The sequence below is a fragment of the Qipengyuania pacifica genome (assembly GCF_019711555.1).
Taxonomy (GTDB): domain Bacteria; phylum Pseudomonadota; class Alphaproteobacteria; order Sphingomonadales; family Sphingomonadaceae; genus Qipengyuania; species Qipengyuania pacifica.
Map to the genome: position 1 here is coordinate 339,129 of NZ_JAIGNQ010000004.1, position 57,671 is coordinate 396,799.

A 57,671-nucleotide genomic window follows, 5' to 3' on the forward strand; every position below is an offset into this window, starting at 1 on the left:
CGCCGCAGCCGCTGAGCCGTGTCGTCCCGCTCGACATCTTCCCGACCAGCGTCATCGCGTCCAGCCTCGTGCAGAAAACCTACTCGGCCAACTTCCCGGGCGAATTCGGCGGCGGCGTGATCAATCTCACGACCCGCGCGGTACCGGACGAAAGCTTCGTCAAGGTCAGCGCCGGCATCTCCGGCGACACCGAAACCACATTTGGGACCGGATACAGCTATTACGGCTCGGATTATGACTGGTTCGGTTTCGACGACGGTCGCCGCGAACCTGGTCCCAACCTGCAGTCCTTCCTTAACAGTGGCCTCCAGATTACCGACCCGCAGGTCGATCAGCAGGCGATCCTGCTCGAACTGGGCGATCCCAATCAGATCCTCCTCCAGAGCACCGATGAACTGCCGGTCAACTGGTCGGCGGGCATCACGGCAGGCACGAGCTTCGACGTTTTTGCCGACGGACGGTTCGGCATCATCGCCACCGCCTCGCTCAGCAACAAATGGCGCAACCGCTTCATCACCCGCCAGGTCGCGGTGAACGGCGCGCTCGATCTCGATCAGGACGGCACGCAGTTCCAGACCGACCAGCGCATTCTCGCAAATGCGATGCTCGGCCTCGGTCTCGAGGTGGGCGAGCACCGGTTCCGCCTGACAAATCTCTTTATCCGGGACTCGCTCAAGCGCGCATCGCTGGCACAGATCAACGATCTGACCGACGATGATGACGACCTGTTCCAGAATACCGGCTGGTACGAACGCCAGCTGTTCGATACGCAGTTTGTCGGTGAACTCGAATTCGGCGATCTTTCGGTCGATCTGCGGGCCGGTTATGCGCAAACGCAGCGCGAAGCGCCCAATGAATGGGAATTCGTCTATACCCGCGACCTTACCCCCACGACCCAGCTCGACGAAATCTATCTTAACCTCCAGAACGGTGGTCAGCGCGGGCGCACCACGGTGGCCTTTTCCGATCTGACTGAAGATCTCTATTACGGCGGTCTCGATCTCAGCTATCAGTTCGCCGACTGGGTTACGCTGACGGTTGGCGGTGCCTATACCGACACGACCCGCCTCTCGCGCCGCCGGGAATTCGATATCCGCGCCACGGGCGCATATCCGCTCGTTTTCGGCGCATTCCGCCCCGACAATCTGCTTGGCGATGCCCTGATCAATCTCGGCTACGATACGGCGGCGCAGGCTGCTGGCGGCATCGGCCCCTTCGGCTATCAGATCATCGACACGACCGCATCCGACCCGGCCTTTTCCGCCGGGCTGGAGATCAAGGCGGGGTACGTGCAGGCCAATCTGACGCAATCCGATGCCCTGTCCCTCGACCTTGGCATCCGCTATGAAGACGCCACGCAGGAAGTCATACCGCTCGGGCTCGACGGGCGTCCGAACGGCTCGGCCAATGCCACACTGCTGAACAACGATTACTTCCTCCCAGGCGCCACGCTGACATGGGAAGTGATGGATAGCGTCCAGCTGCGCCTCAACGCGTCGAAGACCATTGCCCGCCCGCAGTTCCGCGAACTGATCCTGCAAACCTATTACGATCCGGAAACGAACCGGCAGTTCACCGGTAACCCCGGCCTGATCGACAGTCGGCTCACCAATTACGAAGCCCGCCTCGAACATTATTGGGGATCGAACAGCCGGGCCAGCGTGGCAGGCTTCTACAAGGATATCGAGAACCCGATCGAAATCTTTTCGAGCTTCAACGACAACGCGGTCGTCAGCCGCTTCGCCAACGCCCCGTCGGCCAAGCTCTACGGTGCCGAGGTCGAATTGCAGTGGAACAAGGACCTCTACGACCTCGGCGAATGGTGGGACAGCAAGCGCTTCGTCGCCATCGCCAACTACACCTACACCAAATCCGACATTAGCGTTCAGGATGGCGATCTCGTCAACATCCCGGAACTCGGCGGGCTTCAGCCGGCGTCGAACTTCTTCGAAGACGGCACGGCGCTGACCGGCCAGTCCGATTACATCGCCAATGTGCAGCTCGGCCTCGAGGATCTCGACCGCGTCAGCCAGCTTACCGTCCTGTTCAATTACGGCAGCAAGCGCGTGATCAGCCGCAGCACCCTCTCGCGTCCGGACATCATCGAAGACCCGGGCCTGACGATCGACCTCGTCGCTCGGCAGGGTTTCCAGCTGGCAGGCGCCGAGCTGGAACTGAAACTCGAAGCGCGCAACCTGACGGGACGCGATCATTTCGAATACCAGACGGCCGGCGACGCCCGGATCGAGAACAACAGCTACCGCGTGGGCCGCAACTTCGCAGTCTCGCTATCGGCTGAATTCTAAGCTTCTGCGAAAACTAGGCCGGGGGCCGCTTCGGGCGGCCCCTCGCCATCCTCAAGTCGATCGTCCCGGGTCGTAACCGCGTCCTTCTTTCCGATCAGCGCGTTTGCGCCTAGCCCGACCGGCTGCAGGCTGACACCCAGCAGCGCCACCGAAACCAGCGCCACGATCAATGGCGCGCTCCCCCGCGCCAGCGGATAAATTTGCGTAAGATCGCCGGCATTGCAAGACGCGATCATAAAGTACTGATAACCCAGATGCAGGCCTATCGCCGCCCGTATCAGTATTTACCTGTAAAGGTCTGGCACCGGCTATAAAACCAAAGCTACGCCCAAGTACATGACGGGCAACATTCCTTCCGTCGCACCCTCCGCCCCTTCTATCGCTAAAAGCCGGGAGCCGCGAGCTAGAATGCCCGGATTTCCGTTTGGACTGTGACGCTTTGAAAGGGTCTTCATGCGCATAGCCCAAATCGCTCCGCTTGCGGAAAGTTGCCCCCCAAAATTATACGGTGGAACCGAAAGGATCGTGCACTTCCTGACCGAAGAACTGGTCAGCATGGGGCATGATGTCACCCTTTTCGCCTCGGGCGATTCCCGGACCAGCGCCGAGCTGGTGCCGTGCGTTCCTCAGGCGCTCAGGCTGGTCGACGGCGCGCAGAACCTCGTGCCGCATCATCTCAGCATGGTGGAGCGCGTGCGGCGGCGGCTCAGCGATTTCGACATCGTGCATTTTCACATCGACCTGTTTCACTATCCCGCCATCCTCACCTGGGACACGCCGACGGTCACGACGTTGCATGGGCGGCTGGATATTCCCGACCTGCAGACCTGCTATCGTACATTCTCGCAGGTTCCTCTCGTTTCCATCTCGCAGAACCAGCGCATGCCGATGCCCCCGGTAAACTGGATCGACACCGTCTATCACGGTCTCCCCGACCAGATGCTGCCCTACGACAAGGACGGCGGCGACTATCTGGTATTCCTCGGTCGAATTTCGCCGGAAAAGCGACCAGATCGGGCGATCGAGATAGCGGTGCGAAGCGGTCGGCCGCTCAAGATGGCGGCCAAGATCGACGCGGTGGATCAGGCCTATTGGGACGCGGAAATCCGCCCTCTGGTCGAAGCGCACGACAACATCGAGTATATCGGCGAAGTGAACGAAGCGCAGAAGGCAGAATTGCTGGGCGGCGCAGGCGCGCTGCTGTTCCCGATCGACTGGCCCGAACCCTTCGGTCTGGTGATGATCGAAGCCATGTCCTGCGGCACGCCCGTTATCGCCTGGAGAAACGGCTCGGTGCCCGAAGTGATGCAGGACAAGGTGAGCGGCCGGATCGTCGACACGATGGATGATGCCGTTGCAGCCGTGGACGAGGTGTTCGGTTTCGACCGGGCGAAGGTTCGGGACTATTTCGAACGACGCTTCACGGTCCGCCGCATGGCCGACGATTACGTGCACATGTTCGAACAGCAGATCGCCAGGCACCAGAATTCACGCGCCATCGATACCGTCGATGTCTTTCCGGATGCGCTGCGTCAGGGTTCCTTCCGCGCAGCACCGCCGCCAGCGCTCGATACCGCTGCCTGAAATGAACAGGAGGGCAGGCAAATCTTGTTAGAAAACGGTACGGTCGTTCTCGATGGGCAGCACCAGGTGCAATCATCGACGTCGATTCAGGAACAGGAGCTTCGTGCCGTCAAGCACGGCGATTCCTTCGCGCTATTCGATACCCACGGCGACGTTGTCGGGGCCGAAGCCACGCCCGAAGGGGTCTACTTTCGCGATACGCGGCAACTTTCTTTCTGGCGCCTCACTATCTGCGGCACCTATCCCATGCTTCTGGGATCGGCGCTGGATGACCGGGTCGACGCCCTGATCGTCGATCTGACCAATTCCAGCCTGACCAACCGAACCTGCCAACGCATACCCAATGACGTCCTGCATTTCGGGCGGGTCAAGTTTCTGCACGAAGGCAGCGCGTTCGAACGGCTTTCGGTACGAAACTTTGACCAGTGTGCGCACAGTTTCAGCATCGAACTGACCCTGGGCGCGGATTTTCGCGACATGTTCGAAGTGCGCGGCGACAAGCGCGAGCGGCGCGGAACCCATGCCCAACCCCGCTGCACCCCGGATGGGGTCGAATATCGTTATACCGGGCTCGACGATATCGAGCGTCGGACCGCTATCAGTTTCGCTCCGAAGCCGGATTTCATCAGCGACCACAAGGTGCGTTTCGATGTGAGCCTTGCTCCGGGCGAGCGGAAGGTTTTCTACACCCAGATCGCCTTTACCGACCATGAGAACGAAAATCCCACGCGCGCATATCTCGAAGGTTACCGGGCACTGCGCCGGGGGCGCCGCGATGCGCTGGTCGGACGTCCCACGATCGTATCTTCCAATACCTCTTTCGATGCGATGATGGCGCGCAGCATCGCAGATGTGACGACGCTGACCACCCAGACGCCGCAGGGTCCTGCGGCATATGCCGGCATTCCGTGGTATTGCACCCTGTTCGGGAGGGATTCCCTCGTCACCGCGCTGGAAATGCTCTGGTACGATCCTTCCCTGGCTCGCGGGACCCTGCTCCGCCTGGCCGAATTGCAGGCAGTTGCAGATGACCCGGCAGCCGATGCAGAGCCAGGTAAAATCCTCCACGAAACAAGGCTCAACGAAATGGCCAATACCGGCGAAGTTCCCTTTCGCCATTATTACGGCAGCGTCGATTCCACCCCCTTGTTCATCTTCCTTGCGGGCGAGTATTTCCGCCGCACGGGCGACAGGGAAAGCATTGAAACGCTGTGGCCCCACCTCGAGGCAGCTTGCGCATGGATCGAAAATGCAGGCGATCGCGATGGTGACGGCTTCTTCGAATATGGCCGTCGAAACCAGAATGGCTTGCGCAACCAGGGCTGGAAGGACAGCCACGATGCGATCTCTCATGCCGATGGAAGGCTGGCCGAAGGGCCCATCGCGCTCGTGGAAATGCAGGCCTATGTCTATGGCGCCTGGCGGGCCATGGCCGATATCTCGAAGGCCCGTGGCGATCGTGCGGCGGCAAGGGAGTGGCGCGCAAAAGCCGCCGATCTGAAGCAACGCTTCAATGCCACATTTTTCGATGAGGAGCTTGGATGCTATATCCTTGCGCTCGATGGCGACAAGCAACCATGCCGCGTCGTTTCCTCCAACGCGGGCCATGCTCTCCTGACCGGCATTGCCACGCAGCGCCACGCGGAAGCGGTGGCGGCGCGCCTGCTGGAGCCTGATTGCTTCTCCGGTTGGGGCATCAGGACGCTCGCGCGCGGGGAAAGCCGCTATAATCCGATAAGTTATCACAACGGTTCGATCTGGCCGCATGACAACGCCCTGATCGCGGCGGGTTTTTCGCGTTACGGCTTGCAGGATGCGGTAGCCAGGGTCTTCGGTGCCCTGTTCGAAGCGACCTTCTATTTCGACCAGCAGCGCTTTCCCGAACTGTTCTGCGGCTTCGGTCGCCGCCATGGCCGCGGACCCACGCTCTACCCCGTGGCTTGCGCACCGCAGGCCTGGGCAAGCGGCGCGCCGATGTACATGATCCAGGCGGCACTCGGGCTTAACGTTTGCGCGCCTGACGCAGTCCGGTTCGACAAGCCGAGCCTGCCCGCCTTTTTGTCCAACCTGTCGCTCGACGGGCTGGCCTGCGGCGAAGCGAGCGTCGATCTGGACGTCCAGCAGATCGGTCCGGCGACCAGCGTTTTCGTGCGCCGCGCAGGTAAGAACGTTAAAGTGGCAATTGGAATTTAATCGGTCAAAGCTGGTTCTTCAAAGCGCAGTCGGCGGGCAGTCTTCCCGTCGTCGCTCCGGAAATGCCTCACGTCGCTGGCTCACCAGCCCGCTTCATTCGTAGCTGTCGTAAACATAGCCCAGCGAACGGACGGTGCGTACCCGCTCGCCTGCCCCGACGATCCGCAGGGCGCGGCGCAGGCGACCGATCCAGACGTCCACGGTGCGCTCGTCGATCGGCGGTTCCTGTTTGCCGAGGGCTTCGATCAGATCGGAGCGGGTCAGCACGCGGTCGGGATGCTGGGCGAAGAAATGCAGCAGGCGGAATTCGTTCGGCCGCAGGTTCAGTGGTTGTCCCGCCCAGCGCGCCTGCAGGGCCGCAAGATCGACCAGCAGCGCGCCCAGTTCCAGCCGTTCGTTGATCCGCGGCTGCCCGATACCGCCCTGCAACGCCATGACCCGGTCCAGGATCGTTGTGCGATCGACCGGGCCGACCAGATAATCGTCCGCCCCGGCGCGCAGAGCGCGGCGTTTGTCGTCTGCATCATCCTGTTCGAGCACGATGGTGATATGCGCTTCGTCGAGACGCGGGTCTCCGCGCAGACGGCGACACATCTCCAGACCCGAAAGGTCTTCCATCACCCAGTCGACGAAAGCACACACCGGCCCTTCGACCAGCCGTCTCGGGCCATCGGAATACAGACGGGCGAAAGCATAGCGCATTTCGCCATTCTCGAAATCGGGGAGCTCCCCTGCAATCGGATCGGTCAGGAAAATATTGATCGTGCGCACGCGGTTTTCATCCCACCCTGTCGGGGATGCGATGGCGCACTCATGTGACTGGTTTGTGACCCGTTCGGCGCGATTGTAACACTTTGCGCCGGTTACGCTTCCTACGTGTCCGCGACCGATAGCGACCAGTTGCGCGGGACCGTGGTTTCGACGCCGACGGGGCTCTTGGGCAGATATGGCGCTTCAAGCCGCGCGACCTCGTCTTCGGTCAGGCCCAGGTCCATGGCCGCAACTGCGGCGGCGATGTGTCCCTCCTTGGTCGCCCCGACGATCGGCGCCGTCACGCCCTTGGCGAAATGCCAGGCCAGCGCCACCGTCGCGCGAGAGACACCGCGCTCCTCTGCAATTGCACCCACGGCCTCCACGATGGCGCGGTCCGCTTCTTCCTGCTGCCGGTACAGCGTCTTGCCGAAGCCGTCGGTTTCGCTGCGCACGGTGGTTTCGTCCCAGCTCCGCGCAAGCTTCCCGCGGGCCAGCGGGCTCCACGGAATGATGCCGACGCCCTGATCCGCGCATAGCGGCAGCATCTCGCGCTCTTCCTCGCGGTAGAGCAGATTGACGTGGTTCTGCATGGAGATGAAACGTGTCCAGCCATTCGCCTTGGCGACCTCCTGCGCCTTGGCGAATTGCCATGCCCACATGGACGACGCGCCGATATAGCGCGCTTTGCCGGCCTTCACGATGTCGTGGAGCGCCTCCATCGTTTCCTCGATCGGCGTGTCCTTGTCCCAGCGATGGATCTGGAACAGGTCGACGTAATCCATATTCAACCGGGTCAGGCTGTCGTCGATTGCCTGCATCAGCGCTTTGCGCGAAAGGCCGCCGGCATTCGGCGCCTGCCGCCAGGGCATGAAGGCCTTGGTCGCCAGCACGATCTCGTCGCGTTTCGCGAATTCGGGCAGCAGCTTGCCGACGACCTCTTCGGATGCGCCGAGCGAATACATGTTCGCGGTATCGAAGAAATTGATCCCGGCTTCCATCGCCTCGCGGATGAAGGGGCGCGACTGGTCCTGGTCGAGCACCCAGTCCCCATGCCAGCCGCGGCTGGTATCGCCATAGCTCATGCAGCCGAGGCAGAGGCGCGAAACCTTGAGGCCCGAGGGGCCGAGATTGACGTATTCCATAATCCTTCTTCCTTTCAGGAAAGCGTCATGCCGCCATCCACGCGGATGGTCTGGCCGACGATGTAATCTGCCAGCGGCGAGGCGAGAAACAGCGCTGCGCCAGCCATGTCCTGCGGCGTGCCCATGCGTCCGGCGGGTATCCGCGCGACGGCACCTGCTACCCGCTCCTCATTGTCGGTGGTGACCTTGGTCAGCTTGGTAGGCACCAGGCCGGGCGCGATACCGTTTACGCGAATGCCCTCGCCCGCCCATGCCTGCGCAAGACTGCCGACAAGGCTGACGGCTCCCGCCTTGCTCGCTGCATAGGCCGGGTTTCCGATCATCGCGTGATAGGCCCCCACCGAACTCACGACGATCAGCGATCCGCCGCGCTCGGCCAGCATGGGCCGCACCATGCGCGCGCAGTCCATCAAAGAATTGAGATTGACTGCCATCACCACGTCCCAGCCCTCGCGCTCGAACTCTTCGCGGCCGTACCGAACGGTACCCTGACACAAGACCACGACATCGATTGTTCGGGGCAGTGTTCGGCTCAAATCATACGTATGATTGACATGCTTTGTGGCGTCGAAGCGATGGAATTGGAGCCCGCGAAGATCGCTGCCCTCCTCGGCCGAATACTCCTGTGCCGCGCGTGTGCCGGTGACATGGACATGCCCGCCGCGGCTTAGAAAGCCATGCGCAATGCCATTTCCGATACCACTCGACCCGCCTATGACGAGAATGGTTTTGCCCGTGAAATCAAGCGGTTCGGCCACTCTTCGCTCCTCAGATCGACCGGCTGATCACTTCCTTCATGATCTCGTTCGTGCCGCCGAAAATGCGCGTAACGCGCGCATCGCGCCACAGGCGGGCGATGGCGTATTCGTTCATGTACCCCGCCCCGCCATGCAGTTGCAGCGCCTTGTCGCAAGCCTCCCACTGCAAGTCCGTATGCCACAATTTCGCCGCGCTCGCCTCGTCCGTCGTCAGCTCGCCGGCGAGGTGTTTCCTGATCGCCCAGTCGAGATGCGCCCAGCCGACTTGCAGCTTGGCCTTGAGGTCTGCGAGGACGAATTTGGTGTTCTGGAATTCGAACACGGTCTTGCCGAAAGCCTTGCGATCCTTGGTGAATTTCACCGCCTCGTCGAAAGCGCGCTGTGCCGCCGCCTGTGCGCCGACGGCGATCCCGAGGCGTTCCTGCGGAAGCTCTTCCATCAGGTGCACGAAGCCTCTTCCTTCACCGCCCAGAATATTGGTCATCGGCACGCGGCAGTCGTTGAAGAACAGCTCGGACGTATCTGCAGAATGCTGCCCGATCTTGTCGAGATTGCGCCCACGCTCGAACCCCGGAGTGTCGGCGTCCACCAACACCAGCGTGGTCCCCCTCGCGCCCTGCGAGGGATCGGTCTTGGCGACGACGATGATCACATCGGCATTCTGCCCATTGGTGATGTAAGTCTTGGACCCGTTGACGACCAGATGGTTGCCATCCTTGATCGCAGTCGTTCGAATGCCCTGCAGATCGCTCCCGGCCCCCGGTTCCGTCATGGCAATAGCGGAAATGACGTCGCCCGACACCATGCCAGACAGATACTTGGCGCGCTGTTCATCCGTGCCGAGGCGTTCGATATAATTGGCGGTGATGTCGTTCTGAAGGGTGAAGCCTGCCGAACTGCCGAGATAGGACAGCTCCTCGCACAACACACAATTGAAGCCGAAATCGAGACCCAGGCCGCCATTCTCTTCCTTGACGGTCGGGCACAGCATCCCCGCCTCGCCCAAGGCCTTCCATGCTGAGCGGGGAACAATCCCTTCTTCCTCATGCTGGTCGAGATAGGGGGTCATGTGTTCTGCAAAGACCTTGCGCACAGTATCGCGAAAGGCCTCGTGATCTTCGTTATACGCAGTGCGCTGGCTTGTATCGAGCATCGTCGTTTTCCCCTTCAGGCGGCTAGCAAGCCGGTGAGGCGCTGGCGGATCAGGCTCTCCGCTTCCGCCATGATGCCGTCGATCAGTTCCTTGCAGGTGGGAATATCGTCGATCAGTCCCGCCACCATGCCGCATGACCACGCGCCAGCGTCCATGTCTCCTTCGGTCATGATGCGCGGGTAGACCCCCGCCACTTCTTCGATGATGTCTTCGAATTTCAGATCCGCGCCTAGCTTCCGTTCTTTCTCCAGCAGCCGTTCGACAGCATCGTTGGTCATCACCCGCTCGGTATTGCGCAACGGCCGCATGACGAGGCGCGTGTCGAGCTCGCTCGCAGCAACAATCGCCTTTTTTACATTCTCGTGCACCGGCGCTTCTTTCGTCGCGATGAAGCGCGTGCCCATGTTCATTCCGTCGGCACCCATGGCCAGGCTGGCGACGAGACTGCGTGCATCGGCCATACCGCCACTGGCCACGAAGGGAATTTCCAGTTCGTCTGCCGCGCGCGGAAGCAGGATCATGTTCGGAATGTCGTCCTCGCCAGGGTGACCACCGCATTCGAACCCGTCGACCGAAACAGCATCGCATCCGATAGACTGTGCCTTGAGGCTATGCCGCACGCTGGTGCATTTGTGGATCACCTTGACGCCTGCATCCTTGAAGAAGGGAAGCACCTGCTGCGGATTGTTGCCCGCGGTCTCGACGATTTTTACGCCGCCCTCGATGATGACCCGAACGAGCCCAGGGTAATCCGGGGCATTCACGGTTGGGAGAAATGTCAGATTCACACCGAAGGGCTTGTCCGTCATGTCTTTGCAGCGGGCTATCTCGTTGGCGAGCTTTTCGGGCGTGCCCTGTGTCAAACCCGTGATTATGCCGAGCCCACCGGCGTTCGAGACAGCCGCTGCCATCTCTGCCAGACCAACATAGTGCATCCCGCCCTGGATGATCGGGTGTTCGATTCCGAACATTTCAGTAATACGGGTTTTCATAGCCTGCATCTTCCCTAGTTGCTTTTCGCAACGGGTATCGGTGTGCAGCCTATGAGTCTAGCGCTTCGCCAAGGCTTCGAGAGCCTGGAGCAATTCCTTGCCGCTCGCCGTAAGGGAAAGCTCACCACCCAGCCTTTCGGCCAAGCCTTCCCTCTCCAGATCGTCACCGGTCGGAGAACGCATCACTCTTCCGTACTGGCCGCCATGATAGATCAGCGGTTCGGCCTCACGCCGGTCGAAATCCACCACTTCGCCAAGAAAAATCGCATGATCGCCGCCTTCATATTCGAACCGCGCGCGGCAACCGAAACGTGCGGCATAGCCATTCAAGAGCGGCGCGCCTTCCGGCCCATCGGCACTATCCATGCCGGCGAACTTGTCTTCGCCCGGGCGCGCAAACCGGTCTGACATGGATTGCTGGTCTGCGGCAAGAACGTGAACCGCCCAGCTTTCGGCATCGCGAAATACCGGCAGTGAGCCCGACTTGAGCGACAGGCTCCACAGCACCATCGGGGGATCGAGGCTCACCGAATTAAAACTGTTCGCCGTCAGGCCGAAAGGCCGCCCTTCCGCGTCTCTCGCAGTCACGATCGTTACGCCGGTAACGAAGCTACCTAATGCGTCGCGGAAAGCCTTGGGTTCGAACATCGTCGCCCAGCTAACCTTGCACTGCCTCTTCGGCAACAGCTGAAGCCGATATCCGCGTAAATTCCATCCCATGAAAGCTGCAACATCTTTGCAACATTTCCGCCTTTTTCCAGCGCCGCCTTCCTAGAAGAATTGACCAAGTGAACGTTATCAAATAGGTGAACGTTCACATAAGAGTGTTTCGTGCGTGGCATGCGCACGAATTGGGAGGAGAATCAGCATGAATTTGAAGCGCAAGCCTTCGCTCGTCCAATTTCTGGCCGGCGCCTCGGTTGCCGCAATGGGCGCCAGCGCTCCGCTCGCCATGGCGCAGGATGCGACCGCTGGCGACGAAACTTCGGATGAAATTTCGCAAGACGAGGGCGATGTCATCATCGTTTCGGGCATTCGTGCCAGTTTGCAAGATGCGATGAATATCAAGCGCAATGCTGTCGGCGTGGTCGACGCGATCAGCGCTGAAGACATCGGTAAATTCCCCGATACGAACCTGGCTGAATCGCTCCAGCGCATCACCGGTGTTTCGATCGACCGTCAAAACGGCGAAGGTTCGCGAGTGACCGTCCGTGGTTTCGGACCGGATTTCAACCTCGTGCTTCTCAATGGTCGCCAGATGCCCGCCTCCACGCTGGGCGATTGCTGCTCTGCGCCGGCATCGCGTTCCTTCGATTTCGCGAACCTCGCATCTGAAGGCGTCGCGGGAGTGGAAGTCTACAAATCGGGGCGCGCGTCCCTGCCAACCGGCGGGATTGGCTCGGTCATCAATATCAAGACGCCGCGTCCTCTGGACCGTCCTGGCTTCCAGGGAAGCATCGGCGTCAAGGGTGTGCTGGACTACACGTTCGAGGACACGAAAATCACTCCGGAAGTTTCCGGCATCATCAGCAAGACCTTTGCAGACGATACAATCGGCGTTCTGGTGACCGGCTCATATCAGCGCCGCAAGGCGAGCCTGTCGCAATTCTCGGTCGGTGAATGGCGCGAAGGCTATCTCGCCACCGAAGGAAACTGGGGCTCGCTCGCGATGCCGGGCGACCCACGTTTCGATAACATCGAAAACCGTCCCGAAGGCGACGATATCTATCAGGTCCCGCAGAACGCGGCTTACGACTTTACCGACATCGATCGTGAACGCATCAACGGCCAGGCCGTGCTGCAATTCCAGCCATCCGACCAGTTCACGGCAACCCTCGACTATACATTCTCTCAGAACACCATCGATGCGCGTACGAGCAGTATCGGTGTATGGTTCAACCATGGCGAGACCAGCAGTAGCTGGACCGACGGCCCGGTCGCCGGTCCAAACTTCTATTCGGAAGTCTTTCCGGCTCCGGATCCGGGAAGAAACGATGCAGGAAAAGACCTTGCGATAACCGGGGCTGTGGCGGCCAACCGCAACATCAATCATTCAATCGGCACCAATCTCGAATGGAATCATCCGAGCGGCATGCGGTGGGTATTGGATGCGCACTATTCGACGGCTGAATCGAAGCCGACCTCCCCTTACGGCAGCAATGTCGCCGTGGGCACATCGATCTTTGGCGTGCAGAGCCAGACTGTCGATTTCACCACCGACCTGCCGGTGATCTCTGTTAACATGTATCCGGGATCGGAGATCGATGCCTCGAACATTCGTCCTTCCGGCAACGCATTCCGCAATGCCTATATGAAGGACCGGATCATCGAGGCGTCCCTGCGTGGTGGATATGACTTCGACGACAGCTTCATCGAAAGCCTCGACTTTGGAGTCACCTTCACCGACAACAAGGTTCGCACGGCTTACGGCTTCCTCCAGAATGAAACCTGGGGCGGAACGCTGAGCGCAGACGAAACGCCGGACGATTTCTTCACTCCGCGCAGCACGTCAGAAGACCTTCAAGGGATGAACGGCGCGGACAGTCCGAACATCATCCCTACCTATTACAACATCGCCACCGAACAACTGATCGATCTGCTCGAATCCAGCATCGGTATCTGTTCCGATCCGTTCGTAGGCGTTCCACTTGGGGAGGGATGTCTCGCCGAGTATTCGGTCGATCGTCGCCTGCGTGAAAAGACGCTCGCTCCGTTCGTCCAGTCGCTTCACACTTTCGATCTCATGGCGGACGAAGCGCATCTCCGTCTGGGATTGCGGTATGAAACAACCGACGTGAAGTCGTCCGCGCTCGTTCCCATTCCTACCGGTACCGAGCAATCGTCGGAAAATGAGATTGCTATTAGAACTGATGACGACGTCGTGGGCTTTACGACATTCGCCGGGAGTTACAACAATTGGCTCCCTGCTGTTGATTTCGATATTTCGCCGATCAACGACGTCGTGCTCAGAGCATCATACAGCCATACGATTACGCGCCCGGACTATGCGAGTCTAAATGGTGGTCTGACGATTAACTCGCCGGCGCGACCCGACGGTTTTGGCTCTGGCCAATCCGGCAACCCGAACCTGCTCCCGTATAAATCGAAGAATATCGATATATCGGCCGAGTGGTTCTATGCTCCTGCCAGCTACGTTTCGGCCGGCTACTTCAGAAAGAACGTAAGCAATTTCATCGCGAACGCGACCACCCAGACCCCCGCATTTGACCTTACGAACCCTAGCCAGGGCGCCGCGGCACAAGCTGCCCGTGCAGCACTGGGTGAAGATGCCACTTTCGCTGAAATTCTGGCCTACGCCGCTGCGAACAATCCGGAAGTGGTCACCTTCGATGCAGATGGCAATCCAGTAGGCTTGGTGGGTCAACCGGGCGATCCTGAACTCGTGTTCACCTTGACCCAGCCGTTCAACAGTGATCAGTCCGCTACGCTCGACGGGTTCGAATTCGCGCTGCAGCACAGCTTCTGGGAAACGGGCTTCGGCGTTATCCTGAACTACACAATCGTGAACAGCGATACGGACTACGACAATACATTGCAGTATACCACCTCGCAGTTCGCCGTGACCGGCGTGTCGGATAGCGCCAACGCTGTCCTGTATTATGACAAGGGCGGCCTCCAGGCCCGCGTAGCTTACAACTGGCGCGACGAATTCCTGTCCGGATACGGCCTCGATCCGTTCTATATCGAAGCCTACGGTCAAGTCGACGCCAGCGCGAGCTACGAGTTCAGCAATGGCGTGACGATTTTCGGCGAGGCAATCAACTTGCTCAATGAAGATCGCCGCGGTCATCGCCGCGCCGATCAGGCGGTTTACTTTGCCGCTCCGGGCCACGCCCGCTATACCGCTGGCCTGCGCTTTACGTGGTAATCGAAAGCGGAGGCGACGTCCTTCGTATTCGAACGTTAGGAGAGCCGCACTGCCAGCAAGCAGTGCGGCTCTTTTGGCACCGCAGATAAGCAAGGTTATGGACCAGATGGATGTCAGGCGAATTTACTAAACTGGTGATTGTAGGCGGGGGAACGGCCGGATGGCTGTCCGCTTGCATCCTGGCTGCCAGGCGGCCGGAACTCGCAATTACCTTGATCGAAGCACCGGACATCCCGACGGTCGGTGTGGGCGAGGGAAGCTGGCCAACGCTACGCGAGACATTGGCCGTTATCGGGATCGATGAGACCGAGTTTCTCACGGAATGTGACGCTTCGTTCAAGCAAGGCTCCCGCTTCGACGGATGGGTCGATGGCTCCGAACGCGACTGCTATTACCATCCCTTCTCCGCCCCGCTTTCGGGTGCCATGCCGGACATTCTGGCAGCCTGGAAGATGCAGAATGACGGGCAACCCTATGCCGAGGCGGTGAGCCCGCAAGCCGCAATCTGCAACCGCGACCTCGCCCCGCGGCAGCGAACTATGCCTCCCTTCGCCGGAGCGCTCAATTACGGCTACCACCTCGACGCTGGCAAGTTCGGCGCGTTGCTTGCCAGTCACGGCGTAAAGAGGCTTGGTGTTCGTCATGTGCATGGGAAGGTGACGGGTACCGAGCGGTCAGTAGATGGGCTATTTACTCGGTTGCTGCTTGATAATGGCTTAGCAATCGAGGGCGACTTCTTCATCGATTGCACCGGAATGGCCAGCAAGTTGATCAGCGAAGAACTCGAGATTGGATGGGTCGACCGGTCCGACGTTTCGTTCAACGATCGCGCTCTTGCAGTTCAGGTCCCAGTCGTGCCTGATAGCGCGATCGCATCACAAACAATCGGCACGGCGCATCGGGCCGGTTGGTTATGGGATATCGGCTTGCCGACCCGCCGCGGTGTGGGCTGTGTCTACTCGTCTCGTTTTCTCTCAGATGACGAGGCCCAAGCCATTTTGATGAACTATGTCGGTGCCAAGATAGCCGGCGCCGAGCAGGCGGCTCTTACTCCGCGCGGGCTCAAGTTCTCCACCGGCTATCGCGAGAAGTTCTGGGCAGGCAACTGCTTGGCAATTGGTCTTTCGGCAGGGTTTATCGAACCGCTCGAAGCCTCGGCCATCGTACTGATCGAATTGTCGCTGAAAGCCTTGGCCGACGGCTATCCGCAAAGCCGCGCAGCGCTCCCCCGGCTCGCAGATCGCTTCAACAGCCTGTTCCGTTATCGCTGGGAGCGGATCGTGGACTTTCTCAAACTCCACTATGTTCTCAGTACCCGGACGGAACCATATTGGCAGGCTCACCGCGATCCCGCTACCATACCCTCCTCCCTTGCTGCCCACCTCGATCTGTGGCGTGATCATGCGCCATCCAGCGGCGACTTCCCACAGATCGACGAGATTTTCTCAGCGGCGAGCCACCAATATGTGCTTTACGGTATGCGTTTCCCGCAGCCAGCGGACATCAGCAGTGCGCCGAGCAGCGAGGTACAACGACAGTTCGCGAAGGTCGCCGAACGTAGTCGTGCGCTAAGCGCGGCGCTGCCTTCCAACCGGGCCTATTTCAATGCACTGTGCTCATCGATGGACAAGAATTCGGCACGAGGGGTACCGACCAGACAATGACTAACCACGAAGTTCTGAACACTGCCGATCATGCGGAACTGCGCGTGCGTACCGAAGCAGGCAGTACGCTCGGCGATGCTGTCATGGCCGCTCTGGTTGTTCCTCAGGAGTTTCGGCAAGTTCAGGCGCATTATCCGATTGTGTTCCGCCGCGATGCGGAAAGCGACGAGTTCAGTGCGTTAGCCCTCTTCGGCTTTGAAAATGGCGAGAACCTGTTCCTTGGCGAGGATGCCTGGGACGCCCGGTACATCCCGTTATCAATCTCCGTCCGCCCTTTTCTCATAGGTCGCAGTCGGGATGAGGGCGGTGACGCGCAGGTTCACATCGATATGGACCATCCCCGCATAGCAATCGGCGAGGAAGGAACGCGGGTTTTCGACGAGCACGGACAGGCGACGCCTTTACTGGATGATATGTCGGAAAAGCTGGGTTTGCTCCACGCTGGCTATGAAACGTCCAAACATTTCTTCGAAGCGCTGGCGCGATATGACTTGCTCGAACCGTTCGTCTTTGAGGTGCCTCTTTCAAACGGATCGAAACAGTCGCTTGTCGGCTTCCACATGATAAATGAAGATAAGCTGCGTTCGATGGACGCCGATGCGCTTGGAGCACTTCAAGCCGACGGATATCTGATGCCGATATTCATGGCTGTCGCATCTCTCTCCAACCTGACCGAACTGGTCGTCCGGAAGAATGCAAAGGAGGATCGTGGCTGAAGCCGCTCCCTCTATTTTCGCGCAGATGGAGCACGTCGAGAGCCGCGAGGTGCCAGACGCTGCCGCGCTTTCGGCCCTGCTTGACGACGACCCGCAACCATTTGTCGTGCGAGGGCTGGTAAAGGATTGGCCCCTCGTAACGTGCGGGCTGAACTCTGCGCACGAGGCGCGGGAATACCTGCTCGAACGGGCCCGTCCCGTTCCGTTCACGGTCACGATCGGACAACCTGGGCGTGACGGTCGCCTGTTCTACGACGACGATTTCGAGATGAACTTCCGCACCGCACGTGGGAAATTACCTGATATTTTCCGCGGCTTTGACGACAACGAAGGTCGCTCGGACGCTCCTGCGATCTATCTCACGTCGGTCGACATGAAGCTATTTTTCGACGGTCTCGTTGAAGACAACCTGTCGCCAGTCGATGACCGCGACCCGCTCCACAGCATTTGGATAGGCACCGCCACGAGAATTGCCGCCCACAACGACTTCCCGCGCAACCTTGCGTGTTGCGCAGTTGGTCGGCGACGGTTTACCATCTTTCCGCCGGAGCAGTTTGAGAACCTCTACGTCGGTCCACTCGAAAACACACCCGCAGGGCGGGCAGTCAGCATGGTGGATTTTCACGCGCCCGATTTCGATGCTCATCCTCGGTTCGCAGAAGCTTTAAGATATGCTCAGGTCGTCGAACTTGAACCTGGCGATGCAGTCTACATCCCCTCGATGTGGTGGCATCATGTAGAGGGCCTCGACCCATTCAATGTTCTGGTGAATTATTGGTGGCGCGATACGCCCGCGTTCCTGGGTCAGCCACAAGAGGCCCTTAACCACGCAATTCTCGCCATCCGGGACCTGCCACGCGAAGAACGGAATTTCTGGCGGAAGTTGTTCGATCATTATGTGTTCGAGAATCCCGCCGAAGTAACAAATCACATACCCGAACAAGCCCGAGGCATCTTGTCGCCGCTGACATCCAGAACAGCTGGTCAGATCCGGGCGTTTCTTTTGAGGACCCTCAATCGATGAGCAGCGACTATAAGCCCCGGCGCATTGTAGTGGCTGGCGGCGGCACCGCAGGCTGGATGACTGCGGCCGCGCTGGCAAAAACGATGGGAGAAGCGATCGATCTGACACTCGTCGAAAGCGATGCGATCGGAACAGTCGGAGTGGGCGAAGCAACCATCCCACCACTTATCAACTTCAACCGTCTGCTTGGCATCAACGAAGCCGAGTTCATGCGCGAGACGCAGGCGACGTTCAAACTCGGCATCGAGTTCGAGAACTGGAAGCGCGACGGCGAGAAATACTTCCATTCTTTCGGTTCAACAGGACGCGATCACTGGTCGGCTGGATTCCAGCATTTCTGGGGCGAAGGGCTGCTGCGCGGGCACGACTACAGTTATGATGACTATTGCCTCGAACTGCGCGCGGCATATGCCGGAAAGTTCGCGCATTTGCCCGACAACCGATTGAACTATGCCTACCACCTCAATGCGACCGCTTACGCCGCCTTCCTTCGCCGGATCGCAGAAGGTGCCGGCGCGAGCAGAGTTGAAGGAAAGATTGCGCACGTCGAACTCGACGGTGAAAGCGGCAATATCGCTGCGATCGGCTTGGAGAACGGACAGCGGTTGGAAGGCGATATTTTTATCGACTGTACTGGTTTCCGAAGCTTGCTAATCGAAGGTGCGCTGCACGTGGGCTACGATGACTGGTCTCATCACCTGCCGTGCGACAGCGCGATTGCCGTGCAGACGGAATTATCTGCGTCTCCCGTGCCCTACACACGCGCTATCGCGCACGATGCGGGATGGCAGTGGCGCATTCCATTGCAGCACCGCGGCGGCAATGGGATCGTCTATTGCAGCCGATACTTGTCCAAAGATGCCGCACACGATCGGTTGATGTCGACCCTCGAAGGCAAGGCGATCAGCGAACCTCGTGCAATCCCGTTCACCACCGGAGCCAGGCGCAAGCAGTGGCATCGCAATTGCATCGCCATCGGGCTTTCTTCAGGTTTTCTCGAACCGCTGGAATCGACGAGCATCCACTTGATCCAGCGTGCAGTGATCCGCCTCCTGCGCATGATGCCTGAAGGCGAGGTGAGTGAACGCGACATCGCCGAATTCAATGATCAGCAACTTACCGATATGATACAGGTCCGCGACTTCCTGATCCTGCATTACAAAGCCACCGACAGGCGCGACAGCGCGTTCTGGCGTCAATGCGCAACGATGGATATTCCCGATAGCCTTACCCAGAAGATGGAACTGTTCCGCGAAACCGGGCGCGTGTTCCGCAAGAACGACGAGCTCTTCGTTGAGAACAGCTGGGTCCAGGTTATGCTCGGCCAAGGCATCCTGCCACAGGCTTTTCATCCAGTGGCGAAGAAAATGAGCGACGAGGAACTTTCGAAGTTTCTCGAGGTGCTCCGCACCAATGTTGCGCGTACGGTGCAAGGTCTTCCTGCCCATCACGCCTATGTCGCGCAATTTTGCGGGGCAAAAGAGGTCGCTGCTGCCTGAAAGCAGCCTTCCAACTCACGCGGCGTCGTATTAGCCAGAAAGTACTCGAGGGGTTACCGATAACATGGGCCGGCGGCGTCAATCAGTCACCATCAAACACGTTGCAGCGGATGCAGGAGTATCCCTGCAGACGGTCAGTCGCGTCATAAATAACGAGCCAAATGTACGGCCCGCCATGAAGGCAAAGGTTCAGGCCAGTATCGAAAAGCTCGGCTATGTTCCCTCGATCGCCGCCCAGCGAATGAGCGGGTCGCGTTCCTATCTGATCCTGGCCATCAACGACCGCGACCGCACCATTGCGGACTGGAAAGCTCGTGACGGGCGGGACTGGGTGGACCAGATGCTGTTGGGCGGCATGCTGACCGCTGCAGAGCTCGGCTATCGGATGATTTTCGAACTGGTCGATACGCATAGCGACCATGTCGAACGCGAACTTGGCGCGGCCATCGCCGCCCTGCAGCCGGACGGGGTGATAGTCACCCCGCCGCACTCGGAGAACGCGCAGATCACAGGCTTGCTGGCGGAAAGCGGTATCCCGTTTGCCCGGATCGGCTCCAAGGAGGCTGGCCCCGGCATCGCCATGACCATGGGCGACGAACTGCTGGCCGGCAAGGCGACCGACCACCTGATCGAACTCGGTCATACGCGCATCGGCTTTATTTCCGGACCCGCCGAATACAGCCTGACGAGCTGGCGTGTCGATGGCTGGCGCGAGGCTATGGCCAATGCCGAATTCGATTGCGATGGCCTTCTCGAACCAGGGGATTTCGGTTTCGAGAGCGGACTTGCCGCAGCGCGCGCTCTGCTCGATGGGGATATCAGGCCGACGGCAATTATCGCCAGTAGCGATCAGATGGCTCTGGCCACGCTCGAAGCCGCAAAGGAACGCGGGCTCAACGTACCCAAAGATCTTTCCGTCATAAGCTTCGACAACACGCCGATCGTTCGCTTCAGCAACCCACCGCTGACGGCGCTGGATCAGCCGATTTCGGCCACCGCAGCGCGAGCGGTCGAACTGTTGATCGACGCTAAGAAAAATGGCCATCCCTCCGAACCGGTGGTCCTCGAGGGCGAACTGGTCGTGCGCGGCTCTACTGCGCGCGTGGCTGCAGGTGCTCGTGCCTGAAGATTTCAAACAGGGACAGCCAACTCGCTTCCTTTGGCTTTATGCCTTGGCAGCCGCTGGCGGAGCTGTGGCCTATGTGCCCTTTCTAACCATCATGCTCCCCCTGCGAATGAACGACATTTCCGAAGGCCAGGAGATACAATCGCTTGCCTACGCCGCCTTTTCTGGGGCGATCGCGGCGAGCATCACCAACATCGCCTTCGGCTGGATCAGTGATCGGACCGGGGTGCGCCGCCCGTGGATAGCCGGCGGACTCGTCTTGTCCTCGCTCCTGCTGGTTTCGATGCAATTCGTGCAAACCGTGCCAGCACTCGTGGCAATGATCGTCATCTGGCAATGCGCATTGAACATGATGCTCGCCCCCCTTGCCGCATGGGCCGGAGACTGCGTTCCCGACCATCAGAAAGGGTTGCTCGGGGGTCTGCTCGCCCTGTCACCGGCCCTTGGGGCATTGTCCGGCGCATTGGTGACAGTTCCCGGCCTGGCAGCACAGGATACCCGCCTGGTGCTGGTCGCAATTCTCGTTGCCCTTATGGTCGGCCCAGCTCTTCTCTTTGCCCGTCCCTTGCCCATGCCGCAGCTCATGGAGAAGCTGGAAACAGGAGAGGCAGTCGCCTCGCAGCCGCACACTACGGTCGCCCGCATGTGGCTGGCCCGTCTGCTGGTGCAGATTGCCGAGGCGGCGCTCTTTGCGTTTCTGCTGTTCTGGTTCATCGCCATTGATGAAACGACTACCGACAATGACACGGCCACGATCTTCAGCCTCGTCCTCGGTATATCGGTGCCGCTTGCGATGTTTGTGGGTCGCTGGTCCGATCGTAGTCAGCGGCCGATCTTGCCTCTGGTCCTCGGATCCGGCGTAGGGAGCCTCGGCCTCCTGATCATGGCCTTTTCCGACAGCATGGCCGTAGCGGTCGTTGGCTATGTCGTATTCGGCCTCTCGACCAGCATCTTCCTTGCTCTGCATTCCAGCCAGACGCTGCGAGTACTTCCCAGACCGCGAACCCGCGGAAGGGATCTGGGCCTGTTCAATCTGACCAACACCGTGCCGTCACTGATAATGCCCTGGCTCACTCTTGCTCTTGTACCGGTGTTCGGCTTCGCGGCCCTCTTCATGCTGCTTGCAGCGCTCTGTATGATCGCCTGCGTCCTGTTGATCACTCTTCCCCGCGCCTAGCGGCTTGACCTGGCATTCCGCCCGTGCCAGTTCCTCGATTGATAACGTTCCCAAACAAATCGGGATCGCGAGGGGATAGATTATGAAAGCGTTCTTGTGGGCCTCCGCTGCCTGTGTTGCTCTGGCTGGATGCACCGTGCCGCAATCCGGTGTTGAAAATCTTCCGGTGGCTCAAGCCACGGACACGAGCGAAGATGCCCGCATAGCAGACCTGATTTCGCGCATGAGCGTCGAACGCAAGGTTGCTCAGCTGATACAACCCCAGATCAACAGTTTCACCGCAGAAGACATGCGCCGCTATCGGTTCGGCAGCTATCTGAATGGCGGCAACGGTGGGCCTTATGGCAACGAATACGCCGAAGCGAGTGAATGGCTCAAACTCGCTGACGAGATGTATCTTGCCTCCGTCGAGCCGATGCCAGGCGGCGAACCTGTCATTCCGACCATGTGGGGCACCGATGCCGTTCATGGCCATACCAATATAATCCGCGCCACGATCTTCCCTCACAACATTGCGCTCGGCGCCACCCGCGATGCCGACCTCGTTCGCCGCGTCGGCGAAGCGACCGCAGTGGAAATCGAGGTCACCGGCATCGACTGGAACTTCTCTCCCACAATCGCCGTCGCTCAGGATGACCGGTGGGGTCGCACCTACGAAAGCTACTCCGAAGATCCGGCAATCGTCGCGCCCCTGGGTGCAGCGCTGGTCGAAGGCCTCCAGGGTCGCAAGGGCGACCCGAACCGTCTCCGCGCGGGGCATGTGATTGCCACGGCGAAACACTTTTTCGGCGATGGCGGCACCGATCAGGGTGTGGATCAGGGTGAAGTCACCGGCGATATCGAAGCGTTGAGGGCGATCCACGCCGCGCCCTACCCGGCAGCCATCGCTGCCGGTGTGGAAACGATCATGGCCAGCTTCAATTCGATCAACGGCGAAAAGATGCATGGCAACAAGTCGCTGCTGACCGATGTCCTGCGGGGCGAACTCGGCTTCGATGGGCTCGTCGTCGGCGATTGGAATGGCCACGGCCAGGTCGCGGGTTGCACCAACACCGATTGCCCGCAATCGCTGCTGGCCGGTCTCGACATCTACATGGTTCCCGACGACTGGAAGGGCCTGCTCGAAACCACCGTGGCGCAGGTCAAGGACGGCACGATCCCGATGGCCCGGCTTGACGAGGCGGTTACCCGCATCCTGCGTGTTAAAATGCGGGCAGGTCTGCTTGGGGACATGGTTCAGCCGTCCAAGCGGCCAAATGCCGGCGATTATGCTCTGCTTGGCTCTGCTGATCATCGCGCAATCGCGCGCGAAGCCGTCGCGAAGTCGCAGGTGCTGCTGAAAAACAACGGCATCCTGCCGCTCAAGAAGGGCGCGAACATTCTGGTCGCGGGCAGCGCGGCAGACGATATCGCTCAGGCTTCGGGCGGTTGGACGCTCACTTGGCAGGGCGGCGGCGATCTCGACAATAGCTATTTCCCCGGCGCCACTTCGATCTGGAAGGGCCTGGAAACGGCCGTGAAGGAAGGCGGCGGCAGCGCTACGTTATCGCCGGACGGCCAGTATTCTTCCAAACCCGATGCCGCTGTCGTGGTCTTCGGCGAGGAACCTTACGCCGAATTTGCGGGGGACCGTAAACACCTCGGCTTCACGGATGAGGAAGGCCTAGGTCTGCTGCGTAAGTTCAAGGCGGAAGGCGTGCCTACGGTGGCCGTGTTCCTTTCCGGCCGTCCGATGTGGGTAAACCGCGAAATGAATGCGGCTGACGCTTTCGTCGCATCTTGGCTGCCGGGGAGCGAAGGCGCAGGTGTCGCCGATGTTCTGACAGGCGCGACGCCTGCTACAGGCAAGCTGGGCTTCAGCTGGCCTGCGACCTGTGACTTCGGGCCCCTCAACGGTCCTGATGGTGCGCTATTCCCGGTGGGCTATGGTCGTGCTCTTGCCGACACCTCTCCCATCGCACAGCTTGATGAAGATTGCGCGCCTCTCCTGGCCGGGCCGACGCGTGCATTGTTTGAAGCAGGGCGGCTGGCCGACGGCACATTCGCCTTTGCGGTCAAGCCCAATGTCGAAGGCGAAGGCGAATATCTCGCCCAGATGCGCGGAGACCTGACCGATGCGGGAGTGACGGTGCGCGGATATGACCGTGACGCCCAGGAAGATGCGCGGGAAGTCTATATGCGTGCCGGCTCGCGCTTCGGTCTCAGGCAGGATCGCGACAGCGGCGGGGCCTATCGCATTGCTTACGAGGTCGTCACACGCCCGGCCGCACCGGTCGCCCTGCGCGTGGGTGAAGATGCGGTGGTGAACCTGACTGACCATTTCGCTCTCGCGCTGGGCAAGGGGTGGCGCGAGATGTTGATTACCGATGCCTGCGCGCCGGGCCTCGGCAATCGCATCCGTTTTGAGACCGAAGGTGACATTACGTTCCGTATCTCGAGCATCACGCGTGAAGATGTCGCAGAAGGCACCCCTTGCTCGTTCTGAGGAAACGAAATCGTATTCACTTTGTGTAGAGCCGAAAGACTGGCAAGCAGCACAAAGATAAGATCAATGTCGGGCGTCATTGAGCCCCGACACCTGGGAGGAATGTAGAGATGGCACTGGCCCCTGATGTTGCAGCGAGCACGGATCCTGCGGCGGTTGTCGAGGATGGCGAAGGGATCAAGGCGCCGGGTCTCAACTATTTCGTCTTCGGCCTGTTCTTCATCTTCGGCGGCATCACGTCCCTGAACGATGTGATCATCCCCAAGCTGAAGGAGCTGTTCACGCTCAACTACACGCAGGCCATGCTGGTGCAGTTCTGCTTCTTTGCCGCCTATCTCGTGATCGGCATCCCGGGTGCCAAGCTGGTCAAGAAGCTGGGCTACATGCGCGGCGCAGTGGCCGGCCTTTTGACCATGATGGTCGGCTGCCTGATGTTCATTCCCGCCAGCCAGAACGCCACCTACTGGGTGTTCCTGCTTGCCCTGTTCGTCCTTGCCAGCGGCGTGGTGATCGTCCAGGTCGTCGCCAATCCGCTGATCTCGCTGCTGGGGCCGCAAAGCACGGCGCACAGCCGCCTCACCTTTGCCCAGGCCTTCAACTCGCTGGGCACCTGGGTCTTCCCGCTGATCGGCTCGGTCGTCATTCTGGGCAGCCTTGCCAATATCACTGCCGATCAGCTCTCGGGCGCCGAGCTTACCGCCTATCGCCAGGCGGAAAGCGAAGCGATCTGGCAGGGCTATCTGGGTGTTGCCGCCCTCATCGCGCTGGTCGCGCTGGCCGTCTGGCTGTTCCGCAATCGCCTGCAGGGCGAAAAGCACGAGGCATCGAGCGGCTTTGCCGGTCTCGACCTGCTGAAGCGCAGCCGGTTCGGCTTCGGCGCGCTGTGCATCTTCCTCTATGTCGGCGCGGAAGTGTCGATCGGGTCGATCATCATCAACTACCTTGCCGAAGATCGCGTGCTGGGCCAGCCGGAAAGCGTGATCGGCTGGATGATCAGCCTCTACTGGGGCGGTGCGATGGTGGGCCGGTTCATCGGCTCCTACTTCCTGCGCCTCTTCTCGCCCGGCAAGATCCTCGCCTTCAACGCGACCGGTTCGATCCTGCTGATCCTGATCAGCGCCAACAGTTCCGGTACGCTGGCCGCCTACAGCCTCCTTGCCGTGGGCCTGATGAACTCGATCATGTTCCCCACGATCTTCTCGCTCGCCTGCGAAAAGCTCGGCTCGCGCGCGGCGGACGGATCGGGCATCATCAATGTCGCGATCTTCGGCGGCGCGGTCGTCCCGCTGCTGTTCGGCGTCCTCGCCGATACCACCGGCAGCCTCCCCCTCGCCCTCACCCTCCCCGCCATCTGCTACGCCATCATCGCCAGCTTCGGACTCTTCGCGCGAAAACCCGCAACAGCGTGACAGGGAGGGGGCGCAACTCTTTGGGGTTCGCAAATCGACGCAGTTCTGCCATGCGTTCCCGACATGCGGTGACGCGGGGGCGTTTACGAAATGACTGACGCAGAATTGGCAGCCCATCTCGCCAAAATCGCGGGCAACATATTGATCGAAGTTCGCGATAGCGGGATGTTTACCGGCAAGGCGCTGGGCAAGGCTGGCGATCAGACCGCAAATCAGTTTCTCGTCAGTGCCCTTCGCGAACAGCGACCCGACGACGGGCTGCTTTCCGAAGAAAGCAGGGACACTGACGAGCGGCTTTCCAAGGACAGGGTCTGGATCGTCGATCCGGTCGACGGCACACGGGAATTTGGCGAAGCCCGAACCGATTGGGCGGTCCACGTCGCATTATGCGTAAACGGCAGGCCGGAGACAGGCGCGGTTGCATTACCGGGCCTTGGCATCGTTTTGCGCAGCGATGCTCCCATTGCACTACCCGCCCTTCCCCAAAGGCCCCGCATGGTGGTCAGCCGCACACGGCCGGCCGCTGAAGCGGTTGCGGTATCCGATACAATCGGAGCGGAACTTATCGGTATGGGTAGCGCCGGCGCCAAGTCCATGGCCGTGGTTCGCGGCGAGGCGGAAATCTACCTCCACACAGGCGGCCAGTACGAATGGGACAGCGCGGCCCCCGCTGCTGTTGCACTGGCCCATGGCCTTCATGCGAGCCGCATCGATGGCAGCCGGCTCGTGTACAACAATGCCGATACCTATATGCCGGACCTGCTGATCTGCCGTACTGAATGGGCCGAACAGGTACTGGCCGAAGTCGCGAAGATTTCGACCTAGTCTTCGACCTGTGCAAGTAGTTGGCGCGCGCGGGACAGATGCGGCCGATCCAGCATCCCGCCTCTCCAGCCGATCGCTCCCGCGCCCGGATTGTCTTCGAAAAGGGCAACGATCTCGCGCGCCTCGGCGACCTCTTCCTCACTCGGCGTGAAAGCTTCGTTGATGACCGGCACCTGGACGGGATGAATTGCCAGCATGCCACGATATCCCTGTCGCCGGACCTCGATCGCACGTTTGCGGAGACCCTCGAGATCGCGGAAATTGGTGTCGATCGTCTCGACTGGCACGACTTCAGCAGCCGCTGCCCCGAGCAGGCATAGGCTCCGAGCAAGTTTGTATGTGAACGCGAATTCGCCTTCGAAATCCTTGTTGCTCTGCGCCCCGAGAGAATCGGCAAGGTCCTCCGCACCCCAGGTCATCCCGACCAGGCGCGGTGCCCCGGCATAATCGCCCGTGGTGAACATCGCTGCCGCGGTTTCGGTTACCAATGCGATGACCGGGGTAGAGCCGGGTTCTATTCCGTTTTCCACTTCCAGCGCCGTCATCTGGCGGTCCAGTTCCTCGACATCAGCGCGGCCGCGCGACTTGGGGAGCATAATGCCGCCGGGCCGCGCGGGCATGACGATGGCCAGATCGTCGGCCGTCCACTTGCCGTCGAGCGGGTTGACGCGAACCCACAGGCGAGCGCGTTGCGCCTCGTCCTTGCTGCGCAGAAGTTCCGCGATCGCATTGCGAGCATCGGCCTTGCCGCTTTCGACGACGGCATCCTCAAGGTCCAGGATGACGATGTCGGCTTCGCCGTCGGCGGCCTTGTTCATCTTCTTGTCGCTATCGCCGGGCGCGAAGAGCCAGCTGCGCATGCGGAGTGTGGGTAAGTTGATCATGTACATGCTTGAGGCGAAAGGAGGGGCCCGCGTCAAGGGTGAAGCGCCATGCCGTAACGTCCACATGGTTGCGCTTGCCCGCATTCGATTATGCGGTATGTTATCACCTCATTGACTTGCGATTCCGGATGACAGGATGGTAAACGCTCGAATAGACGCGATATAGCTCTGGATCCATCAGGGAAGCTTGACTAGGGTCGAAAAACTTTTTGAATATAGGGTATCCAACCGGCAGCTGCTTTTAGGTTCACCCGCAAGACTATGAGTAGAGGCCACAAAGCATCCAGCAGAATGGATCGTGGCCGCGGGCCGAGGAGCCCGATAGAAGGACAGGAATTAGAGGAGAGGCCTATGGCAACACAGCTTGAACCCGACGCCCGCGCCGATGAGAATGCGTTTCGCACCGAAGTGCAGGAATTCATCGCCGCGAATTTTCCCGAGGAACTGAAGAACAGGGGCAATGCCCTTGCCGGCGTGGAAGGACCCAGCAAGGAGACTCCGGCGCAGAAGGCATGGCGCGAAGCCGTCGGCGAACGCGGCTGGGGCACACCGACCTGGCCCAAGCAATATGGCGGCGGCGGACTGAACAAGGCCGAAGCACGCATCGTCGAGCAGGAATTTGCCAAAGCCGGCGCCTACAACCCGATCGGGGGCATGGGCGTGATGATGTTTGGCCCGACGCTTCTGGAATTTGGCAGCGAAGAGCAGAAGCAGGAGCATATCCCGCCCATCTGCCGCGGCGAAATCCGCTGGTGCCAAGGCTATTCCGAACCCAACGCCGGGTCCGACCTTGCCAATCTGCAGACCTTTGCCGAGGACAAGGGCGACCACTATCTCGTCAATGGCCAGAAAACCTGGACCAGCGGCGGCCAGTGGGCCGACAAGTGCTTCGCCATCGTGCGGACCGACAAGAGCGACAAGCACAAGGGCATCAGCTTCATGCTGATCGACATGGACACACCGGGCGTGGAAGTGCGCCCGATCACCATGATCAGCGGGATGAGCCCGTTCTGCGAAACCTTTTTTACCGACGTCAAGGTGCCCAAGGAAAACCTGGTGGGCGAAGAGGGCCAGGGCTGGACCATCGGCAAACGCCTGCTCCAGCACGAACGGACCAATCTTTCGGGCGGTGGCAGCATGGCCCGGATGATGGGTGCCAGCCTGTCGAACATCGCCAAGAAATATTGCGAAACCAATGAGGACGGATCGCTGGCCGACCCGATCCTGCGGGACAAGATCGCGAATTTCGAAATCCGGTGGTCGAGCTTCCTGCTGACAGCGCGCCGCGCAGTCGATGAAAGCAAGGCGCAAGGCGGCGTTTCCGAGATCAGTTCCGTCCTCAAGAAGGTCGGCACGACGCTGGGGCAGGAACGCGCGGAGCTCCTGATCGAGATCCGCGGCCTTCAGGGCCTGGGCTGGCAAGGCGACGAGTTTTCCGACAGCGAACTGGAATCCGTGCGCGGCTGGCTCTTCGGCAAGGCGACCACGATCTACGGCGGGTCCACCGAGATCCAGAACAACATCATCGCCAAGCGCGTGCTTGGCATGCTCGACCACCAGTAAGAGGGGAGCACACAGACAATGGCAGTTCTCAACGAGGAACAGGAAATGCTGCGCGATATGGCGCGCGACTGGGCAAAGAACGAAAGCCCCGTAGCCGAATTCCGCAAGGTGCGCGCCGGCGGCGAACCGCAGGCCTATAATGCCGATGCCTATGCGACGATGGCGCAAATGGGTTGGGCCGGGGTCATCATTCCGGAAGAGCATGGCGGGTCCGACTTCGGCTTCATGTCGGCCGGACTGGTTATCGAAGAGCTCGGCAAGACGCTGACCGCGAGCCCCTTGATCGCCACGACTATCGCTGCCAGCGCCATCATACTTGGCGGCAGCGACGGGCAGAAGGCAAAATGGCTGCCGAAGCTGGCCAGCGGCGAAGCCGTTGCAACCCTGGCGGTAGACGAAAGCGCCCGTCACGATCCTTCCGGTATCGAAACCAGCGTGTCCGGCGGAAAGATGACCGGCAAGAAAGCCTTCGTCCATGAAGCGCATGGCGCCGACCTGTTCGTGGTCGCGGCCAAGGATGGCCTCTATCTGGTCGAAAATGGCGACGGAGTTTCGCTGACCACTCGCAAGCTGACCGACCAGCGCAATCATGCCGATATCGCATTCGATGGCGCAGCGGCGGAAAAGCTCGAAGGCGGCGGCGACAGCCTGCTGGAGGATGTACTCGATCGTGCACGCGTGCTGACGGCTGCCGAGATGCTCGGCATGGCGCAGGCCGTGTTCGACACGACGCTCGACTACCTGAAGCAGCGGGTACAGTTCAGCCAGGTTCTTGCGACCTTCCAGGCGCTGCAGCATCGCATGGCCGATCTGTTCGCCGACCTTGCGCAGATGCGTTCGGCCGTCGAAGGCGGCCTTCAGGCGATCGACAGCGGGTTCGGTGTGGCGCAGGCCGCGACCGTCGCCAAGGCGGAAGCCAACCGTGTTCTGCATCTAATCAGCAATCAGGGCATCCAGTTGCACGGCGGCATCGGGATGACCGATGAATATGATGTCGGCTTCTACCTGAAGCGTGCCCGAGTGCTTGAATCCTCCTGGGGTTCGTCGAGCTATCTCCGGGATCGCTTTGCCCGGTTGAGCAAGTACTGACGACAAAAAAGGCGCCCGCGATATTGCGCACGCCGCGGGCGCCTCTTCTTTTAATAACGTGCGATATCTTCGTTCGGCGTCGACGGGGGCACGGCGTACCGACCGACCTTCACGCAGACGACGTGATCATCCCCTGCGCCATGACCGACAGATAGGTCTTCACCGCATCTTCGCTCTTATCGAAACGTGCCGCCCAATGCCGTGCATCATAGGCCGAGTTGACCGTAGACATCAGCACCTGCCCGGCCACGAGCGGATCTATCGCGCGGACCGAGCCATCCGCGACCCCATCGATCAGCATACCCGCGAAGCGCCGTGCCAGCCGATTGGACCGCGTAACGACATCTTCCTTATGTTCGGCATCGAGCGCCTGAAGCGCCGTGGTGCGCAATAGCGGCGTACCATCGAAAAACTGCAGATCGATCAGTTCGGCAAGGACACTCGACAATCGGGTCCAGTAATCAGTCTCGATGTCGCGCCCGGCGATCTGGACGGCCGACAGGCGATCATAGCTCTGCTGGAAGCAGGCGAGTACCAGATCGTCCTTCGCCTCGTGATGGTGATAGAAGCTGCCCTTGGTCACATTGAGGCTTTCGGCAATGCGACTGACCGACGCGCCGCGATAGCCGCGCTCGTTGATCGTCACCGTAGCGGCCCGCAGAAACGCTTCGTTCTGCCCGGCCTGTTCATCGTCCGACGTGCGCCAATTGCCGACGAGTTGCTGGGGATCTACCAGTCCGCGCGTCGTGGGCAGACCGTAAGCGAGGATATCGAACAGGCGATCCTCGATCCGTGAAAAGTCGAGAACGGAATAGCGCAGCGACCAGACCGGCCACCACATCATCGCTTCGAGAAGGATGTGGGCGCGCGCCGAAAACAACGCCCGTTCTTCCCGGTCAGCCCAATCGCCAAAGAACCGCCGTACCAGGTCCACAACCCGCAGGTAATGAGCCATCAGCGCGTCATAGGCCGCCCTGTCGAGCGTGCGGATTTCGGACAATGCAGTGGTCAGTCCTCGTTCGCCCGCGCGGATGCGTTTGCGAAGGGTGACATGGGCGGCGATGAAATGGCGCAGCCGAGCCGCCGGATCGTCCTGTTCCAGCGCCTCTGCCGCCATCCGCTCCATCAGGGTGAGCGTTTCGTCATAGACCGCGACGACGAGCTGTTCCTTGCGGGGGAAATAATAGGTCACGCTGGTCGCATTCAGCCCGATGGCCTGTGCAACATCCGCAAGTGTCGTTGCCTGCACGCCCGCATCATTGATCAGGATCGACGCCGCATTGACGATGGCATCGCGTTTTTCCCCGAACTTGCGGGTGTTGGGTGCGCGGCTCATGAAACGAAGATGCGCATGGCGATGCCGAGCACCCTATTTCCCGGAAATGTCGGGATGCTGTTGCACCGGTGTTGCTTGCCATGGGAAAGTCGCAATCGGTGAGCGTTGCCGGTCCCTGTCCGCCAGCCAAAAGGCCACACGATCGCCATTGCGCGCGCAAGCTCGCTCATCCCAATCCCCTCTTGCTGTCGCCTCTGTCGGGCGACTCTCTCTCCAACGCACAAGCTACACCCGTCCAACCCCGACACGCAAGCCGTGTTCGAAGTTGAGGTATGAGGGTGGCAAGAACAGATGAATTCGCTATTCGTACAAAACCGAAGCATAGGTATGCGCGGAGAGGAGACAGGAATGTTCGAGCTGGCAGACGCCGGAACACTGGGATTCGATGACGAGCGACTGGCGCGAATCGCACCCTTTCTTGCCAAGACTTATATCGACGGCGGGCGGTTGCCCAATGCCCAGCTGGTCATCGCGCGGGACGGACAGCCCGTACATTATACCAAGCTAGGTTCGATGGGAGACGACAATCGCGAACTGCGCGATGACGCCCTGTTCCGTATCGCCAGCATGACCAAGCCCGTCACATCGATCGCTTTCATGCAGCTGGTCGAGCAGTGCGAGGTTGCGCTGGAAGAACCGGTTGCGCGCATCTTCCCCGAATTTGCCGACCTGAAGGTCTATGCCGGCGGCGGCGGGGCGATCCCGTTTGCGCCCGGAAAGCGCGCCAGCGCGATGCGCTTCATCGACCTGCTGACGCATATGTCCGGCCTCACATACGGACTGCAGAACCGCAACAATATCGATGCGGCCTATCGCGAGAACAATTTCGATTTCGCCCGGGATCACCTCGATAGCGATGCCTTTATCGAGAAGCTGTCCAAGCTGCCGCTGGAGTTTGCGCCGGGGACCGGCTGGAATTATTCGGTTTCCACCGATGTGCTGGGCGTTGCCGTCGAACGGATCAGCGGACTGCGGCTTGGCGATTATTTCGAAAAGCACATCTTCGCACCGCTGGGGATGACAGACACGCATTTCGGCGTGGCCGAGGGACAAAGCGAGCGGCTGGTCGATGCCTATGCCTACCAGCCGGGCCATGCCCCCAAGATGATCAATGCCGGCGCGACCAGCAAACTGAACGAGCCGGGCGCCTTCGACAGCGGCGGTGGCGGGCTGATCGGGACGATTGCCGATTACCACCGGTTTTCGACCATGCTGCTGAATGGCGGAGAACTGAACGGCGCACGCATCGTCAGCCCGAAAACCATACGGTTGATGCGTACCAACCATTTGCCGAACAATGCCGACCTGACCGAAATGTCGAGCAGCCTGTTTTCCGAAGCCAACAGTGCCGGAACCGGTTTCGGCCTTGGCTTTGCCATGGTGATCGACCCGTCGAAGACGCTAATGCCGTCGAGCGAAGGCGAATTCTATTGGGGCGGCGCCTATTCGACCGCCTTCTTCGTCGATCCGGTCGAACGGATCACCATGGTATTCATGACGCAGGTCTACCCTTCGTCGACCTACCCGATCCGCCGTCAATTGAAGACGCTGATCTATTCCGCCCTAACCGACAGCTATGCCGATGGAGACCGTCCATGACTTCCCCTATTCGCACCGAACGCCACGATAACGTCCTTGTCGTCATATCCGACAATCCCCCGGTCAACGCACTCGGCCAGGCAGTGCGTGCCGGGCTGAAGGATGCGATCGCAGACGCGCTGGCAGACGACGGTGTCGAGGCCGTCGTGATCCGCTGCGACGGTCAGACCTTCTTTGCCGGCGCCGATATCACCGAGTTCGGCAAGCCGCCGGTCGGCCCCAATCTGCCGGAAACGCTGGATGCGATGGAAGCGAGCGACAAGCCCGTCATCGCGGCCATCCATGGGACGGCGCTGGGCGGCGGCTGCGAGGTTGCGCTGGCCTGCCATTACCGCGTTGCCGTGCCTTCGGCAAAGCTCGGCCTGCCCGAAGTGAAGCTGGGACTGATTCCGGGCGCCGCTGGCACGCAGCGCCTGCCGCGCCTTGTCGGGGCGGAGGCCGCCCTCCCCCTCGTGGTCGGCGGAAATCCGATCCCTGCGAAGAAGGCCGAAGCAATCGGACTGGTCGATGCGCTGGTGGGCGAAGACAGTCTGGAGGCAGACGCCATCGCCTTTGCCAAATCGAAGATCGGCCAGCCGGTCCCGCGCGCGTCGGAAGGCAAGGCCAATGAAGACGGCGTTCGCGATCCGGACCTGTTCGACCGTTTCCGCGCCTCGCAAGCACGCAAAATTCGCGGTTTCGATGCGCCCAATGCCGCGATCGAGGCGGTCAAGGCGGCAGGCGAACTGTCCTATGCCGACGGCGTGAAGAAGGAACGCGAACTGTTCGGCAAGCTGATGGGCGGCACGCAGAGCGCGGCCATGCGCCATTATTTCTTCGCCGAACGCGCTGCCAACAAGATCGACGACGTGCCCAAGGACACGCCGCTGATCCCGATCAGGAAGGTCGGCGTCATCGGCGCAGGCACGATGGGCGGCGGCATCACGATGAATTTCCTGTCGGCCGGCATTCCGGTGACGATCCTGGAAATGGCGGAAGATGCGCTCGATCGCGGCACGCGCACCATGCGCAAGAATTACGAGAACACCGCCAAGAAAGGCCGCATGACGATGGAGGCGGTCGATACCGCCATGGGCCTGCTCACTCCGACGCTGTCCTATGACGATCTGGCCGATTGCGATCTCGTGATCGAAGCCGTCTACGAGAATATGGACGTGAAGAAGAAGGTCTTCGCCACGCTCGACGACGTGGTGAAGGACGGCGCGATACTTGCCTCCAACACCAGCTATCTCGATATCGACGAAATCGCCACGGCCACCAAGCGCCCCGGCTATGTCGTCGGCCTGCACTTCTTCTCGCCCGCCAATGTCATGAAGCTGCTGGAAGTCGTGCGCGGCAAGGAAACGCGCGACGATGTGCTTGCGACGGTGATGAAGCTGTCCAAGAAGATCGGCAAAGTGGCCGCGGTGTCCGGCGTCTGCCCCGGCTTCATCGGCAATCGCATGCTTTCCAAGCGCCAGGAACAGGCCAATGCGCTGATCATGGAAGGCGCGAATTACTGGGATGTCGACGACGTTCTGCTGGAATTCGGCTTTCCGATGGGGCCGTTCCAGATGGGCGATCTGGCCGGGATCGATATCGGCTGGCACCGCGATCCGAGCAAGGTGACCACCGTGCGCGAAGCCCTGTGTGCAGCGGGCCGCTTCGGGCAGAAGGCTGGCAAGGGCTTCTACGACTACGACGAAGCGCGCAACCGCACGCCGTCGGACGAAGTGAAGCAGATTATTGCCGATTTCGCTGCCAAGGAGGGCAAGGAACAGCGCGAGATTTCAAAGGACGAAATCCGCGAGCGGCTCCTCTATCCCATGGTCAACGAAGGCGCGAAGATCCTCGAAGAAGGCATGGCTCAGCGCGCCAGCGACATCGATGTGGTGTGGATCAATGGCTATGGCTGGCCGCTCTATACGGGCGGACCGATGTTCTGGGCGAAGACCATCGGTTTCGATACCGTGGTCGAGGGCCTTGACAGACATGGCCTCCCGGTAAGCGAGCATCTGCGCAAAACGGCCGCGGACGGTGGATCGCTCGATTGAGGCTGCTTTAGTGCGGCAATTTCGAAACAGCGGTACGCAATTCGACGAACAATCCGGCACGTTGGACCGTTGCACCTTGACATAAATGAGCATTTTCCCTTGAGATTCGAGGCAAGGGTATGCGCCGGATAAGGCGCGCCCGCACGGAGAGGAGAAACCGATGAAAAGATTCAATCTACGCCACCAATGCGCCCTCGGAGCACTGGCGGGGGCGATGGCCTTTGCGCCATCCGCTGCTTCGGCCCAGGACACGGCGACCACGGAACAGGATACCGATCTTGTCGCCGCGGCGGATGTCGATGACGGTAATGTAATCATCGTTCGCGCGCAGGGACGTGACCAGACCCTGTCGGATGTGCCGGTGGCCGTTTCGGCCGTGACCGCGGAAACGCTGCAGAAATCCGGTGTCGCCGACATTCGCGACATGAACCAGGTTGCGCCGTCGCTGCTCATTTCTTCGACCGGTAACGAATCCAACGGTTCTGCCCGTATCCGCGGCATCGGCACGGTTGGCGACAACCCAGGCCTCGAAAGTTCCGTCGCGGTGTTCATCGACGGTGTCTATCGCTCACGCTCGGGTAATGCCCTCTCCGAACTCGGACCACTCGATCGCGTCGAAATCCTGCGCGGGCCTCAGGGCACGCTCGGCGGCCGCAACTCGTCGGCCGGTTTGATCAATATCTATACCGCCCCACCCGAGATGGACGGATTCTCGGGTTATGGCGCTTTCACCTACGGCAATTACGATGCCATTCGTGTCGAAGGCGGCATCAACGCGCCTTTGGGCGAAACGGTGGCTGCGCGTGTCGACGGTGTCTATTTCCAGCGCGACGGGTTCTATAACGATGTCGTCAACGACACGAGAGTGAACGATCGCGATCGCTACCTCATTCGCGGGCAGTTGCTGTTCGAGCCGACGTCGGATCTCAGCATCAGGCTCGTCGGTGATTACTCGAAGAAGGACGAGGCGTGCTGCGCCGCTACCTTTGTGCAGCCAAGCTTCGCTCCGCTCGCACGACTGTCGGATGATCTGCCTCCGACATCAGCCGATGCAAAGTTCGACTATCCCGGATCACTGACGCCTGCACTGACCAGTACGGCCAATCCGATCATCCCGGTGTTATTGGCACTCGGCCAGGACCCGCGGGCGCTTAACCAGTCGACGTTCAACCGCGATATCTACGTCACGCCGGGACGTAGCTATCAGGGTGAAACCGAGGATTACGGTATCTCCGGCGAAGTCAATTGGGACTTCGGCAACGTCACGATGACGTCGATCACCGGCTATCGCGACTATTCCAACTTCCAGGGTTCGGACACGGACTATACCCAGGTCGATATCCTGTATCGCGCTCCGGGGCCGAATGCCGGTGCGCGCGAGTTCAAGACATTCACGCAAGAGCTCCGGTTCAACGGTTCGCTGCTCGATGACCGCATCGACTGGCTGGTCGGCGGCTTCTACGCCAATGAAAAGCTGGAGACCCGCGACAATCTGAGGTTCGGCACACAATATGGAGCATTCGCTCCGTGCCGCGTCGTGAACGCTGTCAATCCAGCGCTTGCCTCGCCACTCAGCACCGGATGTCTAAGCGCTGGTGGACGCGCAGCGCTGCTGGCCGCGAACGGCGGTGCGGGCGCGTTTGGTGCCGCAACCCCGCTGATTTTTGCCGGCTTGGACAATCTGGCCCAGATCAACGATCTTGGCGGCACGGGCGATGTGTACAATCAGAAGAGCGAAAACTTTGCGCTCTTCACTCACAATATCGTCCACATTACCGACAAGCTCGATCTGACGTTGGGTCTTCGTTACACAAATGAAACGAAGGACTTCAACGCGTCGTTCGGCAACGACAACGTCATTTGCCCGCAGAACCGCGCCCTTTTGGGCTCCCTGCTTGGGGTCCCGAGTTTGGCTGGTCTGGCAGGCGGTATCATCTCGCTGTCGTGTCAGGGCAATTCGACTTCGGAACTGGACGGCGTATCGCTCGCCGATACTCGTGACGAAGATCAATTCACCGGCACGGCGATCCTGAGCTACAAGGCCACTCCGGACCTGTTGTTCTACGGTTCTTACTCGCGCGGCTACAAGGCTGGCGGCTTCAATCTCGACCGTTCGGCGCTGACGACCCCGGTAGCGTTCAATGTGAACACGCTGGATCCGACGAACTTGCAGTTCGAGGAAGAAACCGTCGATGCCTTCGAAATCGGTGCGAAGTATCAGACCCGTCAGTTCGGCGTCAGCGTCGCGGCGTTCCGTCAGGAATTCACGAACTTCCAGCTGAACACGTTCAACGGTTCCGTCTTCCTCGTGCAGAACATCAACGCCTGTAAGGACGATCTGGGCGGAGCAGATCGTGACAACAGCGCGGCGACTGGCGCATGTGCCAGCGATCGGACCAAGCCCGGCGTGGTCGCCAAGGGTGTGGAGATCGAAGCGAACCTGTCTCCGGTCCGCGACCTCACCGCAACAGTTGGCCTCACTTACGCTGATACCAGCTTTGCCAACAATCTGATCGGCAACGAGGACGGAACGCCGCTCGATCCGGCGCTGCGCCTGCTTCCGGGCGACAATATGTCCAATGCTCCCGAAATCGTGGCAACGTCGTCACTCAGCTGGACCCCGCCCATCGGTGATAGCGGCATGCGCGGCCTCTTCTTCGTGAATGCCCGTATGACCAGCGATTACAACACCGGGTCGGACCTGCTGTACGGCAAGGAGCAGGATGGCTTCGTTGTGGTCAATGGACGCATCGGCGTGACCAATATCGGCGGTAGCTTCTCGGTCGAAGGTTGGGTGCAGAACCTGTTCGACACCGATTACACGCAGGTCGCCTTCAATACGCCATTTGTTGCGGAACAGCAGACCTACTCGGCCTTCCTGGCCGAACCGCGGACCTACGGTGTCACCGTCCGCGCCGAATTCTAACTGGCATAAAATCTGACAAGGAAGGGCCCGGCATCTCACGATGCCGGGCCCTTCCTTGTTTAACGCATGATCGTAACCCGCCATGCTCGATTGCGATACGAAGCTTGCTAGGCTGACGACTTCACAAGTGACTTCAGTCGGCCCCGCTGGAGATGCCTGTTCACAGCTCTTCGCTCGGCCTTTTCCATCCACTGCGCGATTGTGAGATCGCCCTCTGCCACGTCTGCGAGAACCGCACCGCGGCTGCCGGCAGGCTTCGGCGTTCCTATCGTGCTGTCGACTGCCGTCTGTCGTTCGATTTCTGCATTCAGCAAGGCGCCCGCCAAGACTCCGTAGGCCGATAGAAACAGCCACATCAGGAACACAACGATGGCAGATAGCGACCCATACGTCGCGTTGTAGTCGCTTACATAGGCCACGTAGAACGAAAAGCCGAACGAGACGGCTATCCAAAGCACCGTGGCAAGCATCGCACCGGGAGCAAGCCAACGCCACTGGGCAGGTTTGCGGTCCGGCCCGTACCGCATGATCAGAGCGAACCCTACACTTCCGAGCAGTATCGAGGCGATCCAGGTCACGCATTTGATCGCGAATTCGGCGGCCGGGCCGAAAAGTCCGCCCGCCTGCGTTTGCAGCCACGCGAACATCCCGCTGCTGATCAACCCGGTCAACGCCACCAGGATTGCTGCCAGTGTCAGAGCGGCAGCGCGAAGGGTCCGCGAAATGAAACCACGGGTTTCGTGTTCCTCGTTGATGATGTTGAGCGCGCCGATAAGCCCGTTGGCAGCACGCATTCCGCCGTAGATCGCAAATATCAGAGCAATCGCAAGGGCAAACCCCGTGACGCCTGCATTTGCGGTCACGACGCCCATGAGCTGATCTTCGATGACCGTAGCAACTTCGCTCGGCACCACTTCGATGATCGTCTGCATCTGGGTATGCACGGTATCGACATTGCCGACCAGGCCATAAACCATGACGGTCGCAGCTATCAGCGGAGTAAGCGCAAGGAAGGTAAAAAATGCCACACCTGCCCCCAAAAGCGACAGATTGTGGAATCCCCACATCGTCCACACCCGCCTAAGAATCTGTTTCCAAGCGGCTTTCGGCATCTGCAAAGGGCTTTTAGCGGTTGCACCGGGCGCGTCTTTGGAGGATGACTCCATGTCGAGGGTGGGATTTTCGACCTCATCGGGAGCGTGTTGACCGCGTGGCGTTGATCGGATTCTTCCTTCGCTTTGCACGTTGGGTCGCTTTCTATGGTTGTCGATATGCCTTTTGCTGTTGAAACACCGCCGCGGGGCAAATGTGCCCCCGCGCGTCGCAGTGCATCATCGGCTATGGCCCTGGCGATGGCGCTGGTTGCGGTTCCGGCAGTGGCGCAAAGCACCGATGCTACGGTCGGCCAGACAAGCGAACTCGACGTTCCGGCCCCGCCCGCCGATGCGAACCTACCGCAAGTCGAGCCGGTCATCACCGACGAAGAGTTCGACGAAACCGTCCCCGAACTCGATCCTTCGAACGATCCCGCCCTGGACGCGCCGTTGGAATCGATCGAAGACTTCGAACGGAGGATTGCCCAGGAACAGGCTGGCGCTGCTCCTGCCGAGGGTCAGGACGCCCCGCTTGGCGACCCAACCCTCGCCGATGGTGATGCAGTGGAAGAAATCGGCGATGCGCCCATTCGCGATGCCGAACTGGCCGCCCCCCTTCCCCCGCTGGATCAATTCAACGTGGAGCCTGTCGAGTTTGCACAGGACGCAACCGATACCGAAACCACGGAGATCGCCTATTCCGTCCGCGTCAACGGCCTCGACGCTGCAGACGAAGAGACGGCCACCAGCCTGCACGACCAGTTCGATAGCCTTTCCGCGTTGGAAGACGGGGATGGCAAAGCGGCGAATGTCGCACAGATCACCGCCCGGCTGACGGAAGACAGCGCCTTGATGCAGCGTATCCTTGCCTCGGAAGGCTGGTACGAGGCGCGCGCCGCCACACAAATCGATCGGACCGGCGAAGGCGATGGACTGTCGCTTACTGCGGTGATCGATGTCCTGCCGGGACCGCGATATTCCTTTTCCGACATCGTCATCGACGCTGATCCGACCGAGCCCCCGGACCTGATCCGCAAAAATCTGGTTCTCAAGACTGGCGATCCGATCGTCGCGGCGCGGGTTCAGGGCGCGGAGGCGAATGTAGCCGTTGCCCTGCCGGAAAACGGCTATCCCTTCGCGGAAATCGGCCAGCGCGATATTCTTCTGAACCAAGAGACGGGCGACGGTGTGTATACACTGCCCGTTACAACCGGCCCGCGGTCGCGCTTCGGAGAAATCCAGACCACTGGCGACCTGGCGTTCGATGCAGAGCATGTCGGCGTGCTGGCCCGGTTCGAGCAGGGCGAACTCTACGACAGCCGCATGGTCGACGATCTGCGGCAGGCGCTGGTCGCGACAGGACTGTTCAACACCGTATCCGTACTGCCCCAGCAAACTGGCGAACCGGCCGGCGAAGGCACCGAATACGCGACCATTCTCGTAGAGCAGGAAGCAGGCCCACCCCGAACTCTGGCGGGAAGTGCAGGATTCGGCACCGGTCAAGGCTTCCGCGTCGAGGGCAGCTGGACCCATCGGAACCTTTTCCCGCCCGAGGGTGCCCTGATCGGTCGTGGTATGGTTGGCACGCAGGAACAGGGCGCCGGGGTAACCTTCCGTCGGTCCAACGCCGGACAGCGAGATCGCACATTCCAGGCGACGGCCGAAGCCCTGCACAGCAATTACGACGCGTATGAAGCCTTCACCGGGCGGCTTTCGGCGCTGATCAGTTACGATTCGACCAATATCTGGCAGAAGCCCTTCACCTATGCCTACGGCGTCCAGCTGATCGGTACGAACGAGCAGGATTATGATTTTGCCCTTCAGGACCTGTCGCGGCGAACCTTCTTTATCGGCGGGTTGATAGGCCAGGCCGGGATCGATCGGACCAACAGCCTGCTCGACGCCACCGAAGGCTTCAAGATCACCGCGATCATCGAACCGGAAGGTTCGTTGCAGGACGGTTTCACACCTTACGTCCGCGCACGTCTGGATGGGTCGGCCTATTTCTCGCCGACCGACGCGATCACCCTTGCCGGCCGCGTCCGTGTTGGCACAATCCAGGGCATCGAGCGATTTGATCTGGCGCCGTCGCGGCGTTTTTATGCCGGTGGCGGCGGTTCCGTGCGCGGCTTCGGCTATCAGCAGCTCGGACCGCGCGTGGTGCTCGACAATCCCGATTTCGATCCAGACGATCCGGACGAATCCGCCGATCCCTTCATCTACCGCCCCCTGGGGGGACGCAGCCTCAACGAGGCCGCAGCCGAATTGCGCTATCGGTTCGGCAATTTCGGAGTGGTGGGATTCGTCGATGCTGGCCAGGTATACGAAGACACGCTGCCTGATTTCAGTGACCTGCGGTTCGGGGCAGGGATCGGCGGGCGCTATTATACCAATTTCGGACCGTTGCGGATCGATCTCGCCATGCCGCTCGACAGGCGCCCGGGCGAAAGCAAATTCGCCGTTTACGTATCGATCGGGCAGGCATTCTGATGGCCGAGGAAACGGAAACCGTCCGCCACCATGACAACCGTGCTCGCCAGGTGGCGAAATGGGCCGGTATCGTCATCGGCGGCCTCGTCCTCCTGGTGGCAGCCTTGCTGCTTGGTCTCAACACGGGGCCGGGCAAGCGCTTCGTCGCCGATCAGATTGCCGCTCTCGAATTCGAGAACGGCATGGAGATCGGCGTCGGCCGTATCGAGGGATCGCTGTATGGCGAGATGATCCTGCACGACGTGTCACTGTCCGATCCGAAGGGTGTCTTCCTGACATCGCCCGAACTACGAATGGATTGGCGCCCATTCGCCTTCATCGGCAGCCATATCGACATCCGCTCGCTCACATCGCGGCTGGTTACCCTGCAGCGCCTGCCGGAATTCGCCGAGACGCCCCCGTCGGACGCCCCTTTGCTGCCCGATTACGATATCGATATCGGCGAATTGCGGATCGACCGCTTCGTGGCCGAGGCGCCGGTCAGCGGTGAACCCCGCGTCGCCTCGCTCGCGGGCAAGGCGCATATAGCCGATGGCCGGGCGCAGGCGACGTTCGATGCCGCAACAATTTCAGGCCGAAACCGGGCAGGCGGCGATCGCATTGCGCTGGTTCTCGACGCCGTCCCCGAAGACAACAAGCTCGATCTGAAGCTCGATCTCGACGCCCCGGGCAACGGGGTGATCGCCGCGATGGCCGGCCTTACCGAGCCGCTTCGGGTCCAGCTTGACGGCGCCGGCAACTGGGACGCCTGGAACGGGCGCCTCGACGCCAATCTCGCCAATAGTGAGCTCGCGCGTTTGCAGATCACAGCCCGCGACGGCACCTTTGCCGTGCGCGGCCCGACCCGCATCGCGCGCATGTTCGAAGGACCGACCGCAGCCCTTCTCGGCCCGGTGATGAATATTCAGATGTCTGCCGCCCTGGATGAGCGCCGGGTTACGCTCGACGGCAATGTGAACAGCGACGCATTTCGGCTGAACACGAACGGCCTCGTCGATCTGTCGGACAACAGCTTCGACGATCTGGCGCTGTCCTTCGTGCTGCTGAAACCTTCGGCAATGGCCGAGAACCTTCGTGGAAGTGGCCTGCGCGCCTTACTGACACTCAATGGCGAATTCGCCACGCCGCGTGTCGAATATGCAATCAACGCCAACCGCCTGTTGATGAACGACATGGGGCTCGAGAACCTGCGCGCCAGCGGGGAAGCGACAGTCGATGCGGAGCGGATCATGATCCCGGTCGATGCCAGCGTTTCCCGCATCGTCGGGCTGGACACGGTGGCTGGCGGAACCCTGCGCAATGTCCGTCTGGTCGGAGACCTCGCCATCGACGGCACGCGCATCCTGTCGGACAATATGCGCATCCACTCGGACCGGATCGATGCGGGCGTGATCCTGCTCGCGGATACGTCGACCGGACTCTACACCGGTGCCATCGACGGCAAGATCGACAATTACCGCGTGGAAAGCGTCGGGATCTTCAACATCGAAACCGATGTCGATCTTGAATCGCAGGACGGCGGCTTCGCAATGGCCGGCCGCGTTCGCGCGCGATCGACGAGCCTGTTCAACGAAGGCGTGCGCGACTTTCTCGGAGGCAATGCGGTCGCGGCAAGCGACGTTCGCTATGGGCCGGACGGAATAGTCCGATTTTCGAACCTGTCCCTGCGTGCCCCAGCCGCGCGCATCACGGGGGGCAGCGGTTTCTACGCGCCCGATGGAAGACTTGCACTGAATGCGGACGGCGTCACCGATGCCTATGGCCGTATCGGGGTGAGTGTGGCTGGCACCCTCAGCGATCCCGACGCGGTTGTCACGGCAGAGCGACCCGATCTGGGCATCGGTCTGGCAAATTTACGTGCGAATATCACCGGGGCTCCCAATGGGTATCGCCTCGCCGCCACCGGCGATACCGATTACGGCCCGCTTACCGCGGATGTGGTGCTCGGAATGGGCGATCAGCTTACGCTCGATATCAACAACGCCGATCTGGCGGGCATCGGCTTTGCCGGTTCGCTTAGACAAACTCCGGCTGGACCGTTTGCAGGCCGTCTCGACGCCAATGGTCGAGGCGTTGCGGGTGTCGTCCGGCTTGATGCAGCCGGCGAATACCAGCAGGCACTCGTGAACCTTCGTGCTCAGAATACCGTGCTTCCCGGCCCTGCCAATTTGGCGATCGGATCGGCAATCATCGATGCACGGATCGTTCTTTATGACCAGCCCTATGTCGTTGCCGATGCCCAACTTTCCCAGACCACGTTCGGGAGCCTCAACCTTGCCGCGGCACGAGCGAAGATCGACTATCGCGATGGCAACGGGACGGCGCGCATTCTGGCGGAAGGGGTAAGCGGCGTTCCGTTCCGCGTCGCCGCGAATGCCGAGCTTAAGCCAGACCTCTGGCGCGCCGCACTCAAAGGACGGGTACGTGGTGTCGAATTCGCCACAGTCGGCCCGGCGCGCATCGTCCCGGGTGAAAACAACTATGAACTGCTGCCCACGCGGATCGATTTCGGTCGCGGAAACATTCGATTGGCCGGCACTTACGGCGATGGGATGAAGATACAGAGCCGCCTGGATTCGCTCGATCTCTCAATCGTCGAAGCGTTCGTACCCGGTCTTGGCATCAACGGCAGTGCGACCGGCAGTCTGGATTTCGACCAGCCGAATGCTTCTGCATTCCCCCGCGCCGATGCCCGGCTGCAGATTGCGAATTTCAGCCGCACGACGGCGGTTTCGGTGAGCCAGCCGCTCGATATCAATTTCGTGGGCAAGCTGCTTCCTGATGGCGGTGAAGCGCGCGCGGTCATGCGTCGTCGTGGCAGCGTAATCGGTCGCCTGAATGCATCCCTGAGGCCGCTGCCCCCCGGCTCGGGTAGCTGGACTACCCGGCTTCTCGCAGCTCCGCTGGATGGCGGCATCCGTTACAACGGGCCAGCGGATACGCTGTTCTCGTTCGCCGGTCAGCCCGATCAACGCCTGTCCGGACCAATCGGCGTGGCGGCAGATTTCTCCGGCCGGGTACAAAGTCCGCAGCTGTCGGGGATCGTGCGCGCGAACAGTCTTACTTACGAGAACCAGACCTATGGGACGAGATTGTCGAACATGGCAATCGAAGGGCAATTCACCGGTGATCGTTTCGCCATTGAGCGTCTGACGGCGACGGCCGGTGACGGATCGGTAAGTGCGCAGGGTTTTATCAGCCTTGCCGAGGCGAGCGGTTATCCGATGAACGTCGACGTCACGCTGAACAACGCTCGGTTGGCTCGAAGCGACGCCCTTGCGGCCACCGCCACAGGCAATCTGCGCCTGGCAAAGGCTGCGGGCGAAACCGCCCTGCTCTCCGGCGAAATCACGCTGCCAGAAACACGCTACCAGATCATCCGTCAGGGTTCGGCCGAAGTGCCCGAACTGACCGGCGTGCGATTCAAACCACCGCGCGGCCCTAAGCGGATAACCGGTGAGGAGCCCGCCCAGCCACAGCCAGGGCTCTTCGACCAGCTGAGGCTCGATATCGCGTTGCGTGCTCCCGAGCAGCTCTATGTATCTGGCATGGGCCTCGAATCCGAGTGGAGTGCCGACATGCGGCTCGGTGGAACCAGCACCGCACCCCGCGTTTCAGGCGAGGTCGAGCTCGTGCGGGGGACGCTTGGGTTTGCCGGCCGGTCGTTCGAATTGAGCGAAGGTCGAGTAGACTTTACCGGTGGTACGGCCATCGATCCTGTAATTCAGCTCACGGCGACGGACGACATCGAGGACGTCGTCGTCAACGTCAATGTGTCGGGCCGTGCTTACGACCCGCAGATTGCCTTCTCGAGCGTTCCGGGATTACCGCAGGACGAAATCGTGTCCCGCATTCTGTTCGGTAGTTCGATCGGCAATCTTTCTACCATACAGGCAGTGCAATTGGCAGCTTCGCTTAACTCGCTGCGCGGCAGTGGCGGCGGCCTCAATCCCCTTGGGAAGCTGCGCTCGGCAACTGGCGTAGACCGGCTCCGCATTCTTGGGCCCGACGACACCAACGGCCGCGGGACGGCGCTCGCCGCGGGTCAGTATCTGACCGACGACATCTATGTGGAATTCATCACCGATGCGCGGGGGTTCACCGCGACACAGCTTGAAGTGAGCCTGACCCCGTTCCTGTCGATCCTCAGCCAAGCCGGGGGGTCAGGGGCTACCAATGTGAACGTGCGTTATCGGAAGAATTACTGATGCGACGGTTTGCAATTCTGCTTCCGCTCGTACTGTCAGCTTGCGAACGGGAGAAGTCGTTCGATGAGCGGTACGAGATTGCCCAAGACGAAATAGAGAGCAAAGCAAAGGAACTGGATCGGGAGCTCACCCCTTCCCCAAGCCCTAACCACATCACGACAAAAGAGCCCGTGTCCGTAAATGAGCGCGAAAATTAACTAGCTCGTGGCGACCAGCCGCAGCGATGCCTAACCGCGCCCATCGCGGAATTACTAAACCGTTGTCATGCCGCTGCCTTTCAGAGGAGCGTTGGCCATAGCTAGCATCGCCGCTAAAGGGCCGTTTTCGGTCACCGGGTAAGAGAGAATTTTGATGCTACTGAACCGCCGCAATTTCATCGGTGCCACCGGCGCGGCCTTTTCCGGGTTGCTGTTGAATGGTTGCACAGGCCGGTCGGCTCCGCTGACGTCGGCGCCGTCATCATTCGCGGATTACGGTCCACTGGTTCCCGATCCGGCAGGAATGCTCGACCTTCCCAGCGGCTTTTCCTACCGGCTCCTGTCGAGCCTAGGGAATGCGATGACCGATGGCTGCACCGTGCCAGACAAGGCCGACGGCATGGGCTGTTTCTCGATTGGCAATGACGAGATCGTGCTCATCCGCAACCACGAACTGGTGCCGGCTGATGATGCTGGCGGCGTTCTCGCCAAAGGTTTCGGCACACGCGACGGCGCTATCGTGCCGGGCGGGACCACATCCATTGTACTCGATGCAACCACACTTGAGGTAAAGCGCGAGTTCCGCTCGCTTGCAGGGACGATCCGCAACTGTTCGGGCGGCATCACGCCATGGGGAAGTTGGCTGACCTGTGAAGAAGCACCGACGGGCCCGGGCCAGCGTTTCGGCGAAGGTCTCGCTGAAAATCATGGCTGGGTGTTCGAAGTTCCGGCCAAAGCGACCGGCCTGATCGATGCGGTTCCCCTGAAAGCCATGGGTCGCTTCAATCACGAAGCGGCTTGTGTCGATCCGAGGACGGGGATCGTTTATCTAAGCGAAGATCGTGACGACAGCGTGCTCTACCGTTTCGTTCCGACCACCCCCGGGCGCCTCGCCGACGGCGGGCTGCTGCAGGCGATGGTCGTGGAGGGCCTATCGGACACGCGCAACTGGACGTCCCCCGACATGGCACTCGGGTCTGGCCACACAGTAAGCTGGGTCGACTGCGACGATGTCGAATCGCCGAATGACGACCTGCGAAGCCGAGCCGCTGCAAAGGGTGCCGCCCTCGTCGCCAGGGGTGAAGGCATCCACACGGGAACAGACGAAATATTCGTCTGCTCAACGAATGGTGGCCAGGGAAAACTCGGCCAGATCTTGCGACTTGTCCCCGGCACTGGCGGCGAACCCGACCAGATCGAACTGTTTTTCGAAAGCCAGAGCAAAGACCAGTTCAATTACGGCGACAATCTCACCGTGGGTCCGAACGGCCACCTGATTGTCTGTGAAGACCAGTATACCGAAGTGGTCGATAACCATCTTCGCGGTATTACGCCCGATGGCCGGGCTTATACTCTGGGTCGCCTGCGCATGCAGACAGAACTGGCAGGCGGATGTTTTTCGCCTGACGGTAAGTGGTTCTTCGTCAACGCATATTCACCGACGCGGACTCTTGCCATTACAGGCCCGTGGGCCGTCTAGATCGGCGAAAATTCCGAGCCCCGAAAGCCAGCGCGGGGTCAGTGCCTCAGTAGCGCTGAATTTACCAGAAGACTGGCGCAAAGGCGCGGAAGAGGTCTAACATATCGCCAAGAGCGGCCATACTACAGATCGTATGACCGCCCTCGAACCAGTTTGCGGTCCAGGAGGAACAGTCAGATGCAAATCAATCGAAACGCACTTTTTGCCGCCACCGCCATTTGTGCGCTGGCTTCGCAACCTGCCATGGCAGAAGAAGGCATGTGGACGTTCGACGGTTTTCCAGCCGAACAGGTCCGCGAGCAGTATGGCTGGGCTCCCGATCAGGCGTGGCTCGATACGGTGCGCAATTCGGCTGTGCGACTGACGGGTGGCTGTTCGGCCAGCTTCGTATCGCCCGATGGATTGATCCTGACCAACCACCATTGTGTCGCGAGCTGCCTGTTCGACAATTCGGACGAAACTGCCGACTATCTGCTCAATGGGTTCGTCGCGGACCGGCGCGATGCCGAGCTCAAATGTCCGGGTCAGCAGGCCGAAGTGGTCACCATGATCTCGGACGTCACGCCCGATGTGATAGGCGCGATCGGATCGCAGACCGGAGAGGCGCTGACCAAAGCGCGCGACGCGAAGATCGCCGAGCTGGAGAAGGCCGGCTGCCCCGACTCGGAGACGACCCGCTGTCAGGTGGTGACGCTGTTCGGTGGTGGGCAGTACAAGCTCTACACCTATCGCAAGTACTCCGACGTGCGCCTGGCCTGGGCACCTGAAGATCGAGCCGCGACCTTTGGCGGCGACCCGGACAATTTCAATTTTCCGCGCTACTCGCTCGATGCAAGCTTTCTGCGCGCATATGAGAATGGTCGACCGGTAGCGACGCCCGAGCACCTAAAATGGAGCCCTCGCGCTCCGGAAGAAGGCGAAATCACCTTTGTGGTTGGCAACCCGGGATCGACCAGCCGCCTATGGACGGACAGCCAGTTGGCATTCGAGCGCGAAGTGCGCCTCCCGGTTACGGTCGCCACGCTCAGCGAACTGCGTGGTCGGTTGATCCGCGCAATGGAAGAAAGCAAGGAACATGCCCGCGAAGGCGGCGACATGCTTAGCGGCATCGAGAACAGTCTGAAGGTTTATATCGGTCGCACCAAAGCGCTTAACGATCCGGCTTTCACTGCCAAACTCGCCGAAGCGCAGAACGATCTGCGCCAGCAGGTTGCGGGCGATAGTGAGATTGGAGATCCCTGGACGACGGTGGATGAGGCGATGAACGCGTACCGCGCGCTCTACTATCCCCTGCGTTTCACCCAGCCATCGGGCGATCTTTACAGCTACGCGCAAACTCTGGTCTTTGCGGCACAGGAACGCGGCAAACCCAATTCAGAGCGTCTGCCCGGCTACACCGACAGCGCCCTGCCGCTAACTGAAAAGCAGGTGCTCGACGAACGGCCCGTCTATCCGTGGCTGGATGAACTGGGCATGGAATGGAGCCTATCCAAGGCGCGCGAATATCTCGGCGTGGACGATCCCGACACCAAGCTTCTGCTCGGGAAGGAGAGCCCGGAACAGCTTGTCGAACGGCTGGTAAACGGCACTTCCCTCGCCGATCCGGCAGTCCGAAAGGCGCTGTGGGATGGCGGCCTCGAGGCGGTAGAGGCTTCTGACGATCCCATGATCAAGTACGCGCTCAAACTGGCCACGCGCCAGCGCGAATTGAAGGCGCTGGCTGACGCCCAGTATTCGGGTCCACTGGCAGCCGCCGGCGTCAAACTGGCCGATGCGCGCTTTGCCGCCTACGGTGACAGCCTCTATCCAGACGCCACTTTTACCCTGCGCATCAGCTATGGCCAGGTGAAGGGGTGGATCGAGCGTGGCAATCAGGTCCCGTTCCAAACGACGATGGGCGGAACCTTTGAGCGTGCTACCGGCAACGCACCCTTCGATGTGGCACCGGCCTTCGCTGCAAACCAGACGAAGATCGACAAGAATACGACCTACGATTTCGTGACGACGAACGATATCATCGGCGGCAACTCCGGATCGCCGGTGATCGACCGGGCCGGTACCGTGATCGGTGCAGCCTTCGACGGCAACATCCATTCGCTGGGTGGCAATTACGGATACGATGGCACGCTCAATCGAACCGTCGCTGTCTCTGCCGCAGCGGTGCAGGAGGCGTTGGAGACGATCTATCCCGCCCCTGCCCTCGTCGAGGAACTGGCCCGGCGCTGAGCACTGCTCGTCCAGTAACGGGCGAGCTGAAAACGCCTGTCCGCTTTACGAACAGGCATTAAAAATTCGGATGATCGCCTATCAATAGAGCATATAAAGAATTCTTTATATGCTCTATTGACGTGATGGCTTGGAAAGCCGATGGGATGTTTGTCGAGGTTCTCCGGTCGGTTCGCCGCGCCGGAGCTAAGACGGGAAGCCGGTGCGCGCCCTGACAAGGGCGCAATGCCGGCGCTGCCCCCGCAACTGTAAGCGGCGAGCGGCGGTCCACTCATGTCACTGGAAGGCTCGCCTTCCGGGAAGACGGACCGTTTTGCTTTGACCCGCGAGCCAGGAGACCTGCCTCCGACGCGATAACGTCCACCGGCGGGGTGCCCGGTCTGGTCGCTTGCATGACGCGCGCCCGGATCTACCGTCGCGCGTCCGGCGCGCGCGCCCGACCGGTCTCCCCCGTCTTCATCGGGGTAAATGAAAATGACCGTTTCCGTTGCTAGCTTGGGGTTTCCCCGCATCGGCCCACGCCGCGAACTGAAGTTCGCACTCGAGAAATTCTGGGCCGGCACTATTTCACAAGACGAATTGGAAGAGGCCGCACAGGGCTTGAGAACCGCGACATGGGCGCGGCAAAAGGCACTCGGCGTCGATTGGCTGCCCTCAAACGATTTCTCGCTGTACGACCATGTGCTCGACACAAGCGTGATGCTCGGCGCCATTCCGGCGCGCTATGACCTCGCCAGCGGCCAGGCAGCTGGGCTCGAAACCTATTTTGCGATGGCACGCGGTGCGACCGGCGGTGCGACTTGCGGCCACGCGCATGGCAGCGTGACCGCTGGCGAGATGACCAAATGGTTCGACACCAACTATCATTTCATTGTCCCCGAGATCGAGCCTGAAACCCGGCTGCAACTCGGGCACATCAAGCCTCTGCAGGACTATCTCGAAGCCAAGGCGCAGGGTTTTGAAACGCGTCCGGTCATTCTTGGGCCGGTAACCTGGCTGAGCCTTGCAAAAGAGTACGGAAGCGATCCGTTCGATCTGCTCGAAGAGGTTCTTGCGCTTTATGCCACTGTGCTCGCGCGGCTCGAGGAAGCAGGCGCTGAATGGGTGCAGATCGATGAACCCATCCTCGTTACAGACCTTACCGATCGGCAGCGCCGCGCGTTTACCCGCGCTTATGCCAAGCTGGGCCGTGCTGGCCCGAAGATCATGCTGGCCACCTATTTCGGAGGTCTGGAAAATAACCTGTCGCTCGCCGCGTCCCTGCCGGTCGCCGGCCTGCACATCGATCTGGCGCGCGCGCCGGAGCAATTGGATGCGGTGGTGAAGGCGGTGCCGCAAAACCGCCTGCTGTCGCTCGGCGTAGTGGACGGGCGCAATGTCTGGCGCGCCGATCTAGCCGCGCTGCTTGATCGTCTGGAGCCGCTGGCGGCGCAGCGTGATCTGGTGCTCGCCCCTTCCTGTTCGCTGCTGCACGCGCCCGTCGATCTGCAGTTGGAGAGCAAGCTGGACGATGAGTTGAAGCAGTGGCTGGCATTTGCAGTGCAAAAGATCGAGGAGCTCGATCTGCTGCGCCGGGCGTTAGCGAATGGAAGAGAAAGCGTCGCGGCTGAGCTGGCCACCTCCGCCCGTGCGACCGAAGCGCGCAAGACTGCTGCACGTATCCATGATCGCGCTGTCAGCGAACGGATCGCTGCCCTCACGCACGACATGCGTGAACGCCGCGCGGGTCATGCCGAGCGCGTCAAAACTCAGAGCGAGGTGCTCAATCTACCTCTCTTCCCGACGACCACCATCGGGTCCTTTCCGCAGACCGGCGCCGTGCGCAAAGCCCGCGCCGAGTATAATCGCGGCGTACTGGACGGTAAGAGCTACGACGCTTTCCTGCACCAAGAAACCGAGCGCGCGATCAGATGGCAGGAAGAGGCCGGGGTCGACATGCTGGTCCATGGCGAATTCGAGCGCAACGACATGGTCCAGTATTTCGGCGAGAAGCTTGCGGGTTTCGCTTTCACCGTGAATGGCTGGGTCCAAAGCTACGGGTCGCGCTGCGTCAGGCCGCCTATCCTTTACGGCGACGTATCGCGGCCCGAACCGATGACGGTCGATTGGTGGCGCTATGCTCAGGGGCTGACCGACAAGCCTGTCAAAGGCATGCTGACCGGTCCGGTCACGATCCTCAACTGGAGTTTCGTGCGCGACGATCAGCCCCGAGAGGCGAGTTGCCGCCAGATCGCGCTGGCGATCCGCGACGAGGTACTCGACTTGGAAGCGGCGGGCTGCAAGGCGATCCAGATCGATGAGGCAGCGCTGCGGGAAGGACTTCCCCTGCGCGAGCGTGACTGGCCGGCCTATCTGGATTGGGCGGTCGACTGTTTCCGCCTCGCGGCTGCCGGCGTCGGCAACCAGACCCAGATCCATACGCATATGTGCTATTCGGAGTTCAACGACATTCTGCCTTCGATCGGCGCCATGGACACCGACGTCATCTCGATCGAAACTGCACGTTCGCAGATGGAGTTGCTCGCGGGTTTTGCCAGCTATCGCTATCCCAGCGCAATCGGGCCGGGAATTTACGACATCCACTCGGCGCGCGTCCCGGGCGAGGACGAGATGGTTGCATTGATGCGACTAGCGCAGAAGCATCTGCGTCCGGAGCAGCTTTGGGTAAATCCCGATTGCGGGCTGAAGACCCGCGGTTGGGACGAAGTCAAACCTGCAATCGCCGCGATGGTATCGGCCGCCCGAACCTTGCGTGCAGAAACAAACACCGAGGCATAATCCGATGAGTAAGACGAAGGACGCGCGGCCCGCCGTGCAGTTGATCGACATCGTGTTCCCTGGCGACACGAACCATCACGGGACGCTGTTCGGCGGCGTCGCACTGGCGCACATGGACAAGGTCGCATTTCTCGCTGCCTCGCGCCACGGACGCGCGCCCTTCGTCACCGCCTCATCGCAGAAGATCGACTTCGCCGCTCCCGCGCAAGAAGGCGATCTGGTGGAAGTGACAGGACACCTCGTACGCGTGGGCACAAGTTCACTCGATGTCGAAGTCGAGCTGATCGCAGAAGCGCCGGTTTCGGGTGAACGACGCCTATGCACCCGCGGGCGCTTCACATTGGTGGCAAGAAAAGGCCCCACGACAAAACTGCCGCTTCCGGCGATGTTCGAATGCGCCCCCATCGAGCAGAGTTCTGTTCTTCGGCTCGCGGAGATGGTGTTTCCCGGGCAAACCAACCACTACGGCACGCTCTACGGGGGCGACGCGCTGAGGATGATGGGCAAAGCGGCTTTTATCGCGGCCACCCGCCATACACGCGAGGTCTTGGTGATGGCATCTTCAGACCGCATCGATTTCGTCGCGCCAATCAGGGAAGGCGATATGGTCGAACTGGTCGCCGAGGTGAAGATGACGGGGCGCAGTTCCGTCCGCGTTGCGGTGGAAATCTGGTCCGAAGACCTTCTAAGCGGAACCCGTGTCCATGCTGCGACAGCGGCGTTCACCTTCGTAGCCGTGAACGAGATGGGCACGAGCAAGACCATTCGGGCGCGCCACGAGTAACCTCACACAACGGTGGTTCGAGCGTGCGACGTCCTCGGCTCGTAAAGAAAGTTACACTATATCATTGACCTCGGCAGATCGTCAGGTATGGGCGCGGCGTTATGAGATATAGTCTCATGCCCTATGCCCCTCCTGTCTTGGAATACAATGATCATTCAGCCTTCTACTGCCGCTTACGCTATTGCCTCCCTGTGTCTGATCGCGCCCACGGCGAATGTCCATGCGCAGAACATCAGCATGCCAGAGGAGGACACGGCGAGCGCACCGGATGGCAGTTCGGCGATTGTCGTCAGTGGTGTGCGCCAAGCGTATCGCGGAAACTTTGCCGTGACCGAAATTCCTCAGTCGATCGACCTGATTGATTCCGAAACGCTTGAAGAAAACAATCTCGTCAGACTTAACGACGCGCTTGATCTCAACGCCTCGGTCGCGCGCCAGAATACGCTCGGTGGGTTATGGGATTCCTTCGCCATTCGCGGCTTTGCAGGCGATGAGAACATCCCGACCGGCTATCTGGTCAATGGCTTTAATGGAGGACGCGGTTTCGGCGGGGAACGGGACACGGCGGGGATCGAGCGCATCGAAGTCCTGAAAGGCCCTGCCGCTGCCTTGCTGGGTCGCGGCGAACCCGGTGGGACAGTCAATCTCGTGACCAAGCAGGCGCAGATCGGCGACACCTTTGGAACTGGCAGTGCGCAATTCGGCAGCTTTGACAGACTGCGCTCGGAAGCCGACATCAATATTGCGGTCACTAGCGCCCTGAGCGCGCGATTGATCGGATATATCGAAGATGGCGACACGTTTCGCGATACTGTCAACGAGTATCGCTGGGGCTTCCTGCCTTCGATCGGGTTGGCAATCGGACCGGATACGCGAGTTACCTACGATTTGGAAAAGACCCGTGTCGAAGTGCCGTTCGACCGCGGGATCGTTGTGCTAAACGGGGATTTCGAGACCGTTCCTCGCAACCGTTATCTCGGTGAGCCGGGCGACGGCGATCACATCGCGCGGGCTGAAGGCCATTCACTTCGCGTGCAGCACGACTTCAATGATCGCTGGAGCGTGCTTCTGGGCGGCAGCATTCGCGATACCTTGCTTACAGGGTTGTCGTCCGACCCAGACCTCAGCGGATCCCGTCAGAAATTGTTCCGCGACGGGCGCTCACTTGCTCGCGAACGACGCTCTCGCCTTTACGATTCCCAACAGACGGTCGTTCGTGGCGAAGTGAGCGGAGAATTCGCGACCGGCCCACTGCGCCATCGTGTGCTTTTTGGCGCCGACCACGACGAGTTCGACAATTATCAGCAATTCGGCCGCCGGAGACCGCCTGCGTTGTCGACCCATCCAACAGATGCAGAATCCTACGTCATCGACATCTTCGATCCCGTTTATGGTCGCTTCGATCCGCCGTCACCGCTGCCGAACAACGACCGCTTGGACCGGCAGACGTCGACCGGGATCTTCGTGCAGGACCAGATCGAACTGACCGACAGCCTCCAGGTGCGGCTCGGCGCACGCTACGATGATTTCACGCTGCGCACGGAAAATCATCTCACCGGGGTGAACAGCGAGCGCAAGGATGGCCGCATCAGTCCGCAGTTCGGTCTCGTTTACGAACTCGCGCCGACCATCACGCTCTTTGCGGCCTATAGTGAAGGCTTCCGGGCGAACATTGGCACCGACGTTACAGGCCGAATTTTCGATCCCGAGAGCAGCCGATCGATCGAGGCGGGCGCCAAGCTGACACTGCTGAACGGCGCACTGACCGGAACCTTCTCGATATATCAGCTCGACAAGAACAATGTGCTGGCAAGCGATATCAATAATCCGGGCTTCTCAGTCGCCATCGGTGAGGCGAGAAGTCGAGGTGTGGAGCTTGATGTCGAAGGACACATGCCCGGCGACCTCGATGTTCTCCTCAGCTACGCCTATGTCGATGCGGAATCGCGATCGAGCGTGCTCGATCCGAACTTCTCCTTCGTGATCGTACCGGGCGATCCGCTGCTCAATATTCCGGACCACACGCTTAACGCGCAAATATCGAAGAGCTTCGCCGTCGCCGGGCACGACGCCAAATTGGGCGGCGGCATCCAGTATGTTGGCGAACGACTTGGTGCGACGGGCACGGATTTCTATCTGCCCGATCACGCGCTTTTCCGCATCTTCGGCGAAGCCGAGATAATGCCGAACGTCACACTTTTCGGCACCATCGCTAACCTGTTCGACGCCAATTGGTACGCCAACAGCTACTCGCAGCTCTGGGTTCAGCCCGGCGCCCCCCGCACTGCAACACTCGGCTTCAGGGCAGGATTCTGATCATGACCAATATATTCACCGCTCCAGCCATCGCGATCGATGGTCTGCACCACAGTTACGGCGCCAATCCCGTCTTGCGCGGGCTCGACCTCACAGTCCAACGCGGGGAAATCTACGCCCTGCTAGGAGGCAACGGAGCTGGCAAGTCGACAACCTTGTCCGCCCTACTCGGCTTTCTCAGACCGGGCTCGGGCTCGGTGCGAGTGTGCGGGACCGATCCGGTGGCAGACGCGCGCGCCGCCCGTTCCCAGATGGCCTATGTGCCAGAGAATGTTTCCCTCTACGAGCATCTCACCGCGCGCGAGAACATCGGATACTTCCTTGCCCTCGCAAAGGCCGAGCGGGGAGACGATGCGATCGAGGCCGCGCTTTCCGCGGTGGGCCTCACCCAGGCGGCGTGGGACAAACGCCTGTCCGGCTTTTCCAAGGGTATGTGTCAGAAGGTCGCCATCGCACTTGCCCTGGCGCGTGACGTCCCCGTGCTGCTGCTCGACGAACCGACCTCCGGCTTGGACCCCCGCGCCGTATTGGAATTCAATCGGCTGCTCGATGCCGCGCGCGAGCGTGAAGTCGCGGTCCTCATGGTAACTCATGATCTCGTCAGCGCAGTCGACATCGCCGACCGGATCGGGTTCCTGAGCGAAGGGAAAATCGAGGAGGAGCAAACGGCGAGCACTGCCGGTCCACGCTTCGACCTCAACGCCCTTCACGATCGCTACACCTTGGTCGCAGGAGCGCCCGCATGACTGCCGTAAAGCTGATCGCGAGGGAAGAATGGCGCATGCTCGCGCGCAACCGTTCCGGCCTGATCGCCACTGGTCTGCTCGTGCTTCTCATACTGGTCGCTGGCTTCACGAGCCTGGAACGCCGAAGCGCCATCGAAACGGATCGGACCCGGTATCAGACGAGTGTCGACGAAACCTTCGACGCCCAGCCCGATCGCCATCCGCACCGCATGGTTCATTATGGCCAGTTTCTGTTTCGCCCCATTGCGCCGCTCGCCTTCTTCGATGCGGGCGTGAACAGCTTCACCGGAAACACGATCTTCCTCGAAGGTCACCGTCAGAACAGCGCGAACTTTGCCGAGGCTCGTCAATCCTCGTTGCTGCTGCGTTTTGGCCAGCTGACGCCGGCCTTTATTTTGCAAACGCTGGCGCCTTTGCTTTTGATCTTTCTCGCCTTCGCCAGTGTTGCTCGGGAAAAGGAGCGCGCGACCCTGAAACTGCTCTTAGCGCAGGGTATCGGCGGGCGGAGCCTGATTGCCGGCAAGATGCTCGGCCATGGCGCTATCGCGCTAGCGGTAGGGTTGCCCGCTTTCGCGCTGCTGCTGGGCTTCGCCGCCACCGGCGCCGCCAATTGGGCAACCGTCAGCGTGATAATCATCGCATATGCTTGCTGGCTGCTCCTGTGGGCGTTCGCCAGCGTGATTATCTCTGCCCTTGTGGCACGGCCGCGCGACGCACTGGCGATCCTGATGGGTCTGTGGATGATCACGATCATCCTTCTGCCGCGAGCACTTCCCGAAGCCGCCTCGGCTCAAAATCAGCTCGCCACGAAGATCGAGACAGAAATCGCTCTACATCGCGATCTACTCGAAATAGGCGACAGTCACGATCCCGACGATCCCTATTTCAACGATTTCCGCGACGAGGTTCTTAATCGATACGGCGTGAGGACGGTCGAGGAACTTCCAGTCCAATACGCCGGATTGGTGGCCATTGAAGGAGAACGTCTAACGACGCAGATCTATGCCGATGCAGGGCAGCGCCAGGCTGCTCGAGAACGGGAGCAGAATGCCTTCGTCCACACCTTCTCCGTGCTCAGCCCGCTCATTGCAATCCGTCAGCTGTCGATGACCTTGGCCGGCAGTGATCCCGCCGCGCATCAGGATTTCCTCGATCAGTCGGAGGCCTTCCGGTATGAATTCGTGCAGCGGCTGAACCGCATGCAGGCCGAGCTCCTGCCCGAGATAG

The 57,671-nt window shown here is 60.4% G+C and carries 37 protein-coding genes and 1 riboswitch (2 of these 38 cut by a window edge); of the genes, 27 read left to right on the top strand and 10 right to left on the bottom strand.

Annotation, left to right across the window (positions count from 1 at the left end; genetic code table 11):
• Positions 1-2,306 carry the 3' portion of a TonB-dependent receptor domain-containing protein gene (locus K3177_RS14275; protein ID WP_221598768.1) on the top strand. It extends 448 nt beyond the left edge of the window, so the window shows 2,306 of its 2,754 coding nt (coding positions 449-2,754); its start codon lies beyond the left edge, outside the window; the stop codon is at positions 2,304-2,306.
• Here K3177_RS14275 and K3177_RS14280 read toward each other — a convergent pair.
• On the bottom strand, positions 2,303-2,542 hold the full coding sequence (locus tag K3177_RS14280) for a hypothetical protein (RefSeq protein WP_221598769.1): 240 nt from the start codon (positions 2,540-2,542) through the stop codon (positions 2,303-2,305). The genes K3177_RS14275 and K3177_RS14280 overlap by 4 nt on opposite strands.
• A 217-nt stretch (positions 2,543-2,759) precedes the next feature.
• Here K3177_RS14280 and K3177_RS14285 point away from each other — a divergent pair, with 217 nt between their 5' ends.
• Both K3177_RS14285 and K3177_RS14290 read left to right on the top strand, forming a co-directional pair.
• Complete coding sequence (locus K3177_RS14285) at positions 2,760-3,890, top strand: glycosyltransferase family 4 protein (RefSeq protein ID WP_221598770.1); 1,131 nt, start codon at positions 2,760-2,762, stop codon at positions 3,888-3,890.
• Positions 3,891-3,914: 24 nt separating this feature from the next.
• A complete protein-coding gene (locus K3177_RS14290; RefSeq protein ID WP_221598771.1) occupies positions 3,915-6,083 on the top strand; it encodes an amylo-alpha-1,6-glucosidase in 2,169 nt (722 codons plus the stop codon).
• Between the two features lie 93 nt (positions 6,084-6,176).
• Here the strand turns inward: K3177_RS14290 and K3177_RS14295 are convergent, their stop codons facing one another.
• The 6 genes from K3177_RS14295 to K3177_RS14320 all read right to left on the bottom strand — a co-directional run bounded on the left by K3177_RS14295 (position 6,177) and on the right by K3177_RS14320 (position 11,529).
• A complete protein-coding gene (locus K3177_RS14295) occupies positions 6,177-6,854 on the bottom strand; it encodes a response regulator transcription factor (protein ID WP_221598772.1) in 678 nt (225 codons plus the stop codon).
• A gap of 101 nt (positions 6,855-6,955) precedes the next feature.
• Positions 6,956-7,978 carry an aldo/keto reductase gene (locus K3177_RS14300; RefSeq protein ID WP_221598773.1) on the bottom strand — a complete coding sequence of 341 codons (1,023 nt, stop codon included), beginning with the start codon at positions 7,976-7,978 and terminating at the stop codon, positions 6,956-6,958.
• 14 nt (positions 7,979-7,992) lie between these two features.
• Positions 7,993-8,736, bottom strand: coding sequence for an SDR family NAD(P)-dependent oxidoreductase (locus K3177_RS14305; RefSeq protein ID WP_221598774.1), 744 nt, complete (start codon positions 8,734-8,736; stop codon positions 7,993-7,995).
• Between the two features lie 10 nt (positions 8,737-8,746).
• Positions 8,747-9,889 carry an acyl-CoA dehydrogenase family protein gene (locus tag K3177_RS14310; RefSeq protein ID WP_221598775.1) on the bottom strand — a complete coding sequence of 381 codons (1,143 nt, stop codon included), beginning with the start codon at positions 9,887-9,889 and terminating at the stop codon, positions 8,747-8,749.
• 14 nt (positions 9,890-9,903) lie between these two features.
• Positions 9,904-10,881 (bottom strand): NAD(P)H-dependent flavin oxidoreductase, encoded by a 978-nt coding sequence (locus K3177_RS14315; protein ID WP_103024153.1) that lies wholly within the window; start codon positions 10,879-10,881, stop codon positions 9,904-9,906.
• Positions 10,882-10,938: 57 nt separating this feature from the next.
• Positions 10,939-11,529, bottom strand: a complete 591-nt coding sequence (locus K3177_RS14320) for a flavin reductase family protein (protein ID WP_103024152.1) — start codon at positions 11,527-11,529, stop codon at positions 10,939-10,941.
• Between the two features lie 220 nt (positions 11,530-11,749).
• On the opposite strand from K3177_RS14320, the gene K3177_RS14325 reads away from it, so the two are divergent.
• The 10 genes from K3177_RS14325 (at position 11,750) to K3177_RS14370 (ending at position 26,695) form a co-directional block, all read left to right on the top strand.
• Complete coding sequence (locus K3177_RS14325; protein ID WP_221598777.1) at positions 11,750-14,770, top strand: TonB-dependent receptor; 3,021 nt, start codon at positions 11,750-11,752, stop codon at positions 14,768-14,770.
• A 110-nt stretch (positions 14,771-14,880) separates the two neighbouring features.
• Positions 14,881-16,434, top strand: a complete 1,554-nt coding sequence (locus tag K3177_RS14330) for a tryptophan halogenase family protein (protein WP_221598778.1) — start codon at positions 14,881-14,883, stop codon at positions 16,432-16,434.
• Positions 16,431-17,150, top strand: a complete 720-nt coding sequence (locus K3177_RS14335) for a SapC family protein (protein WP_221598779.1) — start codon at positions 16,431-16,433, stop codon at positions 17,148-17,150. Before K3177_RS14330 ends, K3177_RS14335 begins: the two co-directional genes overlap by 4 nt.
• Complete coding sequence (locus K3177_RS14340; protein WP_345725414.1) at positions 17,143-18,174, top strand: cupin-like domain-containing protein; 1,032 nt, start codon at positions 17,143-17,145, stop codon at positions 18,172-18,174. The genes K3177_RS14335 and K3177_RS14340 overlap by 8 nt, the downstream gene beginning before the upstream one ends.
• Positions 18,171-19,673, top strand: a complete 1,503-nt coding sequence (locus K3177_RS14345; RefSeq protein WP_221598780.1) for a tryptophan halogenase family protein — start codon at positions 18,171-18,173, stop codon at positions 19,671-19,673. Before K3177_RS14340 ends, K3177_RS14345 begins: the two co-directional genes overlap by 4 nt.
• Positions 19,674-19,737: 64 nt before the next feature.
• The gene (locus tag K3177_RS14350) at positions 19,738-20,799 is read left to right on the top strand and encodes a LacI family DNA-binding transcriptional regulator (protein WP_221598781.1); all 1,062 of its coding nucleotides are present in this window, start codon (positions 19,738-19,740) and stop codon (positions 20,797-20,799) included.
• Complete coding sequence (locus K3177_RS14355; protein ID WP_345725420.1) at positions 20,792-21,976, top strand: MFS transporter; 1,185 nt, start codon at positions 20,792-20,794, stop codon at positions 21,974-21,976. The genes K3177_RS14350 and K3177_RS14355 overlap by 8 nt, the downstream gene beginning before the upstream one ends.
• 82 nt (positions 21,977-22,058) lie before the next feature.
• Entirely contained in the window at positions 22,059-24,461 is a 2,403-nt protein-coding gene (locus K3177_RS14360; protein ID WP_221598783.1) for a glycoside hydrolase family 3 protein, read from the top strand.
• Positions 24,462-24,571: 110 nt separating this feature from the next.
• Positions 24,572-25,870: a sugar MFS transporter gene (locus tag K3177_RS14365; RefSeq protein ID WP_103024144.1), complete on the top strand. Its 1,299-nt coding sequence runs from the start codon at positions 24,572-24,574 to the stop codon at positions 25,868-25,870.
• Positions 25,871-25,960: 90 nt separating this feature from the next.
• Entirely contained in the window at positions 25,961-26,695 is a 735-nt protein-coding gene (locus K3177_RS14370; protein WP_221598784.1) for a 3'(2'),5'-bisphosphate nucleotidase CysQ, read from the top strand.
• Here K3177_RS14370 and K3177_RS14375 read toward each other — a convergent pair.
• Complete coding sequence (locus tag K3177_RS14375) at positions 26,692-27,585, bottom strand: HpcH/HpaI aldolase/citrate lyase family protein (RefSeq protein WP_221598785.1); 894 nt, start codon at positions 27,583-27,585, stop codon at positions 26,692-26,694. The two genes, K3177_RS14370 and K3177_RS14375, sit on opposite strands and share 4 nt — an antisense overlap.
• Positions 27,586-27,930: 345 nt before the next feature.
• Between K3177_RS14375 and K3177_RS14380 the strand changes: the two genes are divergently transcribed.
• Positions 27,931-29,142, top strand: coding sequence for an acyl-CoA dehydrogenase family protein (locus K3177_RS14380; protein ID WP_221598786.1), 1,212 nt, complete (start codon positions 27,931-27,933; stop codon positions 29,140-29,142).
• Positions 29,143-29,160: 18 nt separating this feature from the next.
• The gene (locus tag K3177_RS14385; RefSeq protein ID WP_221598787.1) at positions 29,161-30,231 is read left to right on the top strand and encodes an acyl-CoA dehydrogenase family protein; all 1,071 of its coding nucleotides are present in this window, start codon (positions 29,161-29,163) and stop codon (positions 30,229-30,231) included.
• A 109-nt stretch (positions 30,232-30,340) separates the two neighbouring features.
• Here K3177_RS14385 and K3177_RS14390 read toward each other — a convergent pair whose 3' ends face one another.
• Positions 30,341-31,567: a TetR/AcrR family transcriptional regulator gene (locus tag K3177_RS14390; RefSeq protein WP_221598788.1), complete on the bottom strand. Its 1,227-nt coding sequence runs from the start codon at positions 31,565-31,567 to the stop codon at positions 30,341-30,343.
• Positions 31,568-31,915: 348 nt separating this feature from the next.
• Here K3177_RS14390 and K3177_RS14395 point away from each other — a divergent pair, with 348 nt between their 5' ends.
• From K3177_RS14395 to K3177_RS14405, 3 genes are all read left to right on the top strand, one after another.
• Positions 31,916-33,166: a serine hydrolase domain-containing protein gene (locus K3177_RS14395; RefSeq protein WP_221598789.1), complete on the top strand. Its 1,251-nt coding sequence runs from the start codon at positions 31,916-31,918 to the stop codon at positions 33,164-33,166.
• Positions 33,163-35,199 (top strand): 3-hydroxyacyl-CoA dehydrogenase NAD-binding domain-containing protein, encoded by a 2,037-nt coding sequence (locus K3177_RS14400; RefSeq protein ID WP_221598790.1) that lies wholly within the window; start codon positions 33,163-33,165, stop codon positions 35,197-35,199. The genes K3177_RS14395 and K3177_RS14400 overlap by 4 nt, the downstream gene beginning before the upstream one ends.
• 160 nt (positions 35,200-35,359) lie before the next feature.
• Positions 35,360-38,125 carry a TonB-dependent receptor gene (locus K3177_RS14405; protein ID WP_221598791.1) on the top strand — a complete coding sequence of 922 codons (2,766 nt, stop codon included), beginning with the start codon at positions 35,360-35,362 and terminating at the stop codon, positions 38,123-38,125.
• Between the two features lie 107 nt (positions 38,126-38,232).
• Here K3177_RS14405 and K3177_RS14410 read toward each other — a convergent pair whose 3' ends face one another.
• Positions 38,233-39,153: a YihY/virulence factor BrkB family protein gene (locus tag K3177_RS14410; protein ID WP_420493678.1), complete on the bottom strand. Its 921-nt coding sequence runs from the start codon at positions 39,151-39,153 to the stop codon at positions 38,233-38,235.
• 312 nt (positions 39,154-39,465) lie between these two features.
• On the opposite strand from K3177_RS14410, the gene K3177_RS14415 reads away from it, so the two are divergent.
• From K3177_RS14415 to K3177_RS14455, 9 genes are all read left to right on the top strand, one after another.
• Positions 39,466-41,709 carry an autotransporter assembly complex protein TamA gene (locus K3177_RS14415; RefSeq protein WP_247714511.1) on the top strand — a complete coding sequence of 748 codons (2,244 nt, stop codon included), beginning with the start codon at positions 39,466-39,468 and terminating at the stop codon, positions 41,707-41,709.
• Positions 41,709-45,917 (top strand): translocation/assembly module TamB domain-containing protein, encoded by a 4,209-nt coding sequence (locus K3177_RS14420; RefSeq protein ID WP_221598794.1) that lies wholly within the window; start codon positions 41,709-41,711, stop codon positions 45,915-45,917. Before K3177_RS14415 ends, K3177_RS14420 begins: the two co-directional genes overlap by 1 nt.
• Before the next feature lie 351 nt (positions 45,918-46,268).
• The gene (locus tag K3177_RS14425; RefSeq protein WP_221598795.1) at positions 46,269-47,594 is read left to right on the top strand and encodes an alkaline phosphatase PhoX; all 1,326 of its coding nucleotides are present in this window, start codon (positions 46,269-46,271) and stop codon (positions 47,592-47,594) included.
• A 177-nt stretch (positions 47,595-47,771) separates the two neighbouring features.
• Positions 47,772-49,820: a S46 family peptidase gene (locus K3177_RS14430; protein ID WP_221598796.1), complete on the top strand. Its 2,049-nt coding sequence runs from the start codon at positions 47,772-47,774 to the stop codon at positions 49,818-49,820.
• 139 nt (positions 49,821-49,959) lie between these two features.
• A riboswitch (cobalamin riboswitch) is annotated at positions 49,960-50,181 on the top strand.
• 113 nt (positions 50,182-50,294) lie between these two features.
• A complete protein-coding gene (gene metE, locus K3177_RS14435) occupies positions 50,295-52,598 on the top strand; it encodes a 5-methyltetrahydropteroyltriglutamate--homocysteine S-methyltransferase (RefSeq protein ID WP_221598797.1) in 2,304 nt (767 codons plus the stop codon).
• Positions 52,599-52,602: 4 nt separating this feature from the next.
• On the top strand, positions 52,603-53,382 hold the full coding sequence (locus K3177_RS14440) for an acyl-CoA thioesterase (RefSeq protein ID WP_221598798.1): 780 nt from the start codon (positions 52,603-52,605) through the stop codon (positions 53,380-53,382).
• 237 nt (positions 53,383-53,619) lie between these two features.
• Entirely contained in the window at positions 53,620-55,698 is a 2,079-nt protein-coding gene (locus K3177_RS14445) for a TonB-dependent siderophore receptor (RefSeq protein WP_420493681.1), read from the top strand.
• Positions 55,699-55,700: 2 nt separating this feature from the next.
• On the top strand, positions 55,701-56,444 hold the full coding sequence (locus K3177_RS14450) for an ABC transporter ATP-binding protein (RefSeq protein ID WP_221598800.1): 744 nt from the start codon (positions 55,701-55,703) through the stop codon (positions 56,442-56,444).
• On the top strand, positions 56,441-57,671 hold the 5' portion of the coding sequence (locus tag K3177_RS14455; protein WP_221598801.1) for an ABC transporter permease. 188 nt of this gene lie beyond the right edge of the window; the window shows 1,231 of its 1,419 coding nt (coding positions 1-1,231); its start codon is at positions 56,441-56,443; the stop codon falls past the right edge of the window. The genes K3177_RS14450 and K3177_RS14455 overlap by 4 nt, the downstream gene beginning before the upstream one ends.

Excerpts from the sequence above, each read along its gene's own strand:
- K3177_RS14390 (WP_221598788.1), bottom strand. The coding sequence starts at position 31,567 with ATGAGCCGCGCACCCAACACCCGCAAGTTCGGGGAAAAACGCGATGCC.
- K3177_RS14450 (WP_221598800.1), top strand. The coding sequence starts at position 55,701 with ATGACCAATATATTCACCGCTCCAGCCATCGCGATCGATGGTCTGCAC.
- K3177_RS14395 (WP_221598789.1), top strand. The coding sequence starts at position 31,916 with ATGTTCGAGCTGGCAGACGCCGGAACACTGGGATTCGATGACGAGCGA.
- K3177_RS14365 (WP_103024144.1), top strand. The coding sequence starts at position 24,572 with ATGGCACTGGCCCCTGATGTTGCAGCGAGCACGGATCCTGCGGCGGTT.
- K3177_RS14330 (WP_221598778.1), top strand. The coding sequence starts at position 14,881 with ATGTCAGGCGAATTTACTAAACTGGTGATTGTAGGCGGGGGAACGGCC.
- K3177_RS14350 (WP_221598781.1), top strand. The coding sequence starts at position 19,738 with ATGGGCCGGCGGCGTCAATCAGTCACCATCAAACACGTTGCAGCGGAT.
- K3177_RS14310 (WP_221598775.1), bottom strand. The coding sequence starts at position 9,889 with ATGCTCGATACAAGCCAGCGCACTGCGTATAACGAAGATCACGAGGCC.
- K3177_RS14280 (WP_221598769.1), bottom strand. The coding sequence starts at position 2,542 with ATGATCGCGTCTTGCAATGCCGGCGATCTTACGCAAATTTATCCGCTG.
- K3177_RS14320 (WP_103024152.1), bottom strand. The coding sequence starts at position 11,529 with ATGTTCGAACCCAAGGCTTTCCGCGACGCATTAGGTAGCTTCGTTACC.
- K3177_RS14325 (WP_221598777.1), top strand. The coding sequence starts at position 11,750 with ATGAATTTGAAGCGCAAGCCTTCGCTCGTCCAATTTCTGGCCGGCGCC.
- metE (WP_221598797.1), top strand. The coding sequence starts at position 50,295 with ATGACCGTTTCCGTTGCTAGCTTGGGGTTTCCCCGCATCGGCCCACGC.
- K3177_RS14440 (WP_221598798.1), top strand. The coding sequence starts at position 52,603 with ATGAGTAAGACGAAGGACGCGCGGCCCGCCGTGCAGTTGATCGACATC.
- K3177_RS14375 (WP_221598785.1), bottom strand. The coding sequence starts at position 27,585 with ATGTACATGATCAACTTACCCACACTCCGCATGCGCAGCTGGCTCTTC.
- K3177_RS14385 (WP_221598787.1), top strand. The coding sequence starts at position 29,161 with ATGGCAGTTCTCAACGAGGAACAGGAAATGCTGCGCGATATGGCGCGC.
- K3177_RS14400 (WP_221598790.1), top strand. The coding sequence starts at position 33,163 with ATGACTTCCCCTATTCGCACCGAACGCCACGATAACGTCCTTGTCGTC.
- K3177_RS14445 (WP_420493681.1), top strand. The coding sequence starts at position 53,620 with ATGCCAGAGGAGGACACGGCGAGCGCACCGGATGGCAGTTCGGCGATT.
- K3177_RS14430 (WP_221598796.1), top strand. The coding sequence starts at position 47,772 with ATGCAAATCAATCGAAACGCACTTTTTGCCGCCACCGCCATTTGTGCG.
- K3177_RS14380 (WP_221598786.1), top strand. The coding sequence starts at position 27,931 with ATGGCAACACAGCTTGAACCCGACGCCCGCGCCGATGAGAATGCGTTT.
- K3177_RS14285 (WP_221598770.1), top strand. The coding sequence starts at position 2,760 with ATGCGCATAGCCCAAATCGCTCCGCTTGCGGAAAGTTGCCCCCCAAAA.
- K3177_RS14360 (WP_221598783.1), top strand. The coding sequence starts at position 22,059 with ATGAAAGCGTTCTTGTGGGCCTCCGCTGCCTGTGTTGCTCTGGCTGGA.
- K3177_RS14425 (WP_221598795.1), top strand. The coding sequence starts at position 46,269 with ATGCTACTGAACCGCCGCAATTTCATCGGTGCCACCGGCGCGGCCTTT.
- K3177_RS14345 (WP_221598780.1), top strand. The coding sequence starts at position 18,171 with ATGAGCAGCGACTATAAGCCCCGGCGCATTGTAGTGGCTGGCGGCGGC.
- K3177_RS14335 (WP_221598779.1), top strand. The coding sequence starts at position 16,431 with ATGACTAACCACGAAGTTCTGAACACTGCCGATCATGCGGAACTGCGC.
- K3177_RS14370 (WP_221598784.1), top strand. The coding sequence starts at position 25,961 with ATGACTGACGCAGAATTGGCAGCCCATCTCGCCAAAATCGCGGGCAAC.
- K3177_RS14420 (WP_221598794.1), top strand. The coding sequence starts at position 41,709 with ATGGCCGAGGAAACGGAAACCGTCCGCCACCATGACAACCGTGCTCGC.
- K3177_RS14315 (WP_103024153.1), bottom strand. The coding sequence starts at position 10,881 with ATGAAAACCCGTATTACTGAAATGTTCGGAATCGAACACCCGATCATC.
- K3177_RS14405 (WP_221598791.1), top strand. The coding sequence starts at position 35,360 with ATGAAAAGATTCAATCTACGCCACCAATGCGCCCTCGGAGCACTGGCG.
- K3177_RS14415 (WP_247714511.1), top strand. The coding sequence starts at position 39,466 with ATGGCCCTGGCGATGGCGCTGGTTGCGGTTCCGGCAGTGGCGCAAAGC.
- K3177_RS14300 (WP_221598773.1), bottom strand. The coding sequence starts at position 7,978 with ATGGAATACGTCAATCTCGGCCCCTCGGGCCTCAAGGTTTCGCGCCTC.